We start from the raw sequence: 55,117 nt of genomic DNA on the forward strand, positions 1-55,117 counted from the left end.
TTTACTGCTTCCTCTCTAGGCTGCGCGTCATTAGATCGTAGCGTCGAACGGTTGGGATATGTCGAAGAAAAACGGAATTGAACCCTTTTCGCGCCGCTCCTTTTTGCGGTCGGCCGTAACTTTTGGCGCTGCCGCGTTGGCCGCACCGGCCCTCGCGCAAAACGCGACTCCACTGGAAGCGTTGATCAATGACCGTTCTCGCGGCAATTGGGACGACCAGTTCGACGCCAAGGCCGCGGCACGCACGGCCGCCGCCGTGCAGTCGAACACCCCGATTCTCGGGCCGGATTCCGTACCGAACATTCAGCAGGCGATCGCCCAGTATCAGAGCATCGTTGCCAATGGCGGCTGGCCGCAAGTCACTCCCACGAGCCAGCAGCCGCTGCAGATCGGCGTTACCGATCCCGCCGTGCAGTCCCTGCGCCAGCATCTGATGGTCACCGGCGACCTGCCGCGCGAGGCGGGCATTTCCTCGTCGTTCGACTCCTACGTGGACGGCGCCGTCAAGCGCTTCCAGGCCCGTCATGGCCTGCCGCCGGATGGTGTGATCGGCGATTTCACGCAGAAGGCGATGAACATTCCCGCCAATGTGCGCCTGCAGCAGCTGAACACCAATCTCGTCCGCCTTCAGACGTTCCCGTCCGACCTTGGCCGCCGTCACGTCATGGTCAACATCCCGGCGACCCGCGTTGAAGCCGTGGAAGACGGTCAGGTGGCGTTGCGCCACGAGGCGATCGTCGGTCGTGAATCGCGCCCGACGCACATCATCAATTCGAAGATCTACGAGGTCATCCTCAACCCCTACTGGACGGCGCCGCGCTCCATCATCATCAAGGACATCATGCCGCTGATGCGGAAGGATCCGACCTACCTGACGAAGAGCAACATCCGCCTTCTCGACGGCAAGGGCCAGGAAGTAGCGCCCGAGACGATCGACTGGAATTCGGACAAGGCGCCGGACCTGATGTTCCGTCAGGACCCGGGCAAGACGAACGCCATGGCGTCCACGAAGATCAACTTCCACAATCCCAACAACGAATACATGCACGACACGCCGGAGCAGGGCCTGTTCAACAAGCTGATGCGTTTCGACAGCTCGGGCTGCGTGCGCGTTCAGAACGTGCGCGACCTGGCGACCTGGCTGCTGGCCGAAACTCCGGGCTGGCCGCGCCAGCACATCGAGCAGGTCATCTCCACCCGCGTCAACACGCCGATCACCCTGGCGACGGAAGTGCCGGTCTATTTCGTCTATATCTCCGCCTGGAGCGCGGCCGACGGTATCGTCCAGTTCCGTGACGACATCTATAATCTCGACGGCAATTCCCAGCTGGCGCTCGACACGACCCAGGGCATGGAACAGCCGGTTCAGTAATCGGCAGATTTCGAGCTTGATTGTTATCGAAGCCGCATCCCTGGATGCGGCTTTTTCGTCTGCCGGCGTCGCTCATCGTAGAATGCCCAGCAAATGTCGCTGATCGTATTGCTCTCCGATCACCCTGACGCTAATACCGTCTGCATTGCCTTTCCGGCCGTTCAGGAGCTTTCACGATGACCAATGCGTCCACCGAACCCTTCTTCAATCGCTCGCTTGCCGATACCGATCCGGAAATCTTTGGCGCGATCGGCAAGGAACTGGGTCGCCAGCGGCACGAAATCGAACTGATCGCCTCGGAAAACATCGTCTCGCGCGCCGTGCTGGAAGCGCAGGGCTCGATCATGACGAACAAGTATGCCGAGGGATATCCGGGCAAGCGCTATTACGGCGGCTGCCAGTATGTCGACATCGCCGAAGAACTCGCCATCGAGCGCGCCAAGAAGCTGTTCGGCGTCAACTTCGCCAACGTCCAGCCGAATTCCGGTTCGCAGATGAACCAGGCCGTCTTCCTTGCGCTGCTGCAGCCGGGCGACACCTTCATGGGCCTCGACCTGAATTCGGGCGGTCACCTGACCCACGGCTCGCCGGTCAACATGTCCGGCAAATGGTTCAACGTCGTTTCCTACGGCGTTCGTGAAGGCGACAACCTGCTCGACATGGACGCTGTCCAGCGCAAGGCCGAAGAAACCAGGCCGAAGCTCATCATCGCCGGCGGCACCGCCTATTCACGCATCTGGGACTGGAAGCGTTTCCGCGAGATCGCCGACAGCGTCGGCGCCTATCTGATGGTCGACATGGCCCACATCGCCGGCCTCGTTGCCGGTGGCCAGCATCCGTCGCCGTTCCCGCATTGCCACGTCGCCACCACCACCACGCACAAGTCTCTGCGCGGCCCGCGCGGCGGCATGATCCTCACCAATGACGAGGATCTGGCCAAGAAGTTCAACTCGGCCGTCTTCCCCGGCCTCCAGGGCGGCCCGCTGATGCATGTCATCGCCGCCAAGGCCGTTGCTCTCGGCGAAGCGCTGCAGCCTGATTTCAAGGACTATGCCGCCCAGATCGTCAAGAACGCCAAGGCTCTCGCCGAAACGCTGATCTCCGGCGGTGTCGATGTCGTCTCCGGCGGCACCGACAACCACCTGATGCTGGTCGACCTGCGCAAGAAGAATGCCACCGGCAAGCGCGCCGAGGCAGCGCTCGGCCGCGCCTATGTCACCTGCAACAAGAACGGCATTCCGTTCGACCCCGAAAAGCCCTTCGTCACGTCGGGCGTTCGCCTCGGCACGCCGGCCGGCACGACGCGCGGCTTCAAGGAAGCCGAGTTCCGCGAAATCGGCAATCTGATCATCGAAGTGCTCGATGGCCTGAAGGTCGCCAATTCCGACGAAGGCAATGCCGCCGTCGAGGCCGCCGTGCGCGAGAAGGTGGTCAAGCTCACCGACCGCTTCCCGATGTACGGCTACATGGGCTGAGGAGGGCGCATGCGCTGCCCTTACTGCGGCTCTGAAGATACCCAGGTCAAGGACTCGCGCCCGGCGGAGGACAATACCTCCATCCGCCGGCGGCGCATCTGTCCGGATTGCGGCGGTCGCTTCACCACCTTCGAGCGCGTGCAGCTGCGCGAGCTGATGGTCATCAAGAAGACCGGCCGCAAGGTGCCGTTCGATCGCGACAAGCTGGTGCGCTCCTTCGAGATCGCGCTGCGCAAGCGTCCGGTCGATCGGGACCGGATCGAGCGGGCCGTTTCCGGCATCGTCCGTCGCCTCGAAAGCTCCGGCGAAACCGAGATCAGTTCCGAGCAGATCGGCCTTCAGGTGCTGGAGGCGCTGAAGAGCCTCGATGACGTTGCCTTCGTGCGCTATGCGTCCGTCTATCGCGATTTTTCCCATGCCGAGGATTTCGAGCATGTGATCGATGAGATCAACGCGAAGATCGCCCGCGATCCGCTGGATCCTTGACCATGGCAGCGCGGCCCGAGGACGAACGTTTCATGGCCGAGGCCATCCGTTTGTCGCGCAGGCATCTCGGATTGACCTCGACCAACCCGTCCGTCGGCTGCCTCATCGTCAAGGATGGCGTCGTTCTCGGCAGCGGCGTGACGGCCGTCGGCGGCCGCCCGCATGCCGAGCCGCAGGCTTTGGCCGAAGCGGGAGAAGGGGCGAGGGGCGCTACCGCCTATGTGACGCTGGAGCCCTGTTCTCACTACGGCAAGACCCCGCCCTGCGCCGAAGCCTTGATCGCCTATGGCGTGGCGCGCGTCGTCATCAGCGTCACCGATCCTGATCAGCGCGTATCCGGTCGCGGCATCGCCATGCTGCGTGACGCCGGCATCGAGGTCGATACCGGCATTCTGGAGACGGAAGGCAGGCGGTCCCTGGCGGGTTATCTCATGCGCCAGACGAGAAACCGGCCCTATGTGACTCTCAAGCTTGCCGTTTCCGCCGATGGCATGATCGGCAAGACGGGCGAGGGGCAGATTCGTATTACCGGCGATGCCTCGCGCGCGCAGGTGCAGATGCTGCGCGCCGAAAGCGACGCCATTCTCGTCGGAATCGGCACGGCGATCGCAGACGATCCGGAATTGACCTGCCGCCTTCCGGGCCTGGAAGATCGCTCTCCCCTGCGCATCGTTATCGACGAAGACCTTCAACTGCCGCTCGGCAGCAAGCTGGTGAAAACGGCGCGGCAATATCCTGTCATCGCCGTTGCCGGCCACCAGCCACCCTTTGACGAGAATACGGATAACGCCTTTTTGGGGCGCCGCGCCGCCCTCGATGCCGCTGGCGTCGAGGTATTGCAGTCCAATTCGGCCGAGCCGGGAGAATTGCTGGAAGCGCTCGGCACGCGCGGGATTTCCTCCCTGCTGGTGGAAGGCGGGGCCAAGACCGCACGGCGTTTCCTCGATGCCGGAATGGTCGACCGCATCCTGCTGTTTCAGGGGCCGGCCGATATCGGCGAAGGCGGTATTGAATCGCCCGTCCTCAAATCCAATATCCCACCCAGTTTCATGCATATCGGCGAAAGCCGCTTCGGCGACGATCGCTGCGACGAATTCGAAAGAGGTTTTTGATGTTTACCGGAATTGTCACCGACGTCGGCACGGTCGAAACCGTTTCTCCGCTCAAGGAAGGCATCAAGCTGCGGGTCGCCACCAACTACGATCCGGCGACGATCGACTTGGGCGCATCGATTTCGCATGCGGGCGTTTGCCTGACAGTCACCAAACTGCCGGAAGAGGGCAGCAACGGACGCTGGTTCGAGGTCGAGGCCTGGGAAGAAGCGCTGCGCCTGACGACCATCGGCACCTGGGAAGCCGGAGCCAAGATCAACCTCGAGCGTTCGCTCAAGATTGGCGACGAGCTCGGCGGCCACATCGTCTCCGGCCACATCGACGGCAAGGCGGAAATTCTCTCCGTGACGGCCGAAGGCGAGGCCACGCGCTTCCGCCTGCGTGCGCCGGAACACCTCGCAAAATTCGTCGCGCCGAAGGGTTCGGTTGCGCTCGACGGCACCTCGCTGACGGTCAATGCCGTCGACGGTATGGAATTCGACGTGCTCCTGATCCGCCATTCGCTCGAGGTCACGACCTGGGGCGAGCGCAAGGCCGGTGACTTCGTCAATTTCGAAGTCGACACCATGGCGCGCTACGCGGCCCGGCTGGCCGAATTCCCGGTCGTCCGCGAAGGCTGAGCTGAACAGGTCGGGCCGGTTTGACGGCGGGGCGAATAGGCGCTCCGGCTGCTTTATGCGAGCATCTTCTCCATAAGAAAATTCGCCAGTGTCTGGCCGCGCTTTACGACTTGTTGCGCGGTCAGGACTGCAAAGCCCTTGCGCTCGAAGAAGGGGCGGGCGGTCAGGCTCGCCTCCGTGAAAATCCGCTGTAGACCCTGTCTGCGGGCGGCGCTTTCGACGGTGGCAAGCAACAGGGTGGCGACGCCCTTTCCCTGATAGTCGGGAGCGACGAACATCATATCCAGGAGGCCATCCGACGTGAGGTCGGTAAAGCCGATGGGCAAGGAACCATCCATTGCAAGCCAGGTCGGCCGGCTTGCCCGATACCGTGCCCAGACTTCGGTGTCATCGACCTTCGCCCAGGCCGCGATCTGCGCCGGGCTGTAATCCTTGGACGACACCTCTCGAATGGCCCGCAGGAAAATATCGATCGTCGCCTGCGCATCACCTAGCTCGTAAGGCTTGATGGAAAATCTCTCTCGCGAAACTGGCATATCATGCGCCCCCGGCCGCGACCTAGCGCTCGAACATCGCGTTGGGCCTGCCCTTGAAGATCAATTCGCCGATGCGGCGAAAGCCGATCTTCTCGGCGACCCGCAGCGATGGCTTGTTTTCCAGCTCCACGATGCAGGTCATGCGCTGTCCTGCGAATTGTTCATCCGCCCAGGTGATCGCCGCGCTCATGGCTTCCGTCGCATAGCCCTTGCCCTGCATCGGCGGCGCGATGCCCCATCCGGCCTCCAGCGTGCCTTCCGTCATCGGCGTCATGTCGCGATGCAGATCGAGAAAGCCCACTTCGCCGATCAGTCGGCCGCTTTGGCGTTCCTCGACGGCGAAGAAACCGAAGCCGAGATGGTGCCAAAGGCCGGCATAACGCAGGAGGCGCGCCCAGACCTGCTCGCGCGTCGGCATCTCGCCGCCGATGAAGCGCACGAGATCCCTGTGTTTCCAGAGGGCAAGAAATTCGTCGAAATCGTCCAGCCTGTGCCCGCGCAGCAGCAGCCGGTCGGTCGTCAATGTCGGAATACTGGTCATAAGATCTGGATCTTTGCTGAAAATACCCTTGGTGACGTTCAGTCGTTCGAGGCGCCAGGTTCGCCATCCCAGTAATCGAGATCGGTGGCGGCGGCGCGGCCGATCACATGGAACGTCGTCTTGTCGTCGCGATTGGTCTTGGCGAGGAACTTGCCGGAATCGGGATATTCGACGATTTCGGTCCGCGCCTTGGTGGAAACGGCGAGATAGACCAGCACGGCGGGGCCTGTGTTGATCAGCTGATGCGCGGTCTCCGGGCCGCCGGCCGGCGCACCCAGCACGTCGCCCTTGCTGACGGCGACGCGTTTGTCGCCGAAGCGATACTCGCCTTCGCCATCGAGGATGACGAAAAGCTCTTCCTCGACGTGATGGTTGTGGAACGGACAGCCGGACTTGCCGGGCGGTACTTCGTTGTAGCTGATCCCGAGGTTCTTCAGTCCCAGCATAGCCCCGAACGAGGCGTCGCTGCCGGCAAAGAAGCTGCCCTGCTGCCAATGACCCAGTTCAAGCTCGCCGACATTGACGGCGGGTGTGGATTTCTTCGTCATGAACCTCCCCCTCTGCAGGCCTGAAATTATTACTGAAGCGGCTACACGCGTGGAAGCTACAATTTCCGTGATGCCCCGATCATTTCCAAATAGGGCCGGAATCGGCGCCGGCCATTGAAAAACACTTGCCAAGGGCGGCCCGCCGTGGTTTGTCCCGCCTTTACAAGGTGCCGCGCCCTCTCAATCCGCAGGTGATGTATGACCAGCTCTTCCAATGCACACATCCTTATCGTCGAAGCTCGCTTCTATGACGATATGGCAGATGCCCTGCTCGACGGCGCCAAGGCTGCCCTCGACGCGGCTGGTGCGACCTACGACGTCGTGACCGTCCCGGGCGCTCTGGAGATCCCGGCGGCGATTGCCATGGCGCTCGATGGCGGGGATAATGGCAATGTGGTCTATGACGGCTACGTGGCGCTCGGCATGGTCATCCGCGGCGAGACCTATCATTTCGATATCGTCGCCAATGAATCCTCGCGGGCGCTGATGGATCTGGCCGTCAGTGAATCGCTGGCGATCGGCAACGGCATCCTGACCGTCGAGAACGATGAGCAGGCCTGGGCTCGCGCCCGCCGTTCGGACAAGGACAAGGGCGGCTTTGCCGCTCGCGCAGCGCTGACCATGATCGCGCTGAAAGAGAAGTTGGGTGCATAATACATGAGCAATCAGGATAACGAGCGACCGGCAAAAACCGCCAATCAGCGGGGCGCGGCGCGTCTCGCGGCGGTGCAGGCGCTCTATCAGATGGATATCGGCGGAACCGGCGTTCTGGAGGTGGTGGCCGAATACGAGGCTCATCGTCTCGGGCAGGAGCTGGACGGCGAGACCTATCTGAAGGCCGACGCATCCTGGTTCCGCTCCATCGTTTCCGGCGTCGTGCGCGAGCAGACCCGGCTCGATCCGCTGATCGGCTCCGCCCTTCAGGACGACTGGGCGCTGTCGCGCCTCGACAGCACCGTACGCGCCATCCTGCGTGCCGGCACATTCGAGCTTCTCGACCGCAAGGACGTTCCGGTTCCGGTCATCGTCACCGAATATGTCGAGATCGCACATGCCTTCTTCGAAGAGGATGAGCCGAAGCTCGTGAACGCCGTGCTCGACCGAATCGCCAAGCAGGTTCGCGGCGAAGCGAAGAAATAGCGCTCGCCCGGCATTCCAAAGGCGGCAGGGGACGCTTTCGTTTCCTTCGTTCGCACCTGATTTGATCTTCGAATATTCTTTTGAACCTCCTGCGGGTGTTTTACCTGCGGGCGGTCTTGACGCGACGTTTTCCCGACAGCAATCTCGCACTGCACATCAGCCGGTCTTCTGGAGGAGGGGACCGGCCGTTGTCGCAGGCGGCCGGGGGAGGAGTGAACCGCCGGCTTTTTTGGAGGGAAAAAGCGAAATGTCGATTCTTTTAGGAGTGATCGCATGCGGACTGCTCTCGGTCATTTATGCCGTATGGGCAACCCGGTCGGTGCTCGCTGCCGATCAGGGCAATGCCCGCATGCAGGAGATTGCCGGGTATATTCGTGAAGGAGCGCAAGCCTATCTGGCGCGCCAATATAGAACCATCGCCATTGTCGGGATCATTGTTTTCATCGCGGCCTGGCTCCTTTTGTCGTCCGAAGCCGCTTTCGGCTTCCTGATCGGCGCAATCCTCTCAGGCGCCGCAGGTTTCATCGGCATGCATGTCTCCGTGCGCGCCAATGTCCGCACGGCGCAAGCATCGTCGCAGAGCCTGTCCGCGGGCCTCGATATCGCCTTCAAGTCGGGTGCCATCACCGGCATGCTGGTCGCGGGTCTCGCCCTGCTTGGCGTGTCCATTTATTTCTACGTGCTGACGGGCATTCTGGGCCATGAAGCCGGCTCGCGCGACGTCATCGATGCGCTGGTCGCCCTCGGATTCGGCGCTTCGCTGATTTCGATCTTCGCCCGTCTTGGCGGCGGCATCTTTACCAAGGGTGCCGATGTCGGCGGCGACCTCGTCGGCAAGGTGGAAGCCGGCATTCCGGAAGACGATCCGCGCAATCCGGCCACCATCGCCGACAACGTCGGGGACAACGTTGGCGATTGCGCCGGGATGGCCGCCGACCTGTTCGAGACCTATGCGGTGTCCGTCGTTGCGACGATGGTCCTCGCCTCGATCTTCTTTGCCGGTTCGCCGCTCCTCGGCTCCGCCATGATCTATCCGCTGGCGATCTGCGGCGCCTGCATCATCACCTCGATCATCGGCACCTTCTTCGTGAAGCTCGGTGCCAATGGCTCGATCATGGGCGCGCTCTACAAGGGCCTCATCGCAACGGGACTTCTGTCGATCGTCGGGCTGGCCGCTGCGACCTCGCTGACCATCGGCTGGGGCTCGATCGGCACCGTCGCAGGCTTCGAGATCACCGGCTCGAGGCTGTTTACCTGCGGTATCGTCGGCCTCATCGTCACCGCGCTGATCGTCGTCATCACCGAATACTACACCGGCACGAACAAGCGGCCGGTCAACTCCATCGCCCAGGCATCGGTGACCGGGCACGGCACCAACGTCATCCAGGGCCTTGCCGTCTCGCTCGAATCGACGGCGCTGCCGGCGCTCGTCATCGTCGGCGGCATCATCGCCACCTATCAGCTCGGCGGCCTGTTCGGCACCGGCATCGCGGTCACCGCCATGCTCGGCCTTGCCGGCATGATCGTCGCACTCGACGCCTTCGGCCCGGTCACGGACAATGCCGGCGGCATCGCGGAAATGGCGCATCTTCCGCCGGAAGTGCGTAAATCCACCGACGCGCTGGATGCGGTCGGCAACACGACCAAGGCCGTCACGAAGGGGTATGCCATCGGCTCGGCCGGCCTCGGCGCGCTGGTCCTGTTTGCGGCCTATTCGAACGATCTGCAGTATTTTGCGGCTCACGGCGACAAGTTCCCGTATTTCGCCAATGTCGGCACGATCTCGTTCGAACTGTCGAACCCCTATGTCGTCGCCGGCCTGTTGTTCGGCGGCCTCATTCCTTATCTCTTCGGCGGTATTGCCATGACCGCTGTCGGCCGCGCCGCAAGTGCGATCGTGGAAGAGGTGCGCAAGCAGTTCCGCGAAAAGCCGGGCATCATGCAAGGCACGGAGCGGCCGGACTACGGTCGCGCCGTCGATCTTCTGACCAAGGCCGCCATTCGCGAGATGATTATTCCGTCGTTGCTGCCGGTCCTGGCCCCCGTGGTCGTCTATTTCGGCGTCCTGCTGATATCCGGCTCCAAGGCCTCGGCCTTTGCGGCTCTTGGTGCCTCGCTGCTCGGCGTCATCATCAACGGCCTGTTCGTCGCCATCTCGATGACATCGGGCGGCGGTGCGTGGGACAATGCCAAGAAGAGCTTCGAGGACGGGTTCGTAGACAAGGACGGGACGCGCCACATGAAGGGTTCGGAAGCCCACAAGGCATCCGTGACGGGCGACACCGTCGGCGACCCTTACAAGGACACGGCAGGTCCCGCGGTCAATCCGGCGATCAAGATCACCAACATCGTCGCGCTGTTGCTGCTTGCCGTTCTCGCTGGATAAGGAAAGCAAACCGAACGCATAAAGAAAACCCGCGGGGCAGAGCCTCGCGGGTTTTTCATTGGAAACCTGCCCGGCTTATTGGCCCGGGTTGAGGTTGTTGAGGAAGTTCCTCGCACCGTTGACGCCGCCGGCTGCGCCACCCTGCAGGATCTGCTGCAAGAAGGTGATGTCGCGACCGCCAGTCGGCGTCGTGCGGCTGATCATGTCGAAGACCTTGCCGTCCTTCAGCGTGTAGTTGGCTTCCTGCTTCACGATGCCGTCCTTGTCGAAATAGATCGCCAGGATGTTCTGGTCGACCAGCTTCGGCTTCATGAAGGCGACGGCACGCGTGCGCTTCTGGGAGATATAGTAGAAGACTTCGCCGTCGAAGGTTGCCGTGGTCGACGGCGTGCCGAGCGACAGCAGAACCTGCTCGCGGCTGGAGCCGACCGGCGCAAGCGCGAGCGATTGCTGATCGAAGATGTAGCCGTTGTTCATGACCTCGCTGGTCTTGCAACCCGAAAGTCCCACGGTCGCGATCACCAGGGCGATGGCGGCACTGCTGCTGAAATTTATGTCAGACTTGAAATACCGTCTGGTCAACGACATCCCATCTCCCCTAATGAATCAATCCGATGGCCGAATGGCCGGTGTGACCTTGCTGTGCATATCATTGTGGCCTTTCCGCGATTGAAAAGGCACAATGACCTTGTTCGGGCATTCTTCATCACCGATCATTCACAACGTGACGACGGTGAGGGCTGGAGCCACGAAGCGGGCACAAACGGCATTGCAATTCGCGCCTGCTTCGGTAAACCAGCTTTTGCGTGGATGCAACAAGGCCAAGCAAAAACGGCACGTTCTGAGGGAGCCAATTCCGGGAATTTTCATGATTTTTGGGCTCTTCCGCAAAAGAAATCACAATCAGATCATCGTCGTCAGGCAGTATGAAGTCCTGACATCCATGGCGCGACAGGCGGTTTTCTATACCGATTACGACGTGCCGGATACGGTGATGGGGCGCTTCGAGTTGCTGTCGGTGATGATGATCCTGTTCTTTCGCCGCACGCGATCTTCCGCGACCAGCGGTCAGGAGCTCGCGCAGGAAATCGTGGACGCCTTCTTCGAGGACATCGATTATTCGATCCGCGAACTTGGAATCGGCGACAACAGCATTCCGAAGCGGATGAAGAAGCTGGCCGGCATGTTTTATGGGCGGCTCGAAAGCTATGCGACAGCCATGGACGGCAATGATCGCGCAGCGCTTGCCGTGGCGCTACGGCGCAACATCTATCCCAAGGCGGACGAAAATGCGGCATCGATGGATGCGCTGGCCGGCTGGATGATCGCGGCCGAGGCACATCTGGCGACCGTTACCGAAGACCATATCGCCACGGGTTCGGCGACGTTGCCGTTGCCCGAAAGGCTCGACCGGCAGGTCGGCTAGGAGAAGAAAAATGAAAAGACATGACTCCGACGAGACACCGTTTTCCTACCCCGTGAAGGTGGGCCATATTTCCGCCAATCCGGTGGACGTGCATGTCGAGGCGGACAAGCGCGAGCTTGTGGGGCTTGCCGCCCTCTGGGACGTGCTTTCCGTGGAGAAGCTCGAGGCCGATCTCAAGATCTCGCGCTGGAAGCGCGACGGGCTGCGCATCAAGGGCAATGTGAAGGCGAAGATCGTTCAGGCCTGCGTCGTCACGCTCGAGCCGGTCGAATCGGATATCGATGAGGACTTCGAGCATATCTTCATACCGGAGGACTCGAAGCTGGCGCGTGCGCCGTCGGTGGATGCGGGAGAAATGGTGCTCGATCCGGATGGTCCGGATCTTCCGGAGACCTTTACCGGCGACACGATCGATGCCGGGGAGGTCGTGGCGGAGTTTGCCGCTCTCGCCATCGATCCCTATCCGCGCAAGCCCGGCGTAGAGTTCGACGCGCATATAGAAGACACGGGTGAAGACGACAGGAAACCTTCGCCGTTTGCGGTTCTGAAAGACTGGAAAAAGGAATAGACCCGCTTGGCAATTGAGCACAATTCAGTTGTAACCGGGGGAGAAAACGGTATTTTGACGCCAAATTCGCCATGCTAGGCGGAGAAAAAGGACCAGGGACGCGTGATCAGAATTTCTCTTGACCTAATGGGTGGCGACTTTGGCCCAGAGGTTGTTGTTCCCGGCGCGGCCAAGGCGCTGGATAGGCATCCAGATATCACGTTCATCTTGTACGGACAGAAGGATCGCTGCGAAGCGGTCCTCGCAAAATATCCAAAGCTTCGTGAAAAGTCGGTTTTTCATGAATGCGAAGTCGCCATCAGCATGGACGAGAAGCCGAGCCAGGCGCTTCGCCGCGGCCGCTACGTCTCCAGCATGTGGCGTTCGATCGATGCGGTGAAGTCAGGCGATGCCGATGTCGTCGTATCCGCCGGCAATACCGGCGCGCTGATGGCGATGGCGAAATTCTGCCTCCGCACGATGGCCAATATCGAACGTCCGGCGATAGCGGCGATTTGGCCGACGCTGCGCGGCGAAAGCATCGTGCTCGATGTCGGCGCCACCATCGGCGCCGACGCGCAGCAGTTGCTCGATTTTGCCCTGATGGGCGGCGCCATGGCGCGCGCGCTCTTCGAGATCGAACGGCCGACCGTCGGCTTGCTGAATGTCGGTGTCGAGGAGATCAAGGGCCAGGAAGAGGTCAAGGATGCCGGGCGTCTCATTCGCGAGGCCAACCTCGAGTCGCTCGAATATTCTGGTTTCGTCGAAGGCGATGACATCGGCAAGGGCACTGTCGACGTCGTGGTGACGGAAGGTTTTTCCGGCAATATCGCCCTGAAGGCGGCGGAAGGCACGGCAAAGCAGATCGGCTCCTATCTCCGTGCCGCCATGTCGCGCACGCTGCTCGCGCGCATCGGCTATGTCCTTGCCAAGGGCGCTTTCGACCTGCTGCGTGAAAAGCTCGATCCGAGCAAGGTCAATGGCGGTGTCTTCCTCGGCCTCAACGGCATCGTCATCAAGAGCCATGGCGGCGCGAATGCCGAAGCCTTCGCCGCAGCCATCGATGTCGGCTACGACATGGCCAAGAATGGACTTACACAGAAAATCGAGAATGATTTGAAAAGATACCATGCCAAGCGGCTGCCTCCCATAGGGCCGGAAGCGGCATGAGCGACGGGGTACAAGCAGAATGATCCGTTCAATTGTTCGCGGCTTCGGGGCGGCGCTCCCGAAGCGCGTCCTGACCAATGCCGAAATGGAGCAGATTGTCGATACCAGCGATGACTGGATCGTCCAGCGCTCCGGTATCCGCCAGCGCTATATCGCCGGCGAGGGCGAAACCACGGCCTCTCTCGGCGAGCAGGCGGCCCGCGCCGCCCTTGCCAATGCCGGCTTGACGCCGGACGACATCGATCTCATCATCGTCGCCACCTCGACGCCGGACAATACCTTTCCCGCCACCGCGGTGAACATCCAGAACCGGCTCGGCATGCATCATGGCTTTGCCTTCGACGTGCAGGCCGTTTGCACCGGCTTCGTCTATGCGGTGACGACGGCGGACGCCTATATTCGCGGCGGCCTTGCCAAGCGTGTTCTCGTCATCGGCGCCGAGACCTTTTCCCGCATTCTCGACTGGACGGACCGCACGACCTGCGTTCTTTTCGGTGACGGCGCGGGCGCGCTGATCCTCGAGGCAGGCGAGGGGAGCGGCGCCAATACCGACCGTGGCGTGCTGACGGCAAGCCTGCGCTCCGATGGTGCGCATAAGGAAAAGCTCTATGTCGACGGCGGCCCTTCCACGACGGGAACGGTCGGCGTCCTGCACATGGCGGGCCGCGAAGTGTTCAAGCACGCCGTCGGCATGATTACCGATGTCATCCAGGCTGCCTTCGACGCGACCGGAACCAGCTCGGACGACCTCGACTGGCTGGTGCCGCATCAGGCCAATCGCCGCATTATCGACGGTTCGGCCAAGAAGCTCGGAATTGCTCCCGAGAAGGTTGTGGTCACCGTCGACCTCCATGGCAATACCTCGGCCGCGTCGATCCCCCTGGCACTTGCCGTCGCGGCAGGCGACGGTCGAATCAAGAAGGGCGATCTGGTGATGCTGGAGGCCATGGGTGGTGGCTTCACCTGGGGCGCCGTCCTGTTGCGTTGGTAGTGTCGCATCTCTAAAAGCCGGTCCGAACAAGAGCTTGACCGCTCGGCGCAAGGGCAATAGTCTCGCGAAACTCAAAGAATATTACGCAGCGATATGGGCGGGGAGCTATGACAGGCAAGACAGTGACGCGCGCAGATTTGGCGGAGTCGGTATTCCGGAAGGTCGGTCTCTCCCGAACGGAGTCGGCGGAACTCGTTGAGACTGTGATCGATGAAATTTGCAACGCCATCGTGCGTGGGGAGACCGTAAAGCTCTCCTCGTTTGCGACCTTTCAGGTGCGCGACAAAAATGAACGCATAGGGCGCAATCCGAAGACCGGCGAGGAAGTGCCGATCTCTCCGCGGCGTGTGATGACCTTCAAGGCGTCGAACGTTCTCAAGACCCGCATTCTGAAAGCGCATGCGAGCCGCAAGGCGAAGGCCAAGCCGGCAAATCCTGCCTCCTGATTCCATTTTGACGTTTATTCGTTCGGCCGGATGGCTCGTCCTGCGGCCGATTTGTGCTGTCTTTCCTTGCTGTTTGTTGCCAGCTTGTGCAACAGCTGAAGATGTGACTTGAATTTCCGCCGCCAAACCGTTGAAATATGGTGAGTCGCATCGCCGGGAAACGCGGATATCATATCCCTACCCGTGCGATCCGGCCCGAACGGCGCCGCATGCGCACTGTAGGAGTACGATGATGGACAAGAGCCCGGATGCATTTCGCACGATCAGCGAAGTCGCGGAAGACCTTGATCTGCCGCAGCATGTCCTACGGTTCTGGGAGACCAGGTTCCCCCAGATAAAGCCGATGAAGCGTGGCGGCGGCAGGCGTTACTATCGTCCTGAAGATGTCGACCTGCTGAACGGCATCCGCCATCTGCTCTACGATCACGGCTATACGATCAAGGGTGTCCAGAAGCTTCTGAAGACCAATGGCAACAAATTTGTCATTGCCGTCGGTCATGGCGATCTGGCAAGCGTGGAAGCGCTCGCCGCTGCGCAGGAGCCGCCGGCAGTCGAGCCGCGCATCAATTCCGTCAATTCCGATGAGGACCAGCTCGTCGGCCGCGCCAAGGCGCCCATCAGCCGTCGTTTCTTCAATTTCGTCAGCGGCGATGACGGCGCGCCGGATGTTTCCATCGGCAAATCCAGCGTCGGCAAGGAAGATCGTGCCTTGCTTCAGGAAACGCTCTACGACCTTCTGGAATGCAAGCGCCTGCTCGACCAGGTGCGTTAGCGATCCTCTCCGCAACGGCGATCATAGCCAAAGCATATTGAATTTCAGGAATATACAACTATTATGTGCGCAATTCCGGCTTGTGCATGTTTTAGCTGCGTATCGCTTGCGTATTGTTTATGCGGGGGAGTGATATTTTTGTGACACTCGCCACCCTTCTGCGTTGTGAAAATTACTAAGGTAGACTTATTAACTTGCCGCAGCGGGACCATGGGTTCAGTTTTGACGGCGAAGCTTTGTTGCTTCGCCCTGTATGAGGGGAACAGTCAGGCTATGGAGGGGCACGCTGTGTCTGCCGGGAGACTCCATCCCTGACGGATTAGTCGAATGGAGACACCATGAACATCAAGAGCCTTCTTCTTGGCTCCGCTGCTGCCATCGTCGCAGCCAGCGCTGCCCATGCCGCCGACGCCATTGTTGCCGCCGAACCCGAACCACTTGAGTATGTTCGTATCTGCGACGCGTATGGCACTGGCTATTTCTTTATTCCCGGTACGGAAACCTGCCTGAAAGTTGGTGGAAAGGTTCGCACGGAAGGCGAGTGGTATGACGCCTATAATCCGCGCAGCAGGGTCGGTACGCTCTGGCACGAGCGCGTCGAACTCAATGTCGATACGGCCACAGATACGGAATACGGTCCGCTGAAGACCAACACCATCTTCCGCTGGGAATGGAACGATGGCAACGCAACCTCCGCAAAGCTGCTGTTCGCAAACATCAGCCTCGGCGGCTTCACGGTCGGCAAGCTCGACTCGCAGTACAATCTGTATGTCGGTTACGCCGGCGACGTCATCAACGACGACGTGATCTACGACGGCCCCTACGAACTCAACCAGTTGACCTACAACTACGATGCAGGCAACGGCTTCTCGGCCGTGATCTCGCTCGAAGACAGCTACTCCACCTCCGACGGCGAGGCATCCTATGGCGCCGGCTGGTGGACGGACGACAAGTCCGATCATTATGCGCCCGATGTCGTTGCCGGTCTCGGTTACAAGACGGACAACTGGGGCTTCAAGGTCGTCGGCGGTTACGACTCGATCGTCGAAGAAGGTGCCATCAAGGCTCGCCTCGACGCCAAGTTCGGCGGCGTGGAAGCCTTCCTGATGGGCGGCTGGAACACCGATGGCGACAAGCTCAACAAGTACGCAGGCACGAACCAGGATGTTTCAGCCTGCACCGCGTCGAACGGCACGGTCAATGCAGCCAAATGCGGCTGGGGTGACTGGGCTGTCTGGGGTGGCGTTGGCGTTCCGATCAACGAAAAGCTGAAGTGGAACCTCCAGCTCGCCTATACCGACTCGAAGATCTTCGAAGCCACCACGAACCTGAAGTTCAACCCGGTGAAGGATCTCCTGGTCGAGCCGGAATTGACCTACGTCCACTACGACTTCATCAAGGACGATACGCTCGCCGGCATCCTTCGCTTCGAGCGGAATTTCTGATCCGAGCTGGATAACCTGCACTGGCCTGCGAATATCGCCATGGGCACAGGCGTAATGTGCAAAGACCCCGTCGTTTGACGGGGCCTTTCGTTTTTCGCCAAAGCGCCATCGAGCGAAATGCCATCCTGGCGAGTGATTTCAGGCGCCTGGATCGATTCTCGCGCATTGCTGGCCGGCTTGGCTTGCTAAAGCTTACCTTTGGCTGTATTTCGCTTCCCCGGGGTTGTATCAACATTGCCGGAGAGAACATGCGCATACGTGCCACCGTGGCGGCGAGTCTCGTCGCCGTAACCACCATTCTATCAAGCTGCCAGACGCCGCAGGAATCTGCGATGAATGCCGAAATGACCTGCCAGTCGCAAGGATTCCGTCCCGGAACGCAACGCTACAATCGCTGCGTCGGCGCGACCTATCAGTCCAATCGCGTCCAGGCGCAGCAGGCTGAAAATCAGGCGGCCGCGCTGGCTGCGGCCGGCATCATCGGCGGCGTTCTCGTCGGTGCGGCTGTCAGCGACAACCACCATCATCGTGGCTATTACGGCCGGCCCTATTATCGCCGTTGCTATCGCTGCTGGTAATCCATTTCCCAAGATACCGAAATGCAGGCTCCGTCGGCTCATCCCGGCGGAGTTTTCGTTTGTGGGGTAACACGCCGCTCAGAATGGCGGGCTTACTTCCTCACGGCTGACGAGCTTCAGGCTCCGGTCCGGCTGGATGATGTAGGTCTCATAGACATCCTGGCCCCATTGGTTGGTGAAATGATGCTGCAGTTGCGAGCCGGGAGGCGATTGCGTCAGCTTCATACGCGGTTGGCCGCCATAGGTGATGCTGCCGGGAATGGGCTGCAAGGGCTCGGCTGCCGCGCATGCGGCAAGCAGGGGGGCACATAGCATAAGGGCTATCAGAGGCTTCATTGCCGTAACTTTCCGTGCCCCCTTCGTTTCTGCTAAATCTGCCGCACAATAAAGACGGAGGGCATCTATGAGTGTGGCTCCAAATCACTATATACAGATAATAACGGCGTGCACGGCAGCAAGGTTTTTTCACGCAAATTTGCGAGGCGCCGCCGCCGGATTTCGAAGGAGTCGCATATGTTTACGATTGCCAGGTCGATAACTGCAGCGGGCTTTGGTTTGTTGCTGGCGGCAGGCGCCGCCGTGCCGGCGGGCGCCATCACCATGCCGGCCCTGTCGGTGCCCGAACAGTCTGATGTCATCCAGGTGCATGATCACGGCCACGGCCATTGGCATGGTCATCACAGCCATTGGGGCCGCGGCCATCAGCATCACGGCTCGGACAGCTATTACGACGATAATTCCGACAGCGGCGTGCTGTTCAAATCCTTCGTAACCGGCACGCTGTTCAACAGGCAGCACACGGAGAGCTACTACGATAGCCACGCGCGCAACTGCGCCAGCCGCTATCGCTCCTACCGCCCCTCGGACAACACCTATCAGCCGAGCCATGGACCAAGGCAGGCTTGTCGCTGAGCCGCAACTTTTTTCTGAGCAAGCCACCACTTTTCGCTTGCGTCGGGAAACTCTAAACTCTAAACGAAACAAGCCGTTTCGGCAGGTCGGGGCGTAGCGCAGCCCGGTAGCGCACTTGACTGGGGGTCAAGGGGTCGCTGGTTCGAGTCCAGTCGCCCCGACCATTTATCTCCTTGAACTCCCAATCGAATTTCTGAAAATCAGCTACACCAGGATGACACCTGGCCCGTCCAGCGATGCGCAAAGCCTTCGCTGACCAACTGGTCGCCGAGCGAGCGGCCGGCGCGCATGGCGATGCGCAGCTTGCCGCCATTCTCGTCGTCGCGGCGGTTACTGCCGGAAAGCACGAAGGTTCCGTCGTTGAGGATTGCCTGCAGGCGCAGCTTCGCGGCCACCGCCTTTTGCTTTTCGCTGGGGCAGCGCGCAGCATCCGCGTCCGGCACATCGATATCCGCCAACCGGATCCGCATCCCATCCTGCCAGAAGGTATTGCCGTCAATGACGCAATTGGTGCCTGAGCCGGGACCGCAAAGCACGAACTTTCCGCCGGTCTGCGCGCGCAGGCCAGGGGAGGGCGAGGGCCGCTCGATCGGTATCCTGCCGACCGGCATCGCCACCGGAATGGCGGCCGGCGGTACGGGCAGGGCCGATGTCGCGCGCGGCTCGGGAGCGATTGCGGCTGTCCTGATCTGCGGCTTGGCTGCCGGCACCGGCGCTTCCCGTGCCACATGCTGCATACCGGCGACCGCGCCGGCGCGGGCGAGCATCGACGGCATGTCCTTGCGATTCTGATAGGCATAGATGCCCGCCACGGTCGCGACACCGACGATGCCCCACAGCCACATCGAATTGCCCGCCTTGGGTTGCGGCTTGCGCCGCGTGCGTCGTTTCGCTTTCGCCATGGTATCATCCCTCGATTGCGAGGGGATTATCGCCGCGATTTCTTACCGATCCGTTGGCTTGGAACCGATTTGCCGACCGCAATGGTGGAGGGCTACTTCGCGGCGGCAGCCGACGGCTTGAGCTTGACCGACATCGTCACCTGTCCGCTGATCGAAAGTCTCGTGCCGCGATTGTCGAGATTGGTGACCGAGCTGCTGCTCGACATGGCGCTGATCTCGCAGGCATCGGCGATGGTGTCGAGAAGGGTCGCGCAGCTGCTCGCGGCGATCTTGTAGAAGGATTTCAACGCCTTCTCCTGCTGCGCCTCGCTATCGCCATCCGCCACCGGATAGGAAATCGATATTCCGGATTGCACGGAGATATATCCCTCTGGCGGCTGGCGAGGGTTGCGCAGGGGGAGATTCGAAAAGTTCTGCGCAAGAGCCGGCGAGGCGGCGCTGACAAGCGCAAGCCCGAACGCGGCCCGGATCAAAAATCTGGTCATCGTCATGTCTCCGTTTCCCTTCTTATCGCAGACGCGGATAAATGCTTGATGATGCGGTAACTTAAAATTGTACCCGTGTCGGGATTTGCCGCTGTGTTTGCGAATCAGACGGAACTCGAAGGGCGCGATTGCTGAATTGCTTCCTTGCCAAGACGGCGAGCAAAGCGCATAGTTTGGGCCATGTCGTCGGGTATGCAGCGGGTGCCGGCGAGGTTCCGCGTGCTTCTACCCGAAGGATGACGAGACGCACGAATGTTGGAAACTCCTATTCATCCCCGGGATTTGCCGCTGTTTTCAGACGATCTGGATCGTTTGGAAAAAGTGCTCGACGCCGTTTGCACGGATCGCGGCATGAACCCCCGCAGCCCGGAAGCCGAGCGCCTCGGTGCGCTGATCATCCAGCTCTATCGCCAGGGCGTGAAGGACGACGCAAAACTTCTTGCGCTCGCAAGGGCTTATTTCTGACGCAACTGCGTTTTTTTCTAGCCGGAAATTCAATCGATTCAGGCTGATTTCACATAGCAGCAATGATGCTTTGTGCCTGTTCGAAGCGAACCCCCATCCTTATATTTGCTGCGTTGCAAAAAGAGATTCGATTTCTCGATGCTCACTGCTTCTTGAAAGAAACAGTGCGCGCCTGCCGCCGCGGAGGAAAACCGATTGCGGCTGGCGTGGATAGAAAGGTCCATGATGAATTTTAAAGTTCCGAGCCGGCTTCGCCGCTTGCTCGTTGATTCCGTCGAGCTGCCGCAGCTCAAGTTTCCGATGGCGCAGCCGCAATCGCAGCCCGCGCGCCGTCGCGTTCCCACGCGCCCAGTGCCGCAGCGGCTGACGGAAATTTTGTGGTTCGGCCGCAATCCCGGCGACCTGCGTATGGTTGAATACGTGCCTCCGGGCGTCAAAGGCCCGATGCCGCTTGTCGTCGTGCTGCACGGCTGTCATCAGAATGCCGAGGATTTCGATCGCGCCAGCGGCTGGAGCGCGCTCGCGCGCCAGCATGGCTTCGCCGTGCTTTACGCAGAACAGAAGGCATCGAACAATCCCAACCTGTGTTTCAACTGGTTTCGCCCGAGCCTGGTCACCCGTGATCGCGGCGAGCTTGGCTCAGTTCGCGAGATGATCGATTTCAGCCGCAAGGTGCACGATATCGACGATAGCAGGATCTTTATCATGGGCCTGTCCGCCGGTGGCGCCTTGGCTGCCGCCTTGCTCGCAACCTATCCGGAGCTGTTTGCCGCCGGCGCCATCATCGGGGGCCTGCCTTTCGGAGCCGCCCGCGATGCCATGGCGGCGCTTGACGTCATGAAGCGGGGTTCAAGCCGCCCGGCTGAAAAATGGGGAGAGCTCGTTCGCGAAGTGTCTCCCGAGGCGACCCGCTATCCGGCCATTTCCATCTGGCACGGCGATGCCGACGAGGTCGTGTCCTTTGCCAATGCGGAAGCTTCCGTCGCGCAATGGCTGGCCGCACGCGGACGCCCGCGGACCAAAGGTCGCCTGCGGCTGTTCGAAGGTGGCGAGCGCCGCGAATGGCGCGACGACTACGGTCATATGATCCTGGAGCTCGTGACGCTGACGGATTTCGGCCATGGCCTGCCTGTCGGCCAGGTGGTCGAGGGCTGGGAGCCGGCCAACGACACCGAGCGCTTCATCCTGCCCGCCGCCATCTCGGCTCCCGAGGAGCTGGTCAAAAGCTGGAAGCTGGCACACTGAAGAATGCCGCACCGAAGTGTGCGGCGATTTTGCGATGGCGATGCGCCTTAACGTCAGTCATCATTGGTGGCATTCAGGTTTTCCGGCCTGATGCCATCATTGTCTGACCAATGCTTGAAGCGTATGCCGGGACCGCCTGTTCCGTCGCTGCCACCGGCGAGGAAAAGCACGCCACGGCTTTCGAGGACGGACCGAACCGTCGCAAGCGCCTTGATGTCGCTCGAGCCGATGTCCGTTTCCAGTGCTTCGATTGTCGAAACCGCAAGCTTGCTCTCGCTTGCCAGCGTTTCCACCGTCAGTCCGAGCATGGCGCGCGCGCCACGTAATTGTGCTGAAGTAATCATGAGTTAACTCTATCGCATCGGCTCAGGAAGCGGAACCGGTTTCGGACAAAAATCACGCGCGAACTCAAAGGGCGGCCGCGCTCTTTTGCCGACCGTCGACCGCATCGCGCAAGTCTCCATTTCCGGTCAGATCCAGCTGAGCGGGGACGGGGTAGCCGAGCAGCTCCTGATAGATTTTCTCGGTCGCATCCGCCATGCCTGCCAGCGTATAACCATCCTTGCGGCGGCGCGCTTCAGCGGTGAAACTGGCAAGCAGCGTCGGATCGGCAAAGCTCGCCATCGCGGCCGCCAGCGCCTCCGGATCGTTGCTGTTGGGAACGATATAGCCGTTCTTGCCGTGCTCCAGCACCGTGCGCGCCCCACCGACATCGGCCAGCACGAGCGGCTTTCCCGCAGCCGCAGCCTCCAGCATCACATAGGACATCGCCTCGTAGCGGCTTGGCATGACGACGACATCGAAGGCATCGATGGCCGTCACGCCCGGCACGCTGCCGTCCAGGCGAGCACGATCTTCAAGTCCGCATGCCCTGATCGTTTCCTTGACGGTATCGGCCAGTTCGCCGACGCCGATCATCAGCAGATAGGCTTGCGGTACTGCCGCCGCCATGCGTGCAAAGGCTTGAACAAGGCGTTCAGGCGCCTTTTGCCGGGTCATCCGGCCGACGAAGCCAAAGAGCAGGGCATCCTGGGGAATGCCATATCGCTTGCGAATGGCGGCGCGCTGGCTGAGGGGCGGCGCGTTGACGCCGTTGACCACGACCCGCAGGCGCGCTTCGGGAATGCCGAGCGACAGGGCATGATTGTACTCATCCTGCGAAACGCAGACCAGCCGATCCGTCAGCCAGGTGCCGAGGAACCGCTCGATGCCGCCATAGACCATGCGGCCCTTGGCGCCCAGCGTCGGATCCATGGTGCGGAAGGCATGCGGCGTATAAAGGACCGGGACGTGTCGGCCCGGCAGCCGCAGTCGTGTCAGCGCGCCGGCCTTCGAACTATGGCCGTGGATCAGGTCGAACGGCCCGTGCCGTGCCGCGATCTTGCGGAGATGCCACCACGCCGACAGGTCCCAGGGACCGGGCGCCCGCCGCATGTCGAGTGGAACGACATTGTCCAGGCCGATGCTTTGCAGCTCGGCAACAAAGGCAGGCTCGGCACGCACCGGCGAATAGATGGCGGTGACGGAATGACCGCGATGTTGCATCGCCCGGCACAGATCGAGGAAGTGCCGCCCCGAGCCGCCGCCGCTTGGTTCGAGAACCTGCAGCAACGACAGGCGCTTGACGCTGGTGCGAATATTCAAGGCGCTGCTTCCCCTTTGCTCAAGGCGCGCTGATGCTTTTGCTCGAGAGCGCCGCAGCCCCAGACGATGCCGATCAGCATGTAAAGATGGCGCCAATGATCTGTATCGATGACATTGCCGATACCGACATGGCCGAGAATGACGATCCAGGCGATCATCACGAAAGGCTGCCAGGGCCGCTCCCTCAGAAGGTTGCGAAAGCCGATATAAACGGTCCAGCAGATCATGCTGATCCACGTCACGAAGCCAAGCCAGCCATAGGTGGTCAGCGTCTTCAGCCAGGTATTGTGCTCGTCTTCGCGGAAGATCTGACCGAAGACCAATGGCCCGATGCCGAGAGGCCGTTCCATGGACATCTGAAAGCCGATGCTGTGGCGCTCGAAGCGGCCGAGATGCCCACCGTCATAGCTCTGCACCAGCTGCAGGCGCGTGGAAAAAAGATCGCTGACCTGCGGAAACTGCAGCGCGACGACCAGCAGGACGACCATCAGGAGGATCGCCGCCAGCGACATCACCAGGATGCGCAGCCGGAAGGCGTTGCTGCGGTGCTTCAGCAGCATGCAGAAGATCAGCATCACCGAGGCGAAGGCAAACAGGGCCCAGGCCGCGCGGGAAAAGGACAGAAACACCCCGAAGGCCAGAACGAACAGGCAGATGGCCTTGATCGGCGCCTTCTTCAAATCGCCGATCAGCAGGCCGTGCATGAGGTAGAGGCTCGGTGCCACCAGATAGGGGCCGAAGACGTTCGGATCCTGAAAAGCGCCCATGGCACGGTCGTAGCGGGTGAAGATATCGAAGCCCGGAACGGCGTGGAAATAGCCGAGAATGCCGAGGCTTGCCGTAATCAGCGCCGCCACCACCCAGGTATTGAAGATCAGCTTCAGCCGCTTTTCATTGTCTTCGGTAATGGCGGCATAGAAGACGGAGCTCAGCGCCAGAAAGGTGGAGACGGCGATATAGATCGGGCCGTCGAGATGATTTCCCGCGGCGAGGTCGTGCATCTGTGTGATCGACAGCATGCCGCCGACGTTGAATGCCAGGAACAAGGCCAGAAGCGGCGCGACACTGCGCGATATCTTCAGCCCGAGGATGAACCAGCTGCCGATGAGAAAGGCGAGCCACAGTTCGTAGGGTGCCGGCTCTGCGATCACGAAGCCCGACAGGAACACGCCGATGGCGACGCTGGCCGTGCCGAGCATCCGCAATGTGGCCAGTTGCGGCTGCGCGACCCGGGACGCTGGAAGGTCGAACGCGGTCAATAGGCGTTTTCCGTATTGAGCAGGCGGAAAGGCGTCAGGAAGAGGATCTTCAGATCGAAGAGCAGCGACCAGTTCTCGATATAGTAGAGGTCATAGGCGGTACGGAACTTGATCTTGTCGTCGCTGTCGATCTCGCCGCGCCAGCCGTTGATCTGCGCCCAGCCCGTCACGCCCGGCTTGACGCGATGGCGCGCGAAATAGCCTTCGACGACATCGGCATAGGTGCGGTTGTGGCTGGCGGCGAGAACCGCATGCGGCCGTGGCCCTACCAGAGAGAGGTTGCCGAGGAGCACGTTGAAAAGCTGCGGCAGTTCGTCGATCGACGTCTTGCGGATGAAGCGGCCGACGGGCGTGACGCGCGGATCGTTCTTCGTCACGGCATTGCGCGCCGACGGATCGCTCATATGCGTATACATCGAGCGGAACTTGAAGACGTTGATGATCTCGTTGTTGAAGCCGTGACGCTTCTGCATGAAGAGAACCGGCCCTCTCGATGTCGCCTTCACGGCAATCGCAGCTCCCAGCATGATCGGCCAGAGCAGCACCAGCGCCAGCAGGCTGAAGAAGACATCGAAGATGCGCTTTGCAACGCCGTCCCAGTCCCGGATCGGCTTGTTGAAGATGTCGAGCATCGGCACGGCGCCGACATGCGAATAGGAGCGGGGTCGGAAGCGCAGCTTGTTGGCATGTGCCGCCAGACGAATGTCGACGGGCAGCACCCAAAGCATCTTGAGCAATTGCAGAATGCGATCCTCGGCGCTGATCGGAAGCGAGATGATCAGCATATCCACGCGCACGAGACGGGCGAATTCGACGAGTTCCGCGACCGTGCCGAGCTTCGGATAGCCGGCGACCATGACGGGGGAGCGTTTTTCGCCACGATCATCGAAGATGCCGCAGATCCGGATATCGTTATCGGGCTGGTGTTCGAGCGCGCGGATGAGTTCCTTGGCCGGTTCGCCGCCGCCGATGATAACCGCACGCCGTTCCATGATGCCGTTGCGCGCCCAATGGCGGATGCCATAGGCAAAGAGAAAGCGGGCGACGAGAAGGAAGCCCGCACCCGCCATGAGCCACAGGCCGAGAAGGCGGATCGAATAGATATTGTTGATGTCGAACGGCACGAGGGCGATGGCCATGACCGCAAAGGCGGCAACCCATGATCCGAGCACCCGGTGCAGGAAGCGCTGAGGCGAGCGCAGTACCGGTATCTGATAGGCATCGGCAATCTGCAGAAACGCGATGGCAAGGCCGCAGAGGGCGATCGTCACGACCGCCTTGGACACGAACGGATGATTGTCCGCCGGCGTTCCGAAGAAGAGGATTGCAAGTCCGAGCGCGAGCAGCGACAGAAATTCGAACAACCTATATTGCCCGACGACGATCGCCGGGGATTGGTTCGTTTCGCGCAACTGCTCCGCGACTTGCCGGGCATAGGCATTAATGCCGTCCGGGTTATCGCCGTGAGCTTCCCCGGCGCCGCGGGTGCGGATTTCCGAAACCTGCTTGCGAATATTGTCCAAGTTAAATTGCTCGGACTTTTCACTCGTGTTCATGGCAATTTATCCGGTCGTTACCGGAAAAGGGCTATCAGAAATCAGCTAAGAAACACTTACAACACTTGCTGGTATTCTAACCGTCAGTGTCCATGCCAAGTATATTTCGATACAGGTGCAAAGTATCCCGCGCCATCACTGAAGCCGAGAAATTCGATCGTATCGTGCCGATATCGGGCATGTTGCGGCGTCCCCATTGCGGCTCGGTGATCGCTTCCGCCATGACGCGGGAAAGGTCGTCCGCGTCTTCCGGTTTTGCGAGCGCGGCACTGTTTTCGCCGAGCGCTTCCGGAATGCCGCCGACACGCGAGGCGATGACCGTCTTCTCGGCCGCCAGCGCCTCCAGAACGATGTAGGGCATGGCCTCGGCGCGAGAGGGGACGACGACATTCTGCGACACGGCGAAAGCCTCGTGCACGCGCATGGCCGGCAGCATGCCGATACGGTGGCCGAGGCCCCGCTCGACCATCATCCTGTGGTATTTGTCCCTGTCGGGCCCGTCGCCGATCATCAGTGCCGAAAGCGGCCTGCCGATCAGGCGTTCGGTCTTGGCGAAGGCGTCGACAAAGAGATCGGGGCCTTTGAGGTCCCGCAGCATGCCGATATAGACGAAATGCACCGAGTCCGATCGTGTCGGTATGCCGCGGAAGTCCCGTTCGCTGATGCCGTTATAGATCATCACCGAGCGCGTGCGCGGCTTGCCGATCTTTCTCTCATAGGTGCGGCGCTCGAAATCGCAGATGAAGATCAGGCCATCCGTCAGAAATTCCAGCATCCGCTCCATGCTGTGCACCAGCATGCCTTGCAGCGAGGCGCGGGGAAAGTGCAGGCTTCCCCCATGCGCGGTATAGAGGCGGGCTACGCGATACCTGTTTACCCGCAGGGCCGAGCCGAGAACGCGCGCAAGCAGGCCGCCCTTGGCGCCATGCCCATGCAGCACGTCCGGCCGCAAACTCTTGATTTCCTTGTAGCTCTTCCAAAGCGTGGCCGTATCCGACAATGTGATCTGCCGCCGGATCGGCAGGCGGATTATGCCAAGCGTCAGGAAAGGCGCAATGTCGTCGAACAGGCGATCCTCATGCTCTCCGCCCGTCAGGCTGTCGCACAGGATTCCGACTTCGTGTCCGGCCTTGCTCTGTTCCTCCGCCAGATCCCGGACATGGCGGAAGACTCCGCCGACCGGCGATCTGAAGCAATGGAGGATGCGGAGCGGTCTGGCCATGAACGGTCGCGGTTAGAACAACCGCTCTCTGACATAGATGGTGTCGCCTGCCAGCACCGGATCCGAAATGCCGACCCGCCCCGTCATGACGTGACCGTTGATCTTGCGGGTGACGTCGGCATTGGACTGGTTGGCCCGGCTGGTGAAGCCGCCGGCGACTGCGATGGCATTCTGAATGGTCATGCCGGGCACGTAGGAATATTGGCCCGGCTGGCCGACTTCGCCCATGATGTAGACCGAGCGATAGCGGTCGATGTCGATGGTGACGTCCGGGTCGCGAATGTAGCCCTGGCGCAGCTTCTGGGCGATCTGCCCGGAGAGTTGCTGCAGGGTTCGGCCGCGGGCAGCGACCTGGCCGACCAGCGGGAAGGCAATATAGCCCGCCTGGTCGATCGTATAGGTATTGGTCAATCCAGGCTGGTCGAACACCGTTATACGCAACCGGTCGCCGCTATCCAGGGCATAGGGTTGGATAGTGGCCTCGTTGAAGGCCTTTGGCGCGGGCTGATAAGTATTGCAGCCGGAAAGGGTGGCGCTCACGGCAGCCATGCCAAGTGCAAGGACAATCTTTGACTTTGCGAAGGGCATTTCGCGCTCATTGGAAAAGGGAAAACACTATGGTCGTTATCAATCCGTTAGGGTTAACGGTCGGTAAAGAGCAGGGGGAATTCGGGAAAAATTTAGCAATGCCAAAAATAACGCGAGCGAAATACTATTAACGCTTGGGTTACCATAGTCGTTTACGATTAATTTTGGCTTTCTATTACGGAGTTCTTGCATATGTCCGGTGTCAACAACACCCAGCAGGATGTGGACATCGATCTCGCACAGCTCTTCCGCGCCGTGTGGAAGCGGCGTGTGCGTGTCGTTGCCATCACGCTGGCGGGCGCCTGCGCGGCACTTGTCATCGCCAAGGTCGTTTCGCCGGAATACCGCAGCGAAGCTCGTATCCTGATCGAGCAGCGCGCACCTGCCTTCGCGACGACGACATCCAACAACGACTCCAGTTCCGGTCCGCTGCTGGACGAGCTTAATATTGCCAGCCAGGTGCAGATTCTCCAGTCGGCGGATCTGGTGAAGCAGGTCATTACCAATCTCAAGCTTTATGACCGCCCGGAATTTGCGCCCGGCAACAACGGCTCGGCGCTCTCCGATATTCTCGTCAAGCTGCATCTGAAGCACGCAGCCGCCGACAAGGCGCCGGAGGAGCGGATGCTGGACGCCTTCAATGGCCGGCTGCAGGTTTACCAGATCAACAGTTCGCGCGTGATCGGCATAAGCTTTACCTCCCGCGATCCCGATCTTGCCGCCAGCGTTCCGAATGCGATGGCGCAGGTCTACCTGTCGATGCAGAGCGGCGCCAAGCTCGATTCCAACAGCGAGGCGACACGTTGGCTCGAGCCGGAGATCGCCAAGCTGCGCGACAAGGTCAGCGAAGCCGAAAAGAAGGTCGCGGATTATCGGTCCGCCAACGGGCTGCTCCAGACCAGCCAGAACAGCAATTTCGCCACGCAGCAGCTTGCCGATATCTCCGCGCAGCTCGCGCAGGTGCGTGGAGACAAGGCGAATGCCGACGCAAGGGCGCAGGCGGTGCGCAGCGCGCTGTCCAGCGGCCGTTCCACCGACACCCTGACCGATGTCTCCGGGTCGCAGACCATCCAGCGGCTGAAGGCGACGGAGTCCGGCCTGGAGTCGCAGATCTCGGATCTGTCCACGACACTGATGGAAGGGCATCCGCGGTTGAAGAGCCTGCGGGCGCAGCTCGTCGACATCCGCCAGCAGATCAATCGCGAGACGCAGAGGATCCTGGCAAGCATCGAGAACGAAGCCAATGTCGCGCAGCTGCGCGAGCAGCAGCTCGTGGCGCAGTCGAATACCTTGAAAGCCGACAGCGCCCGGGCAGGGGAAGACGAAGTCGGCCTCAATGCCCTGGAGCGTGAAGCCACCGCCGAGCGGCAGCTGCTTGAAACCTATCTTGCCCGTTATCGCGAGGCAGCCTCGCGCGCGGACAAGAATTCCAGCCCCGCCGATGCGCGCGTGGTCTCCACGGCGGTCGAGCCGGTCGATCCGTCCTTCCCGAAAGTCGGCCCTATCGTCGTCGTCGCAACGCTGGCGACCTTTATCCTGACAGCCATCGTCATCATGCTCGCGGAGTTGTTCAGCGGCCGCGCCTTGCGGCCCGTCGGTCCTGTCCGCAAGGAGGAAGAGACCGTGCTGGTGGAAACGCCCGAGCGCGGGCAACCCGACTTCGAGCCGGCGCCCACCTTGGCAGCGGTTACGGCCGGCACCGTCGAGGCGCCCGCAAGCGCGCTCTCGATTCCGGCGGACGAGGTTCCGGTTCATGTGGCGGATGCCGCGCTCGAACACGAGCATGAGCCCGAGGACGCGGTTCATGCGGAGGAGGAAGAAGAGGATTTCTCCATTCAATCCGTTGCCGATTATCTGATCGACAGCGGCTCGCGGCTGGCTATCACCATATCACCAACCGGTGATAACGGTTCCACGGCAACGGTCATGCTGGCGCGCACCATCGCCGATGCGGGAAGCCGTATCGTGCTGGTGGACATGACCGGCACCGGATGCCCCTCGAGGCTGATGGCCGAGCACGACGAGCTTGCCGGCGTGACCGACTTGCTATGCGGCGAGGCCGCCTTTGGCGATACGATCCATCCGGATCGACTGTCGGATGCCCATCTCGTACCGCAGGGCACGAGCGACCTTGCCCGCGCCATGCGCGGCGCGGATCGCCTGTCGCTGATCCTCGATGCGCTCGGCTCGGCCTATGATATCGTTCTTGTCGAATGTGGTGCGGCAGAGGTCTCCGGCGTCGCGCGGCTGACGCGCAGCAAGGATACGGAAATCATCCTTTCCATGCCGGAGCCCGAGGAAGGCCAGTTTATCGCCGCGATGACGGAATTCCAGAAGGCCGGCTACGAACACATCATTCTGATGTCCGGCTGGCGCGAAAAGCATGATCCGGATGCGCGCCGGGATGCAGCCTGATTAATCCCCTTCGCCATCGCTCCCCACTGCGACGGCGCCGGTTCCGCGCCGTGCTCGCAGCCGCTGAATGAACGCATAGAGCTTGCGATTGGACTTGATCGCCGTCTTTGTGTGCGTAATGCCCCTTTGTGCCATCGCAGCCATGCGACCCATGCTCGAAATCGGCAGGAGCAGATCGTGCTGCACGGTTTCCACGGGACACCAGGAGCGCTTGTAGGTCTGGTCGCCGATGCCGAAATCGAAGAGGGCGACGCCTTCGCGGTGCAGCCGCTCGATCATCAACCAGAATAGAAATTCGCCGGGGCTTGCCTCCGCGACCAGAGCCTCGTCGATTGAGGCAAACTGGCATATGACGTGATCTCCCTTGCGGGACAGCGCCGCAACCGCAGCAATATGCCCTTCGTGCTCTCCCTTGAGGCGGAGCGCATGCATCTGCAGCGTCGCGTCGAAGCCACGTTCCGCATTTCGCCGCAGCAGTCGGTGAAACGTGGCTTGGGTCGGGACATCATCGAAGACGTCCGGCAGGCTGGCCTCCCGGAAGCGGACCGCCTTCTGGTGAAAGAAGAGGTCGAGAAGGGCGTCCTGCTGATCCGGATCGGCAATCATGTACTCGTAGCCGCCCGTGGCTTCGAGGATTCTGCTCTGATGCTTGAACTTCTTGCGCCGCCGCTTGGCGTTCACCTGCTTCAGGCTCGCTTCGAAACTGTCGAGGAAAGGCAGCTGGAAGGCATGGTTCTGGTTTTCGACGGCCGGCAAAGATGCAAGCGGGCTGCGTCGACCGCGCCATTCGAGAGGCACGTTGCGCAAGATCGCGAGATCTGCCTTGCCGCGCAATGCCGTTGCGATGGCCGTCGTCAGTGCCGGCGCAAGTTCCTCGTTCGCCAGAAATTCGGCTGAAAACAAGCCTGTGTTGATGTTGCTGTGGCGGGCGCCGATAAACTCGGCCCGCCGTATTCCGCGACTGCGGATGATCTCCAGCGGCAGGATGAAGGCGATGCGATCGCCAATCGAGCCGCGAAGGATCGCGAGAGGGTATCGGAAGCTCTCCACCCAGGCCGCACACCAGTCATAGCTCTGGTGTACCGAAGCGAGGTTGTCTTGCTCCAGTTCACGCCATTCCGCTTCGAGCGGGATCATGCTGTCGAAGATGTCGATCCGCAACTGGTCGGCGGCGGCGGGCCGCATCCGGTTGGATGCAGTCGGCTCATCCGCCGTCGCGGCGGCGGCGATACCGGCGATATCTCGCGTCTGGGTCTGCATCCGATCTTCTCCGCTCCGGCGGCGTTCGAATGCAGTCTGTCGGGTAACGGCTTATTTTTGGCTTAAGATGGGACAACCGCACCCAATATGGCGCGGATCAGGGTTAGCCTTGTGTAAATTGTGACAGCGCGCGTCATTGCGGGCGCGGTCCGGCCATCCACTTGATGATGCCCATCGCCGGCAGCACCCAGACGACGCCGCTGAAAAGGAAGTATAGGAAATGAACCCAGCCGGGTTGATCTGCAAGCGTCCGCACTGCAACGATCATGGCAACGATCGCATAGATTGCAACCAACAGCACGAGCAGGATCATGCCTATGAATTTGCGCAGGCGAAGGGGCACGGGGTTTTTCTCCTCATTACGACAGCATGCCGCGACGGCATGCCGCAAACTCCCGGGACTTGTTTTGCACGCCCCTATCAGGCAAATCAACAGCCTGATCGAAGGGAGAAGCCATGGCTGCCACTAATTTTATGACCGAGCAGGCGATTTTGAAGGAAGTGGCTCGCCAGGACCGAAATCGTCGCGCCATCCGCATCTGGCTTGCCTGCGTGCTGCTGGTGCTCTTCGGCCTCGTGCTGGTGGGCGGGGCGACGCGCCTTACCAATTCCGGCCTGTCGATCACGCAATGGCAGCCGATCCACGGCGTCATCCCGCCGCTGAATGCCCAGGAATGGGACGAGGAGTTCAACCTCTACAAGCGCATTCCGCAATTTCAGCTGCTGAACAAGGATATGACCGTCGAGGAGTTCAAGGGCATATTCTGGTGGGAGTGGGCGCATCGCCTGCTTGCGCGCACCATCGGCATCATCTTCGGCCTGCCGCTGCTGTTCTTCGTCCTCACCGGCCGCGTCGAGCGGAAGCTCTGGCTGCCGCTGGCCGGCATTTTCGTGCTTGGCGGACTTCAGGGAGCGATCGGCTGGTGGATGGTCTCGTCGGGCCTGGAAGCGCGCACCGATGTCAGCCAGTATCGTCTTGCCACGCATCTCGTGACGGCCTGTCTGATCTTTGCCGCCTGCATGTGGTTCATGCGCGCCCTGTCGCCGCATTCGAACGAACCGCCGCCGACGCGCCATTCGGCGAAGGTCGCCGGTCTCATCGCCTTCATGGCGCTGTTCCAGATCTATCTCGGTGCGCTCGTCGCCGGCCTGGACGCGGGCCTCTCCTACAATACCTGGCCGCTGATGGATGGCGCCGTCGTTCCGAGCGATCTTTTTATACAGTCGCCGGCCTGGATCAATTTCTTCGAGAATCCGAAGACGGTCCAGTTCGTCCACCGCCTCGGCGCCTATGCGATCTTCGTCGTCGTCGCCATCAACATGGTCGTCTCGCTGCGCGCCGCTCCGCAAACGACGCATGCGCGCCGGTCCGTCGTGCTGTTCGTGCTTGTGCTGATACAGGCGATCCTGGGCATTTCGACATTGCTGCTGCATGTGCCGCTTGATCTGGCCTTGGCGCATCAGGCCGGCGCCCTGATCGTTTTCGGCTTCGCAATTGCCAATTGGCGCGGTTTCTATGGAGAACTGCCGCGCCAGACGTCGATCGTTGTGGGAGACTGAGGCGCGCAGCGCCTCAGTCTCGATTCTCCTAGCGCGATGAGGCGACGCTCGCCGCCGACGATACGCGCGTGACGACCTTCAGCCGCTTTATTTCACCGCGCTTGAAGGCCGCGAGGAAGCGGTTGTAGTCCTTAAAGACCACGCAGCCATTCGATTCGCCACGGCCGCCTCTGAGCATGTAGGTGTGAGCCAGCAAGCCGTTGCGGCCATAGATGCGGGCGCCATTTGAGGGTGTCAGGCGCAGCGCCTGCACACCATGGAACAGGCTTTCCCTGTATGTCAGGCTATAAGTCTCAGGCGGCGTCGGGCCGGTGTTCTTGCGGTCGACATAGCGGGGATTGTCACGCATCTGGCCGAGGCCGGAATGGGCCTCGAGGCGCTCGCCGCTCGGAAGATAAACCGTCTTCGCCTCGATGTCGTAGATCGCCGTGCCTTCGCCGGGGCTGATCGCCGCAAAGGGATTGATAAAAGGCTTCGTCTTGCGGACGGAGCTGTCGTCCGGATCGGCATAGGCCATGAGGCGTGACGGCGGCTGCGCGGTCGTGTCACTGGCGGTCGCCCTGGCGATAGCGCTCGTGGCGTTGGCGCGCTGCACGGGTGTTTCGCGGGCAGGGCGGGCCACGGGAATGACGTTGAGCACGGCTTCGGCCACCGCGATGTCGGCATCCTTGGCGGGCAAGGGCTTCGCTTCCGCGATGGCGGGCAGGCTCACCTCAGGCGCTGCCGAGGCAACCGCAGCCGGCTGCGCGGTCGTCTTGACGGGGCCGGCAGCCGGCATGAGGGCGGCGGTATACTTGACCTGGTTCAGCTGTTGGACCGCAGTGGCGAAGTTTATGGCGATCACCTTGCGCAGATGGTCGATCGTCTCCGGCGACGCGGCGGCCATTTCGACGCGGCCGCTCTTGATGCTCGCGGCTGCGTTCTGTGCCTGCCGCATGTCGGTGGTCTGTTGCGCGAGCGCGTTCGCCAGTTGCAGGCGAACAGCATCCGCGCCGGTGGCTTTCGCTTGAAGTTCCGTGTCGGTCGCGGCGGCGCTGCCGAAGCGGCTCTGGCCGTTCAGCGAGGTGGTGTGGGAGGCGTAACGGGTGGAATGCGCCATAGGGGTTTGCGGTACGATGAAGGCGGATGCGCGCGGCGTGAGGAAGTTGTCGTCCGATGTCGCCGCGCCGGGAAGCGACAGCACCATCGACTGCGTCGTGATCAGCGTCGCCGTAACCCAGGCGAAGGCAGCCACGGCGACGCCGGTGGCCAAGGTGCCGGGACGAATGCTGAGGGATTTTTTCGATCGCGAGGCATAGCCAGAACGCGAACTGAAGTTACCGAACGTTTCGGTCACAAACGCCATGATACTCGTTATCCAAACTACACAGACACTGCGCCGGCTCACAAATGCACACGCGCCTCGACGCTGAAACCGCGTCCGGCCAACACCTTGCCGACTGTCTGGAAGCATGCCGAATTATGGTAACCAATTCCTTTACGATGGCTCATTCTTGGATATTCATTGAAAAAATGGATGCCTCTGTGAGGCTATTCGCCCGGGCCAGTGAAGCCGTTAAAGAGCAAATCCGGCCGACAATTGGTCGCGGAGGCTCACGGTCAATCAAATTTCCGTGTAGTGCCAGCTAATTTAGCGGGAAGGCGGAAATAAGGCCGAAGACGGTCTCGAAATCACGAAATTCCGTCAATGGCACGAAAAAGCCCGGCCCGGTCTATCCTCTGTGGATGACCGGGCCGGGCGATAAGGCTTCCGTTCGCGCCGGGCGATTTAGGCGCTCAGCATCAGATCCATGTTCTGTACGGCGGCGCCCGATGCGCCCTTGCCGAGATTGTCGAGCAGCGCGACCAGATTGACCTGAGCGGCGCCCGGTGTGCCGAAGACGAACAGCTTCATCGTATCCTTGCCGGCGAGCTCGACGGCATTGATGCGGGGCAGGGAGCGGCTTTCCTCAATCGGGATGACCTGAACGATGTCCTGGCCGGCATAGTGCTCGGAAAGAGCGGCATGAATGCTTTCGAGCGTCGCGCCTTCCGCCAGATCGTCGAGATGCAGCGGCACCTGCACGATCATGCCCTGCGGGAAGCGTCCGACGGAGGGCGAGAAAATAGGCGCGCGGTCGAGCAGGCCGTGTGTCGTCATCTCGGGCACATGCTTGTGAGTGAGCGGCAGCCCGTAAAGGAAATGCGGCGCGCTGATCGCATCCGGATGATCCGGGTTTTCCATCTGCGCGATCATCTGCTTGCCGCCGCCGGTATAGCCGGAAACGGCATTGACCGTGACGGGATAGCCTGCCGAAAGGATGCCGGCGGCGCGCAGCGGCCGGATGAGGCCGATCGCGCCTGTGGGATAGCAGCCCGGATTGGCGACAAAACGCGAGCTCCTGATCCGGTTGCCCTGTTCCCTGTCCATTTCGGCAAAGCCGTAGGCCCAGTCGGGATGGATGCGGAAGGCCGTCGAGGTGTCGATGATGCGGACGTTGTTGTTGGCCGCCACCATCTTCACCGCTTCCTTCGACGCATCGTCGGGCAGGCAGAGAATAGCGATATCAGCGCTGTTCAGCATATCCTCGCGGATGGCGGCGTTGCGCCGCTCCGCTTCCGGGATGGACAGGAGCTCGACATCGCGGCGGTCGGCCATGCGCGTGCGGATCTGCAAGCCCGTGGTTCCGTGTTCGCCATCGATGAAGATCTTCGGTGCCATCTTATTCCTGCTCTTTCAATAGGTTGACAGTGTTTCCGGATTCAGTTTGCCATGCAGTTGATTCAATTTCATAACAGCCGCTACGGAAGCAGCAGGACGGTCTTCGAAAGCCGCCGCGCATGTCCCGAAATCGTGTCTCAGCGACCGCTCTCACGTCGTTCGGCGTGAAGACCGAGCATATACATCGCCACGGTCGCCCCTGCAATGGCGGTGATGTCGGCATGGTCGTAGGCGGGGGAGACTTCGACGACGTCGGCGCCCCGGATGTCAAGCTGGTGCAGTCGCTGCAGCACCGAGAGGATCTTGGCGCTGGAGGGGCCGCCCGCCACCGGCGTTCCCGTGCCCGGCGCATGGGCGGGATCGAGGCAATCGATGTCGAAGGTCAGGTAGGTGGGGGCGCCCTTGGTGTGGGAGATGATCGTCGAAGCGATATCGCCCGCGCTCATCTCCTCGACCTGATGACCATAGAGAATTTGTATGCCGAAATCCTCCGGCGCATGCGTGCGAATGCCGATCTGGATGGAGCGATCCGGGTCGATCAGCCCATCGCGCACGGCGCGGGCGACGAAGGAACCGTGGTCGATACGCTTGCCGTCGTCGAACCAGGTATCCTGATGGGCGTCGAACTGCACGAGGGCCAGCGGGCCATGCCGGGCGGCATGAGCCTTTAATAGCGGCCACGTAATGAAATGATCGCCGCCGAGCGTCAGCAGGAAGGCACCGCTGTCGAGGAGCGCTGTTGCCTGTCGCTCGATCGCGGCAGGCGTCTCCTGATGGTTGCCGTAGTCGAGCAGGCAGTCGCCGTAGTCGATGACGGCCATCCCGGCAAAGAGATCGCGGTTGAAGGGATATTGCGGATCGTTGTCGAAGATAGCCGAGGCGCGGCGGATGGCCTGCGGCCCGAAGCGCGTTCCCGGGCGGTTGGAGGTCGCGGCATCGAAGGGAATGCCCCACACCACGGCGTCCGCACCCTCCAGCGATTTCGTAAAGCGGCGGCGCATGAAGGAGAGGGCACCTGCGAAGGTCGGGTCGCCGGCCGCCGAGGTCAGGCTACCGGCCGTGAAGGCATGGTCAATCGACGTGCTCGGCAAGGTCATCTCCTGTGCTTGCCTGGAAATCATAGGCCCGTTCTACCCGCGCCACGCGAACCTTATATTGCTCGTACCAGCGCTCGCGGCCGATTTTCTGGGCGGCAAGATGCGCAACGACGTTCTTCCAGCCGCGGACGCTGTCCTCGTCCCGCCAGAAGGAATTGGTGATGCCGAACCCCTCGGCATCTCTTGCACTCTCGACGCCAAGACAGCCCTCCTGCGCCAGTGCCAGCGTTTCCATGCGTTCGCTCATGGCGTCATAGCCATTGTCGCCTTTCGTTCGGATCGACGCGAAGGAGACGAGGACGTAGGGCGGCTCGGGGGTGGCTGCAAAGCGGGATGCTGTGTTCGTGCTCATGATGGGCCTCGGGAGAGCGAGCGGAATTGTGACTCGGTAGAATCGCAAATAATTAGCGTTTGGTGATTATTGGCCCGATCTGGCCGTGCATTGATATGCTTTTTTGACGCAGGCGATCTGCGGTGTCGAGCATTCGGCGCTCCCCTCGGTGACGACACAGTAGGAGCAGCTGTCCGTAAACTGGCGGCAATCGGGGTTCGCCTGCAGGAAATCCTTCATGCTCTGCATCTCGGCTGCGTTTTCGGTGGGCGCGGGCTGCTGGGTGTCGTCGCAAAGAGCCGGCGAGACGCTGCCAATCAAGAGCAGAAGCGAAAAGATGAATCGACCCATTGAACTCTCCCGATGCTTGTGGCGGCACTCTGCCACAAAACACGGCCCTTGCCTCGGCGGATCTGCATCTTTTTCAGAGGCCGCAAAAGAAAAAGGCCGGGTAAAACCCGGCCTTTCCAAAATCCCGTCTCGGATAAGCGATTAACGCTTGGAGAACTGGAAGGAACGACGTGCCTTCGCACGGCCGTACTTCTTGCGTTCGACGACGCGGCTGTCGCGGGTCAGGAAGCCGCCCTTCTTCAGGACCGAGCGCAGGCCCGGTTCGAAGTAGGTGAGCGCCTTGGACAGACCGTGGCGAACCGCACCGGCCTGGCCGGAAAGACCGCCGCCGGCAACGGTAGCGATGATGTCGAACTGGCCGTCACGAGCAGCAGCGACGATCGGCTGACGCAGAACCATCTGCAGGACCGGACGGGCGAAATAGGCCGTATAGTCCTTGCCGTTGACGATGATCTTGCCGGAGCCGGCCTTGATCCAGACGCGGGCGACAGCGTCCTTGCGCTTGCCGGTCGCGTAGGAGCGACCGAGCGAATCGACCTTGCGGACGTGAACCGGAGCAGCTGCTTCCGATACCGTGCCGAGATCCTTCAGGGAAGAGAGATCAGCCATTATCAGGCGCTCCTTACGTTCTTCTTGTTCAGCTTGGCGACGTCGAGGACGACCGGCTGCTGGGCTTCATGGGGATGGTTCGAGCCGGCGTAGACGCGCAGGTTCTTCATCTGGCGACGGCCGAGCGGGCCGCGCGGAACCATGCGTTCGACAGCCTTTTCGACGACGCGCTCCGGGAAGCGGCCTTCGATGATCTGACGAGCGGTGCGCTCCTTGATGCCACCGGCATAACCGGTGTGCCAGTAGTAAACCTTGTCTTCGTACTTCTTGCCGGTGAGGACGACCTTGTCGGCATTGATGACGATGACGTTGTCGCCGTCGTCGACGTGGGGCGTAAAGGTAGCCTTATGCTTGCCGCGCAGACGCATTGCGATGATAGAAGCGAGACGACCAACGACGAGCCCTTCGGCGTCGATGAGAATCCACTTCTTCTCCACCTCTGCAGGCTTCTGGGAGAAGGTTGCCATGTTGCATACTCTCTTTTAGGACCCTTGGCCCGAAGGCACCTGGGCGTTTCTTGTTGCTTGATTTGGCCAGCTTGACGCCCGCCAAAAAGAAAGCAGCCCGGAAAGGCTGCGATCTGTGGCGGCTTATAAAGTGATTGAGCGGTTGGGTCAATATCGTCGCATTGGATGGCTGTAAAAAATATCATTAAAAATCAATATGTTATATGTGTGGTATTTTGTAACCACACATTTCGATGTCACCCCAGCCGCAAAACCAGCACTCCGGCGGCGATAATGCCGCCGGCAATATAGCGCCAGATGCTGGATCGCTCCTTCAGCACGACGACGGATATGACCATCGCGAAAAGGATCGACGTTTCGCGAAGAGCGGCGACCATCGCGACCGGCGCCTTGGTCATGGCCCACAGAGCCAGTCCGTAGGAGACGATCGAGCCGCCACCGCCGATAAGCCCGCGCCACCAATTATAGCGGACGTGGGCCGCGACGGCATTGACGCCGCGCTGCGAGATCGCCCAGGCGAACAGAAGGACAGGCGGCAGGAGGGCCATCCAGAGCGTATAGGAGATGGAATTGCCGGATTCGCGCGCCCCGATGCCGTCGACATAGGTGTAGGTCGCAATCACCACCGCATTGGCAAGGGCCAGAACGATTGCCCGCCGGCTACCCTTTCGCGCCTCGAAGGCCAGCGTCAATATGCCGGCGCAAATGGTCATCGTACCGATCAGCGCGCCGCCCGAAAGCGTTTCCTTGAGGATGAAGCTGCTGGTGGAGACGATGATGAGCGGCGCCACGCCTCGCATCAGCGGATAGACCAGCCCGATGTCTCCGGCTCGATAGGCGGCTGCAACGAGCTGGAAGTAGGCGAACTGCAGGATCGCCGATGCGCCGATGAACGGCCAGGCTGCGGAAGCCGGCAATGGCAGGAACGGCAGCAAGGGGAGGGCAGCGACCGCGCCGCCGGCCGAGACGAGCGCGGCATCGAGCGATTTATCGGTCCCGGCCTTGATGATCGCATTCCATGTCGCATGCAGCAATGCGCCGAAAAGGACGAGCGCGATAACGTCGAGAGACACGGAAAACCTCGGAAATTGGCTGGCGAGATGCGGATGCTTGGCATTTTGTGGGAGTTTGGCTCCCATATGAGCCTCAATGCATCAAAAAGCAACGAAATATCCCCGGTTATGCAGGCTTGCCTGTCCAGCTTTGTGCGGCCGATGAGGTGGTAGTGTATCGTTTTGGATCTGTTCCGGTTTCCTGTGTTGAATATCATAAATGACTAATTTATTGGAGTATGAAGCGCGAACAAACATCGCATGTCCTGTGAACGCGATGGTAGAGTTAGGCATCTCTTACTTAAAAACCACAGCCTGCCACGGAAGCTGAAAAAGCCGCACCTCGCCGTCGGGCGTCATATGAGGTAAAATCAAGGCGTCGCCTGCCCATAGTCTTTGCTTGTCCACGAAAAGCAGTGTATAAATATGCAAGTATTGAAAAATATTTCAGTACGCATTTCCCGGCGACGCTAAAAGTTACGGCGAAAAATTATTAACACCTTAAGTATAGGAGCCGAAATCGGGCGAATCGCCGCGTATATCTGTCCGCGAATGTAGAAATTATTCTGTGGGAGATGTATGAAGCGGCACATATTTGCCGTTCGCAGTCGGTTCTCATTTCAAATGGCCTTTAATGAGGCCATTCTAATTTGCATGGGAATAAATAGAGAACAAAGATTGCATTTCCCGAGAACGCAATTCCCTCGCTTCGATAAAGTTCAGAACGCGCCTTGAAGGGGCCGCTTACGTGGCAGTGCGCGGCTCATATCCACGGCCGCCATATCACGGCGTGCCATGCCCGGAACAATCAACGGTAGCGCTGGACGATCTCAATCGTCCGAATTTGTCAAGTGTAGCGCATCCTGTTCAGCGCCGGAAAATCAACTCGTCGTCATCGAGATCGGTCGTCGGCCGGCATATGTATACCGGACAGGAGGCCCGATCCTTCGTGGGCAGATAATCCTGCTCGGCATAATAGCCGTTATCGCATGCGTTGCTATCGGCGACATAACGGTCATAGAGCGTCATGTTCGGCGTTCTCTTGGCCGGGTAGCGCATGATGACCGCGCGCTCGCGGTTGATGACGGCTTTCGCTTCGGCGCAGGTCATGGACATGGAATTATATCGGGAAATGGCGAGCGCGGGCGTTGCAGCCGATGCAATCAGCAGCCCCAGCAGGACGATGTTTTTCATCGGGGTGATCCTCCCTGAAATTGTTATAATACTGTATATACGTGGAGTTCGTGATTGCGGTTTCCATATTTGCGGCAGAACGCAAGTGTGATCGAGGTGGGAGGCTTCGTGATGAACCACGACAGTTATGATGATTCCTATATTGCCGATATCCTCTTGTCCGTAAGGACCATCGCGCTCGTCGGCGCCTCGCCCAATCCCGCGCGTCCAAGCAACGGCGTGATGGCCTATCTCCTGAACAGGGGATATCGCGTCATTCCCATCAATCCCGGGCAGGCCGGCAAGGAAATTCTCGGGCAGTGGGTCTATGCCCGGCTGGCCGACATCCCCGAGCCAGTGGATATGGTCGATGTCTTCAGGGCGCCCGAATATCTGCGATCGGTGGTCGAGGAGACCATCATGATCGACCCGCGGCCGCCGGTCATATGGGGCCAGCTCGGCGTGCGCGACGATGCTGCCGCGGCGAGGGCGGAAGCTGCAGGGGTGAGGGTCGTCATGAACCGCTGCCCGGCCATAGAATATCCGCGGCTGGTTGCCTGAGCGGCGCGGCGCGCGTTTATCGCGCGATATGGCTGAAAGAAGGCAAGTTTTTTCCATCCGGCGAAACGCGCTGCAAAGTTCGCGGTTAACTTTCGCGGGCCGGTCGCTATGATCGCCGCGCTACAACAGAATCGGCGGGAGGAGAAAATCATGCCAACGAACAATCCTGGTTTCGACACGCTTGCGATCCATGCGGGCGCGCAGCCGGATCCAACCACAGGCGCCCGTGCGACGCCGATCTACCAGACGACATCCTTCGTATTCCAGGATGCGGATCACGCCGCCGCCCTGTTCGGACTGCAGCAGTTCGGCAATATCTATACCCGTATCATGAACCCCACGCAGGCCGTGCTCGAGGAGCGGGTCGCTGCACTGGAAGGCGGAACCGCTGCACTCGCGGTCGCTTCGGGCCATGCGGCCCAACTGCTCGTCTTCCATACCATCATGCGCCCGGGCGATAATTTCATTGCCGCCAAGCGGCTCTATGGCGGCTCGGTCAATCAGTTCGGGCAGTCCTTCAAGAATTTCGACTGGCGGGTCCGCTGGGCCGATCCGGCCGATCTTTCCACGTTCGAGGGACAGATCGACGACCGCACCCGCGCCATCTTCATCGAAAGCCTTGCCAATCCGGGCGGCACCTTCGTCGATATCGCCGCGATCGCCGCCATTGCGCACAAGCACGGCCTGCCGCTGATCGTCGACAACACCATGGCCAGCCCCTATCTCATCCGGCCGCTGGAGCATGGCGCGGATATCGTCGTGCACTCTCTGACGAAGTTCCTCGGCGGCCACGGCAATTCCATGGGCGGTATCATTGTCGACGGGGGCACCTTCGATTGGTCGGCATCCGGCAACTATCCCATGCTGTCCGCGCCGCGGCCGGAATATAACGGCGTCGTGCTGCACGCGACCTTCGGTAATTTCGCCTTCGCCATCGCCTGCCGCGTTCTCGGCCTGCGCGATCTTGGTCCCGCCATCTCGCCGTTCAACGCCTTTTTGATCCTGACGGGGATCGAAACGCTGCCGCTGCGCATGCAGCGCCATTCCGACAATGCGATTGCCGTCGCACGCTGGCTGAAGGCGCAGGATAAGGTGGCCTGGGTCAACTATTCCGGCCTGGAGGATGATCCGAACCACGCCCTGCAACAGCGCTATTCGCCGAAGGGGGCAGGGTCTGTCTTCACCTTCGGGCTGAAGGGTGGCTACGAGGCGGGCAAGGGGCTGGTGGAAGGGCTGGAGCTCTTCTCGCATCTTGCCAATATCGGCGACACGCGCTCGCTCGTCATTCATCCCGCCTCGACGACGCACAAGCAGCTGACCGACGAACAGAAGGTATCGGCCGGCGCCGGTCCCGATGTGGTGCGTCTGTCCATCGGCATCGAGGACGTCAAGGACATCATAGCCGACCTGGAGCAGGCGCTGGCAAAAGTCTGAGGATTGCCCGGGCCGAACGCCGGAAAAGGCGGCTGGCCATCTTTGATGACATGCCATTTCATGCTTTTGTCCGTCCGCGGCCGCCCAATGGCGACCGCGGACTTTTTGCGTTGCATGCGAGGCACGATCGACGGGAGATTCTTATGCCGACCTATCTGCGGTTGACTATCGACGGCATCGAGCCGGAAGCGGGATCGCCCGCCGCAGATCGTCTGGTTTCCGGCGCTCCGGCCTTTCGCACCTGGAACCTCGATGAGGCCGACGGCGGCCTTTACGCCGGCATATGGGAGGCGACGCCCGGAAAATGGAGGATCGCCTATGACGAATGGGAGTACTTCCACATCCTCTCGGGCTACTCCATCGTCACCGCCGATGACGGAGAGACGTTTCACCTGCGTGCGGGCGACCGCATGATCCTGAAGCCGGGCTTCAAGGGAAGCTGGGAAGTCGTTGAAACGACTCGCAAGGACTATGTAATCCGCCTTTGAGGGCGCTCTTGAATCAAAACATGAAGATCACGGCTCCATACGGGCGGAAGCGGCCTTTTCAGGAGGTTCCACAACGGTCGTCATGCTTGCCGCAGGTTGTGTCACTCCCGCTTCATTAAACTGTCATCAAACTGAAACAATGCGGCATTAGAGCCATCCTTGTCGCCAGGAGATCGTGGTGGGGAGGTTCATGACCTTGGATGCCTCGCGCCGATCTTCTGCTCGCCATCCTTTCATCACTCTGGGAAGTGAGTTCAATCATGTTGAATCAGAAATTTCGTTCGCTCTGCCTGACCGCAGGCTTCATCGCGGCCATGTCCGTTTCGGCTTCGGCTGCCGACGTCTCGGGCGCCGGCTCGAGCTTCATCGCACCGGTTCTGTCGAAGTGGGCCGAAGGCTACAAGGCTGCGACGAACAATGTCGTCAACTACCAGTCGGTCGGTTCGGGCGCCGGCATCAAGCAGCTCCTCGACAAGACCATCGTGTTCGGCGCTTCGGACAAGCCGATGAGCGACGCTGATCTCGAGAAGAACGGCATTGCCCAGTTCCCGATGATCTCCGGCGGTATCGTCGTTTCCTATAACATCGACGGCGTAAAGCCGGGCGAACTCGTTCTCGACGGCAAGGTTCTGGCCGATATCTTCCTTGGCAAGATCGCCAAGTGGGACGATGCCGCGATCAAGGCTCTCAACCCCGATGTGAAGCTGCCTTCCACCGCGATCTCCGTTGTCTACCGCGCCGACAGCTCGGGCACGACCTTCAACTTCACCAACTACCTGTCGAAGGTTTCGCCGGAGTGGAAGGATAAGGTTGGTTCGGACACGGCTGTTGAATGGCCGGTCGGCTTCGGCGCCAAGGGCTCCGAAGGCGTTTCCACCACCGTCAACCAGACGGCTGGTTCGATCTCCTACGTTGAATACTCCTACGTCGTCGCCAACCATATCGGCTTCGCGAAGATGAAGAACGCTGCCGGCAAGGTTATCGAGCCGAGCCTCGACACCTTCAAGGCTGCCGCTTCCAACGCCGATTGGGCGCATGCCAAGAACTTCAACCTGATCATCACCAATCAGCCGGGCGACAAGAGCTGGCCGATTGCTGCTTCGACCTGGGTTCTGCTCTACAAGAAGCCGGTCGACGCCGCCCTCAACGAAGAAGCGCTGAAGTTCTTCAAGTGGTCCTACGAAAAGGGTCAGAAGGACGCCACCGACCTGTCCTATCTCGCGATCCCGGACGATGTTGCTGCGATTGTTGAAAAGTCCTGGAAAAAGGACTTCGGCGCGAAGTAATTTGTGCTGAGTGAGAAGTTGCGGCGGACAGGGTAAAGCCCTGTCCGCCTTTCATCACAGGATGAGGGGAAATCGATGGCTGACGCGACTCAGACGGCTGGCTTCCAGGCAGTGGATATGGCCGCCGCGACCAGGAAATTCCGGACACAGGATCGGATTTTCTATTTCATGACGCTTGGCTCGGCTGCTCTTGTCGTGCTTCTGCTTTTGGCAATCCTTGCGACTCTTGTCATCAATGCGCTGCCGACTTTCGAGACCTTCGGGTTCTCGTTCCTCTGGGGCACGCGATGGAGCGCTCCCTCCGATATCTATGGCGCCGTGCCTGCCATGGTCGGTACGTTGGTGAGTTCGTTCATCGCCATGCTGATTGCCGTTCCCATGGGCATCGGCATCGCCATCTTCCTCACGGAACTTTGCCCCGGCAGCCTGCGCCGCCCTATCAGTACGGCGATCGAGCTTCTGGCCGGTGTTCCCTCCATTATCTATGGCATCGTCGGTCTCTTCATTCTCGTGCCGATCATGCAGAGCTATATCCTGCCCTTCCTTATCATGACGATCGGCCAGGTGCCGTTGATCGGCCTGCTGTTCCAGCCGCCGGCGCCGGGCGTCGGCCTGCTGACCGCAAGCCTCGTGCTGGCTGTCATGATCCTGCCGTTCATCACCGCAATCGCGCGCGACGTGTTCAGCACCGTGCCGCCGATGCTGCGTGAATCCGCTTACGGCATGGGCATGACCACATGGGAAGTGGCTCGCAACATCCTGATCCCCTACACGCGCCGCGGCCTCGTCGGCGGCGTCATGCTCGGCCTTGGCCGCGCGCTGGGCGAAACCATGGCCGTCACCTTCGTCGTCGGCTCGGTCAGCCGCCTGCAGTCGTCGATCATTTCGCCGTCCACCACCATTTCCGCTCAGATCGCGAACAATTTCGGCGATGCCGACGGTCTGCAATTGTCGAGCCTGATTGCGCTCGGCTTGCTCCTGTTCGTCCTTTCCTTCTGCGTGCTTGCGCTGGCGAGATGGATGATCGGCCGCGGCGACGCGCATTGAGGAAAAAACCCATGGAAAATGCAATTCGTCAGAACCTCGTGTCGAGGCGTTATGGGAAGAACCGGGTGATGATGGCCTTGTGCTTCTTCGCGGCCGCCCTCGGCATATTCTTTCTCAGCGTGATCCTTGTGACCCTGCTGTATCGTGGCGTATCGGCGCTCAGCCTCGACGTCTTCACCATGTCGATCCCGGCTCAGGGCTCGCGCGGCGGCCTTATCAACGCAATCTACGGCACCCTGGTGATTACGGGGATCGCCATCCTGATCGCTGCGCCGATCGGCATTCTCGCGGGTACCTATCTGGTGGAATATGCCAACGGCACCAAGCTTGCCGAGGCTGCCAAGTTCATCAACGACATACTGCTATCCGCACCCTCGATCATCATCGGCGTATTCGTCTATGGCGCCGTGGTCGTGCCCATGCACGGTAGCTCTGCCATCGCCGGCATCCTCGCACTGGCGCTGATCGCGCTTCCGGTCGTCAACCGCACGACGCAGGATATGCTGTTGCTAGTGCCGAATGCGTTGCGCGAGGCGACTGCCGCGCTTGGCGCGCCGCGCTGGAAGTCCATGACGATGGTGATCTATCGTTCCGCCTGGACGGGTATCCTCACCGGCATCCTGCTTGCCGTTGCCCGTATCAGCGGCGAAACCGCGCCTCTTCTCTTTACCGCTGGTTATAGTAAATTCACCAATCTGGGTCTGACCGGTCCGATGGCCACGCTGCCAGTTGCCATCAACACGCTTGCCGCCGATCCAGGCGAGGATCTGAAACAGTTGGCCTGGGCCGGCGCGCTGATCGTCACCGTCGCCATCCTTGCCCTCAACATTCTTGCCCGTGTCTTGAGTGGGCGCCGCCAGTGACGCAGCTGCCGAACGATAGGAATGAGACCATGAACATGAGCGACAACAATTTCCAGAGCGTCAACACCCAATCGGGGAAGGACGCCGTTTCCCCGTCGGATCTCGGCGCGCTCGCGAAGCTCGAGGTGAAGAACCTCGACTTCACCTATCAGAACGGCCATCGCGTTCTGAAGGGTGTGAACATGAACATCCGCAAGAATGCGGTCACCGCCTTCATCGGCCCCTCGGGGTGCGGCAAGTCCACGCTGCTGCGCACCTTCAACCGCATGTACGATCTCTACCCGGGCCAGACGGTAGGGGGCGAGATCCTGCTCGATGGACGCAATATTCTCACCAAGGACGTCGATCTGAACGATCTGCGCGCCAAGGTCGGCATGGTGTTCCAGAAGCCCACGCCGTTCCCGATGTCGATCTATGAAAACGTCGCTTTCGGCATCCGGCTCTACGAGAAGATTTCCAAGGCCGAAATGGACGTCCGCGTCGAAGCGGCGCTGACGGAAACGGCGTTGTGGAGCGAAGTGAAGGAAAAGCTGCACCAGAGCGGACTTGGCCTTTCCGGCGGCCAGCAGCAGCGTCTCTGTATCGCCCGCGCCATAGCGGTCAAGCCGTCCGTGCTGCTTCTCGACGAGCCGACCTCTGCTCTCGACCCGATCTCGACCGCCAAGATCGAGGAACTGGTTTCGCAGTTGAAGGGCGAGTTCACCATCGTCATCGTGACGCACAACATGCAGCAGGCCAGCCGTATCTCCGATAGTACCGCCTTCATGTATCTTGGCGAGCTGATCGAATACGGCGCGACCGAGCAGATCTTCCAGGCACCGAAGGTCAAGCGCACGGAAGACTACATCACCGGCCGTTACGGCTGATTTGCCACGGCTTCGTTTTCGAGCCGACAGTTCGCAATGGCGCGCCGCTCAGGTGCGCCATTTTGCGTTGAAGGGTGCGGCTGTGTCCGCGAGGGCAGGAGCGCGCCAGGCGGCTCGTCGTCACCAGGTCAGTTCGAGCTTGTCGAGGCCGTGGAAATGGTAGACGTCCTTGACCTCGGGCGTCCGCTTGAGCTTCAGCCCGGGGAGACGCCGGAACAGGATCGGCAGCACAAGGTTCAGCTCCAGCCGTGCCAGCGGCGCGCCGATGCAGAAGTGGATGCCCGCGCCGAATGAAAGGTTGGGCGCCTCGTTGCGGTCCGGCTTGAAGGCGAGGGGATCGGAAAATTTCTTCGGGTCCAGATTGGCGGCCGCGAGGATCATTGCCACCTTGTCGCCGCGCTGGAAGGAGATCCCGTCGATTTCCGCGGGCTCCAGGCACCAGCGGTCGAAAATGTGTACCGGCGCGCAGATGCGCAGCGTTTCTTCCACCGTGCGTTCCGTCGCGCTCTCGTCCCTGAAGAGCTCTGCGGGCGGATAGCCGCTCTCCAGAATGACGCGCACGGAATTGCCGATCTGATGCACCGTCGCCTCGTGGCCGGCATTGAGCAGCACGATCGTCGTCGACACCAGCTCGTCCTCCGACAGAAACTGGCCCTTGTGTTCCGTCGTGATCATATGCGTCAGGAGATCGTCCCGCGGATTGGCGCGGCGCTCGCGGATGACGGTTTTCACGTAGTCGGAGAATTCCCTGGCGGCCTGATCGGCCGCATACTCGTCCGCCTCGGTTCGACCGAACATATACATGCGCACATAGGCGTGCGACCACTTCAGCAATTGCGGCCCCATCTCTTCGGGAATGCCGATCATCCGCGCGATCATGGTGACGGGGATGACATCGGCAAAGGCCGACAGAAGCTCGACTTCGCCGTCTTTCTCGAAGCCGTCGATCAGGCGGTTCGCAAGCTCGGCAATTTCCGGCTTCATCCTTTCGACATGGCGCGAGACGAAGGCACGGTTGACGAGGGTGCGCAGACGGGTGTGCTCGGGCGGCTCGAGTTCAAGCAGGGAATATTGCTCGGCAAGGTCGAAATTCTTCAAATGCGGCAGAGGCTGGGGCAGGCCGAGTTCTTCGCGGGTGGCGACATGCAGAATCTGCCGGCCGAAGCGGCGATCGCGCAGCAGGCCGTTCACATGGTCGTAGCCGATGAAGAACCATTGCTTCTGCTCCTCCCAGTAGAATGTGGGACATTGGGCATGCAAGGCAGCATAGACGGCGTTGGGATTACCGTAGAAGGCAGGGTCGCGGCCGTTGAGTGAAAGGCGGCGGGTTGCCGCGTCGATGGAGAAAAGTGCGGATCTGGTCATGCCGAAACGACTATCGGATTATCGGGTGTCGGGAAAGCGCGGTCACATTCTGGCGATCGTGCCCATGCGTCGCAACGCATGGATCTGGTCGTCGAGGGTCGGCACCAGCTCGCCTTCGTCGGCGGCAGGCGCATCATCCGCTTCTTTCGCCGATTCCATTTCGTTGAAGACGATGGTGCAATTGCGGCCCGCGTACTTGGCTGCGTAGAGCGCGCGGTCCGCGGAGGATACCAGCCGGTCCCAGCTGACGGTATCGAGCGTCATGATCGCAACGCCGATGCTGACGGTCGCCGGCACCAGCGAGCGCCCGGCCAGCAATGGCACGCGGCAGAAATCGGCACGGATGGTCTCGGCCAGCGCTTCCGCCTGCGATTGATCGTCTATGGGAACGAAGGCGACGAATTCCTCACCGCCCATCCGACCGAACGCGCCGCTGCGCGGGACGAACTGGCGGGCGACGCGGGCAAATTCGACCAGCACCGTATCGCCGGCCTGATGACCGTGGCGATCGTTGATCTTCTTGAAGTGATCGAGATCGAACAGCAGCGCGGCGAGTTTCTGCGTCCGTTGCTGCCCATCCCCGGCCAGGATATCGTAGCTTTCCTGAAGTCCGCGCCGGTTCAGAACCCCCGTCAACGTGTCGGTGATGGAAATTGCGCGCCAGCGGCGTTCGGAGCGTTCCATCAGCAATTTGCCGTTGAGAACAATGGCGACGATGACGAGCAGCCCGTAGCCGAGCGCCATGTAGCCGCGATAGATCATGGCGTCTTCGAGCGCCGGGGCCAGAAGCGCCATCCAGATGGCGGAACCGAAGCAGAAACAGGCAAGCGTCATGAAGACGACACCGAGCTGCCCGCGCGCCGGCTCGCGCCGGCCGTCGGACGGATGAACGGCGAATGCGAGCAATGTCGCACCGGCCGCGCCCGCGAGGTCATAGAGGATGACGCGATTGACGAAGCTCTCGCTGACCCACGGCAAGCTGACGCCTATCAGCCAGATGACTGGCGGCAAGAGCGCGGACCATTCGAGCTTGCGCTTGTCCATGAGCCGGAAGCCGAAGATCCATGCGCTTTCGCCGAGCAATGCAACGGCATTGCCGATCTGGATCGTCCAGATGTCGGGAAGGATGCCGCGAGCCGCAACCAGAGCAAACCCCACCGCGCTGACGGTGAAGCCCATGGCCCATATCAGATAGGCGGGCGATTTGCGGTCGTGCCGCCAGGCAAGAAGGAGCACGGTCGCCAGGGTTATGGCTTCCGAACACCAGATGGTCAGGCCTGTCGTCATGTTGAGCACGATTGCTACTTCTCCGCTGCCTCGTCCCCGTCGGCGCAAAGGCACAACGATTTCTGCGATGGCCCATCCTTGCCGAAGAAGATGGTAAGTTCCTTAAATGAGTTGGTAAATTTTGCCTATGTGGATTTTCCAAGCCGTATCGGCAGGGACCTTCATGCTTCCTTCACCTTGCAGATGGGAAATACCGTGGGTAGCGAAAGAGGCGGCGCTGGAGCGCCTTGGCATTCGAGGCGCGGTGTTTAGAAATGCTTTGTCAACGCTTCCTGGCGCATTACAGCTTTTTGACGTTATGCTTTTGGGCGTCTTGAAGTGCATGGCAGGGACACTCTATGTAGGAGTAAAGGATTTTTACTCCGATTCCCGGCGCCTTCGTCGCCGGGGCAAGTTTGGTAAAGGACGCACATGAGAAATCCAGTCGATACAGCTATGGCTCTGGTGCCAATGGTTGTTGAGCAGACCAACCGTGGGGAACGTTCCTACGATATCTATTCCCGCCTCCTGAAGGAACGCATCATTTTCCTGACCGGGCCGGTCGAGGATCATATGGCGACCTTGGTATGCGCCCAGCTTCTCTTCCTCGAGGCCGAAAACCCGAAGAAGGAAATCGCGCTCTATATCAATTCGCCGGGCGGCGTCGTGACCGCGGGCATGGCGATCTACGACACGATGCAGTTCATCAAGCCGGCGGTTTCGACGCTGTGCATCGGTCAGGCTGCGTCCATGGGTTCGCTCCTGCTCGCCGCCGGCGACAAGGATATGCGTTTCGCCACGCCGAACTCTCGCATCATGGTTCACCAGCCGTCGGGCGGTTTCCAGGGGCAGGCTTCGGATATCGAGCGTCACGCACGCGACATCATCAAGATGAAGCGCCGCCTCAACGAAGTTTATGTCAAGCATTGCGGCCGGACCTACGAAGAAGTCGAGCAGACGCTCGATCGTGACCATTTCATGTCCTCGGATGAGGCTAAGGAATGGGGTCTTATCGACAAGGTGCTGACGTCGCGTACCGAAATTGAAGGTGAAAGCGCCTCGTGATTTATCCGCGAGGCGGTGACTTCTACGCCACAGTTCTATCCCATTTGTGATTGAATAGGGGTTTAATGTGGAACGGAACGCGCTAATAGTAGGCATTAATGCTATGTAGCGTTTTTGTGACATAGCATTCGGCATTCGACGGGGGATCGTTGCCACGCAGTTCGGGTCGGTTGCCTGACCTGCGTTCAGTACCCTGAAGGGCGCCGCGATCTGCAAACGAGGGGCAGGTCCGGCGGGCGCATTGAGTGGACCGCGATTTCAGTTTGGAAATTGGCGGCGTGCTGGAAGGAAAGTGATATGAGCAAAGTCAGCGGCAGCAACGGCGGCGACTCGAAGAACACACTTTATTGTTCGTTCTGCGGTAAGAGCCAGCATGAAGTCCGGAAGTTGATTGCCGGGCCGACCGTCTTCATCTGCGACGAGTGCGTCGAACTATGCATGGACATCATCCGCGAGGAAAACAAATCCTCGATGGTGAAATCCCGTGACGGTGTTCCGACTCCGCAGGACATCATCAAGGTTCTCGACGAATACGTCATCGGCCAGCGGCAGGCGAAGAAGATCCTCTCCGTTGCCGTTCATAACCATTACAAGCGTCTCGCACACGCATCGAAGAACGGCGACGTCGAGCTGGCGAAGTCGAACATCATGCTCGTCGGCCCGACCGGCTGCGGCAAGACCTATCTCGCTCAGACGCTCGCCCGCATCATCGATGTGCCCTTCACCATGGCCGATGCGACGACATTGACCGAAGCAGGCTACGTCGGCGAAGACGTCGAAAACATCATTCTGAAGCTGCTCCAGGCTGCCGACTACAACGTCGAGCGCGCGCAGCGCGGCATCGTCTATATCGACGAAGTCGACAAGATTTCCCGCAAGTCGGACAATCCGTCGATCACACGCGACGTCTCGGGCGAGGGCGTGCAGCAGGCGCTTCTGAAGATCATGGAAGGCACGGTCGCGTCGGTTCCCCCGCAGGGCGGCCGCAAGCATCCGCAGCAGGAATTCCTGCAGGTGGATACGACCAACATCCTCTTCATCTGCGGCGGTGCTTTTGCCGGCCTCGACAAGATCATCTCCGCTCGCGGCGAGAAGACGTCGATCGGCTTCGGCGCTACGGTCAAGGCCCCGGATGATCGCCGCGTCGGCGAAGTCCTGCGCGAACTGGAGCCGGAAGATCTGGTGAAGTTCGGCCTCATTCCGGAATTCATCGGCCGCCTGCCTGTGCTGGCGACGCTGGAAGACCTGGATGCGGATGCGTTGATCCAGATCCTGTCGGAGCCGAAGAACGCTCTCGTCAAGCAGTATCAGCGCCTGTTCGAGATGGAAGATGTCGAGCTGACCTTCCACGAAGACGCTCTGCGCGAGATTGCCCGCCGGGCGATCGTCCGCAAGACGGGCGCTCGCGGTCTGCGCTCGATCATGGAAAAGATCCTGCTCGACACCATGTTCGAACTGCCGGCTCTGGAAGGCGTTCGCGAGGTGGTCATTTCCGAGGAAGTGGTTCGCGGCTCGGCCCGTCCGCTCTATATCTATGCCGATCGCCAGGAGGAAAAGGCCAACGCAACGGCCTGATCCCAGCATCAGCGATCACGAATCGGGGGCTCGTCATCGACGGGCCCCTTTCTATTTGAAAAATCGTGCACTTTGCTGATAAAGTCTTGGATAAGCTCGTGGGAACGCCGTTGAAACCGGTTGTGAAGAGTGCCCGCTGCAGCCATGATGGCATGATTCTGGAGCATTCGGCGGATGGGGCTCGAGCCCGGCGTTTTATCTTCGGATTTTGCCTCGCCGGCCGTGTTCGAGTAGCCGGGCCTCTGTGTTTGTTGTTGCGTTCCTCCTCGTGAACAAGCGGGGCTTCTGTCTGGCGACGGAGCGTCCCGCATGACTTGAAATAGGTAGTGTGAAGCTCCACTTGTTTACCAAGTGAGAGAGCCGGCTAATCCCCCCAAGCCGGCGATGAGCCCGGAAACGGGACGACGGAAAGGAAATGACATGAGTAAGAAAACGTCTGCGGCACATGAGAGCATTGCCTATCCGGTACTGCCGTTGCGCGACATCGTGGTTTTCCCCCACATGATCGTGCCTCTGTTCGTCGGACGGGAAAAATCCATTCGGGCGCTGGAAGAAGTCATGGGTTCGGACAAGCAGATCATGCTGGTCACCCAGATCAACGCCAGCGATGATGATCCCGCGCCGGACGCCATCCACAAGGTCGGTACCGTTGCAAATGTTCTGCAGCTGCTGAAACTGCCTGACGGCACCGTGAAGGTGCTGGTCGAAGGCCGTGCGCGCGCGGAGATCGATGAATATACCGGCCGTGAGGATTTCTACGAGGCCCTCGGCCATGTCCTGAGTGAACCCGAGGAAGACCAGGTCGAACTGGAAGCGCTGAGCCGTTCGGTTGTTTCCGAGTTCGAGAGCTATGTAAAGCTCAACAAGAAGATTTCGCCGGAAGTGGTTGGCGCTGCTAGCCAGATCGACGACTATTCGAAGCTGGCCGATACCGTTGCGTCGCATCTGTCGATCAAGATCACCGAAAAGCAGGAAATGCTGGAAACCACCAGCGTCAAGGCTCGCCTGGAAAAGGCGCTCGGCTTCATGGAAGGCGAGATTTCGGTTCTGCAGGTCGAAAAGCGCATCCGCTCGCGCGTCAAGCGCCAGATGGAGAAGACCCAGCGCGAATACTACCTGAATGAGCAGATGAAGGCGATCCAGAAGGAGCTCGGCGACGGCGAGGAAGGCCGCGACGAGATGGCCGAACTGGAAGAGCGCATCTCCAAGACCAAGCTGTCGAAGGAAGCCAAGGAAAAGGCCGATGCCGAGCTGAAGAAGCTCCGGCAGATGAGCCCGATGTCGGCCGAAGCGACGGTGGTGCGCAACTATCTCGACTGGCTGCTGGGCATCCCGTGGCACAAGAAGTCGAAGATCAAGGCTGACCTGAACAACGCCGAGAAGATCCTCGAACAGGATCATTTCGGCCTGGAAAAGGTCAAGGAGCGCATCGTCGAATATCTGGCCGTCCAGGCTCGCGCGACGAAGATCAAGGGCCCGATCCTGTGCCTTGTCGGCCCTCCGGGCGTCGGCAAGACCTCGCTTGCCCAGTCGATCGCCAAGGCGACCGGCCGTGAGTATGTCCGCATGGCGCTCGGTGGCGTTCGTGACGAAGCCGAGATCCGCGGTCATCGCCGTACCTATATCGGCTCGATGCCCGGCAAGGTCATCCAGTCGATGAAGAAGGCAAAGAAGTCCAATCCGCTCTTCCTGCTCGATGAAATCGACAAGCTGGGCATGGACTATCGCGGCGATCCGTCTTCGGCCCTGCTGGAGGTGCTGGATCCCGCGCAGAACTCGACCTTCATGGATCACTACCTGGAAGTCGAATACGATCTGTCGGACGTGATGTTCATCACGACGGCGAATACGCTGAATATCCCTGCGCCGCTGATGGACCGCATGGAAGTCATTCGTATCGCCGGCTACACCGAGGATGAAAAGCGCGAGATCGCCAAGCGGCACCTGCTGCCGAAGGCCATCAAGGAACATGCGTTGCAGCCGCAGGAATTCTCGGTCAGCGACGATGCCCTGATGGCGATCAGCCAGCAGTACACCCGCGAAGCCGGTGTTCGTAACTTCGAACGCGAATTGATGAAGCTCGCCCGCAAGGCGGTCACCGAGATCATCAAGGGCAAGACCAAGTCGGTTGCCGTAACCGCCGAGAACATTTCCGACTATCTCGGCGTACCGCGCTTCCGTCACGGCGAAGCCGAACGCGACGATCAGGTCGGTGTTGTTACCGGTCTCGCCTGGACTGAGGTCGGCGGCGAGCTGCTGACGATCGAAGGCGTGATGATGCCGGGCAAGGGCCGCATGACGGTCACCGGCAATCTGAAGGAAGTCATGAAGGAATCGATCTCCGCGGCGGCCTCCTACGTCCGTTCGCGTGCTGTCGATTTCGGCATCCAGCCGCCGCTCTTCGACAAGAGCGACA

General features: G+C 60.5%; 57 protein-coding genes and 1 tRNA gene (1 of these 58 cut by a window edge). 32 read left to right on the forward strand and 26 right to left on the reverse strand.

Annotated elements, in window-relative coordinates; translation table 11 throughout:
• Positions 1-58: 58 nt before the first annotated feature.
• The 5 genes from ACQZ6J_RS19240 (at position 59) to ACQZ6J_RS19260 (ending at position 5,065) form a co-directional block, all read left to right on the forward strand.
• The gene (locus ACQZ6J_RS19240; RefSeq protein WP_163986201.1) at positions 59-1,372 is read left to right on the forward strand and encodes a L,D-transpeptidase family protein; all 1,314 of its coding nucleotides are present in this window, start codon (positions 59-61) and stop codon (positions 1,370-1,372) included.
• A gap of 176 nt (positions 1,373-1,548) precedes the next feature.
• Entirely contained in the window at positions 1,549-2,847 is a 1,299-nt protein-coding gene (gene glyA / locus ACQZ6J_RS19245; RefSeq protein ID WP_163986200.1) for a serine hydroxymethyltransferase, read from the forward strand.
• Positions 2,848-2,856: 9 nt separating this feature from the next.
• Entirely contained in the window at positions 2,857-3,333 is a 477-nt protein-coding gene (nrdR, locus tag ACQZ6J_RS19250) for a transcriptional regulator NrdR (RefSeq protein ID WP_015339425.1), read from the forward strand.
• A 2-nt stretch (positions 3,334-3,335) separates the two neighbouring features.
• Positions 3,336-4,445 carry a bifunctional diaminohydroxyphosphoribosylaminopyrimidine deaminase/5-amino-6-(5-phosphoribosylamino)uracil reductase RibD gene (gene ribD, locus ACQZ6J_RS19255; RefSeq protein ID WP_449085247.1) on the forward strand — a complete coding sequence of 370 codons (1,110 nt, stop codon included), beginning with the start codon at positions 3,336-3,338 and terminating at the stop codon, positions 4,443-4,445.
• Positions 4,445-5,065 carry a riboflavin synthase gene (locus ACQZ6J_RS19260; RefSeq protein ID WP_449085248.1) on the forward strand — a complete coding sequence of 207 codons (621 nt, stop codon included), beginning with the start codon at positions 4,445-4,447 and terminating at the stop codon, positions 5,063-5,065. Before ribD ends, ACQZ6J_RS19260 begins: the two co-directional genes overlap by 1 nt.
• Before the next feature lie 53 nt (positions 5,066-5,118).
• Here ACQZ6J_RS19260 and ACQZ6J_RS19265 read toward each other — a convergent pair whose 3' ends face one another.
• The 3 genes from ACQZ6J_RS19265 to ACQZ6J_RS19275 are packed head-to-tail and all read right to left on the reverse strand — an operon-like array spanning position 5,119 to position 6,690.
• The gene (locus tag ACQZ6J_RS19265) at positions 5,119-5,601 is read right to left on the reverse strand and encodes a GNAT family N-acetyltransferase (RefSeq protein WP_449085249.1); all 483 of its coding nucleotides are present in this window, start codon (positions 5,599-5,601) and stop codon (positions 5,119-5,121) included.
• Positions 5,602-5,623: 22 nt separating this feature from the next.
• Entirely contained in the window at positions 5,624-6,142 is a 519-nt protein-coding gene (locus ACQZ6J_RS19270; protein WP_449085250.1) for a GNAT family N-acetyltransferase, read from the reverse strand.
• A gap of 38 nt (positions 6,143-6,180) precedes the next feature.
• On the reverse strand, positions 6,181-6,690 hold the full coding sequence (locus ACQZ6J_RS19275; protein ID WP_163986195.1) for a cupin domain-containing protein: 510 nt from the start codon (positions 6,688-6,690) through the stop codon (positions 6,181-6,183).
• 198 nt (positions 6,691-6,888) lie between these two features.
• Here ACQZ6J_RS19275 and ACQZ6J_RS19280 point away from each other — a divergent pair, with 198 nt between their 5' ends.
• The 3 genes from ACQZ6J_RS19280 to ACQZ6J_RS19290 all read left to right on the forward strand — a co-directional run bounded on the left by ACQZ6J_RS19280 (position 6,889) and on the right by ACQZ6J_RS19290 (position 10,216).
• Positions 6,889-7,344, forward strand: coding sequence for a 6,7-dimethyl-8-ribityllumazine synthase (locus ACQZ6J_RS19280; protein ID WP_092710734.1), 456 nt, complete (start codon positions 6,889-6,891; stop codon positions 7,342-7,344).
• 3 nt (positions 7,345-7,347) lie between these two features.
• A complete protein-coding gene (gene nusB / locus ACQZ6J_RS19285) occupies positions 7,348-7,830 on the forward strand; it encodes a transcription antitermination factor NusB (RefSeq protein ID WP_107107680.1) in 483 nt (160 codons plus the stop codon).
• A gap of 247 nt (positions 7,831-8,077) precedes the next feature.
• Complete coding sequence (locus ACQZ6J_RS19290; protein WP_163986194.1) at positions 8,078-10,216, forward strand: sodium-translocating pyrophosphatase; 2,139 nt, start codon at positions 8,078-8,080, stop codon at positions 10,214-10,216.
• Positions 10,217-10,291: 75 nt separating this feature from the next.
• Here ACQZ6J_RS19290 and ACQZ6J_RS19295 read toward each other — a convergent pair whose 3' ends face one another.
• Complete coding sequence (locus tag ACQZ6J_RS19295) at positions 10,292-10,804, reverse strand: outer membrane protein assembly factor BamE (protein ID WP_163986193.1); 513 nt, start codon at positions 10,802-10,804, stop codon at positions 10,292-10,294.
• 280 nt (positions 10,805-11,084) lie between these two features.
• Between ACQZ6J_RS19295 and ACQZ6J_RS19300 the strand changes: the two genes are divergently transcribed.
• From ACQZ6J_RS19300 to ACQZ6J_RS19335, 8 genes are all read left to right on the forward strand, one after another.
• Positions 11,085-11,642 carry a ubiquinol-cytochrome C chaperone family protein gene (locus tag ACQZ6J_RS19300; RefSeq protein ID WP_163986192.1) on the forward strand — a complete coding sequence of 186 codons (558 nt, stop codon included), beginning with the start codon at positions 11,085-11,087 and terminating at the stop codon, positions 11,640-11,642.
• Between the two features lie 10 nt (positions 11,643-11,652).
• Entirely contained in the window at positions 11,653-12,210 is a 558-nt protein-coding gene (locus ACQZ6J_RS19305; protein WP_449085251.1) for a YceD family protein, read from the forward strand.
• A 102-nt stretch (positions 12,211-12,312) separates the two neighbouring features.
• Positions 12,313-13,359: a phosphate acyltransferase PlsX gene (gene plsX / locus ACQZ6J_RS19310; protein ID WP_163986190.1), complete on the forward strand. Its 1,047-nt coding sequence runs from the start codon at positions 12,313-12,315 to the stop codon at positions 13,357-13,359.
• Between the two features lie 19 nt (positions 13,360-13,378).
• Entirely contained in the window at positions 13,379-14,350 is a 972-nt protein-coding gene (locus ACQZ6J_RS19315; RefSeq protein ID WP_163986189.1) for a beta-ketoacyl-ACP synthase III, read from the forward strand.
• Between the two features lie 107 nt (positions 14,351-14,457).
• The gene (locus tag ACQZ6J_RS19320) at positions 14,458-14,796 is read left to right on the forward strand and encodes an integration host factor subunit alpha (RefSeq protein WP_112797246.1); all 339 of its coding nucleotides are present in this window, start codon (positions 14,458-14,460) and stop codon (positions 14,794-14,796) included.
• Between the two features lie 232 nt (positions 14,797-15,028).
• Positions 15,029-15,568, forward strand: coding sequence for a MerR family transcriptional regulator (locus tag ACQZ6J_RS19325; protein WP_204326442.1), 540 nt, complete (start codon positions 15,029-15,031; stop codon positions 15,566-15,568).
• Between the two features lie 338 nt (positions 15,569-15,906).
• Positions 15,907-17,013, forward strand: a complete 1,107-nt coding sequence (locus tag ACQZ6J_RS19330) for a porin (RefSeq protein WP_163986187.1) — start codon at positions 15,907-15,909, stop codon at positions 17,011-17,013.
• Positions 17,014-17,261: 248 nt separating this feature from the next.
• Positions 17,262-17,591 (forward strand): hypothetical protein, encoded by a 330-nt coding sequence (locus ACQZ6J_RS19335; RefSeq protein WP_163986186.1) that lies wholly within the window; start codon positions 17,262-17,264, stop codon positions 17,589-17,591.
• 78 nt (positions 17,592-17,669) lie between these two features.
• Here ACQZ6J_RS19335 and ACQZ6J_RS19340 read toward each other — a convergent pair whose 3' ends face one another.
• Positions 17,670-17,927, reverse strand: coding sequence for a hypothetical protein (locus ACQZ6J_RS19340; RefSeq protein WP_163986185.1), 258 nt, complete (start codon positions 17,925-17,927; stop codon positions 17,670-17,672).
• Positions 17,928-18,104: 177 nt separating this feature from the next.
• Between ACQZ6J_RS19340 and ACQZ6J_RS19345 the strand changes: the two genes are divergently transcribed.
• A complete protein-coding gene (locus ACQZ6J_RS19345; protein WP_449085252.1) occupies positions 18,105-18,503 on the forward strand; it encodes a BA14K family protein in 399 nt (132 codons plus the stop codon).
• An 87-nt stretch (positions 18,504-18,590) separates the two neighbouring features.
• Positions 18,591-18,667 (forward strand) — tRNA-Pro (locus ACQZ6J_RS19350).
• Positions 18,668-18,703: 36 nt separating this feature from the next.
• On the opposite strand, the gene ACQZ6J_RS19355 is transcribed toward ACQZ6J_RS19350, so the two are convergent.
• Positions 18,704-19,405 carry a thermonuclease family protein gene (locus ACQZ6J_RS19355; protein ID WP_163986183.1) on the reverse strand — a complete coding sequence of 234 codons (702 nt, stop codon included), beginning with the start codon at positions 19,403-19,405 and terminating at the stop codon, positions 18,704-18,706.
• Positions 19,406-19,497: 92 nt separating this feature from the next.
• Entirely contained in the window at positions 19,498-19,890 is a 393-nt protein-coding gene (locus ACQZ6J_RS19360; RefSeq protein ID WP_163986182.1) for a hypothetical protein, read from the reverse strand.
• A 252-nt stretch (positions 19,891-20,142) separates the two neighbouring features.
• On the opposite strand from ACQZ6J_RS19360, the gene ACQZ6J_RS19365 reads away from it, so the two are divergent.
• Both ACQZ6J_RS19365 and ACQZ6J_RS19370 read left to right on the forward strand, forming a co-directional pair.
• Entirely contained in the window at positions 20,143-20,355 is a 213-nt protein-coding gene (locus ACQZ6J_RS19365; RefSeq protein WP_163986181.1) for a hypothetical protein, read from the forward strand.
• Positions 20,356-20,577: 222 nt separating this feature from the next.
• Positions 20,578-21,600: an extracellular catalytic domain type 1 short-chain-length polyhydroxyalkanoate depolymerase gene (locus ACQZ6J_RS19370; protein ID WP_449085253.1), complete on the forward strand. Its 1,023-nt coding sequence runs from the start codon at positions 20,578-20,580 to the stop codon at positions 21,598-21,600.
• 53 nt (positions 21,601-21,653) lie between these two features.
• On the opposite strand, the gene ACQZ6J_RS19375 is transcribed toward ACQZ6J_RS19370, so the two are convergent.
• From ACQZ6J_RS19375 to ACQZ6J_RS19400, 6 genes are all read right to left on the reverse strand, one after another.
• Entirely contained in the window at positions 21,654-21,944 is a 291-nt protein-coding gene (locus ACQZ6J_RS19375; RefSeq protein WP_163986180.1) for a helix-turn-helix domain-containing protein, read from the reverse strand.
• A gap of 64 nt (positions 21,945-22,008) precedes the next feature.
• Positions 22,009-23,244 (reverse strand): glycosyltransferase family 4 protein, encoded by a 1,236-nt coding sequence (locus ACQZ6J_RS19380; RefSeq protein ID WP_449085254.1) that lies wholly within the window; start codon positions 23,242-23,244, stop codon positions 22,009-22,011.
• On the reverse strand, positions 23,241-24,503 hold the full coding sequence (locus ACQZ6J_RS19385) for an O-antigen ligase family protein (RefSeq protein WP_449085255.1): 1,263 nt from the start codon (positions 24,501-24,503) through the stop codon (positions 23,241-23,243). The genes ACQZ6J_RS19380 and ACQZ6J_RS19385 overlap by 4 nt, the downstream gene beginning before the upstream one ends.
• Positions 24,500-26,059 (reverse strand): undecaprenyl-phosphate glucose phosphotransferase, encoded by a 1,560-nt coding sequence (locus ACQZ6J_RS19390; protein WP_449085256.1) that lies wholly within the window; start codon positions 26,057-26,059, stop codon positions 24,500-24,502. Before ACQZ6J_RS19390 ends, ACQZ6J_RS19385 begins: the two co-directional genes overlap by 4 nt.
• A gap of 76 nt (positions 26,060-26,135) precedes the next feature.
• Positions 26,136-27,281, reverse strand: coding sequence for a glycosyltransferase family 4 protein (locus ACQZ6J_RS19395; protein ID WP_163986176.1), 1,146 nt, complete (start codon positions 27,279-27,281; stop codon positions 26,136-26,138).
• Between the two features lie 12 nt (positions 27,282-27,293).
• On the reverse strand, positions 27,294-27,869 hold the full coding sequence (locus ACQZ6J_RS19400) for a polysaccharide biosynthesis/export family protein (RefSeq protein ID WP_163986175.1): 576 nt from the start codon (positions 27,867-27,869) through the stop codon (positions 27,294-27,296).
• Positions 27,870-28,061: 192 nt separating this feature from the next.
• Between ACQZ6J_RS19400 and ACQZ6J_RS19405 the strand changes: the two genes are divergently transcribed.
• The gene (locus tag ACQZ6J_RS19405; RefSeq protein ID WP_449085257.1) at positions 28,062-30,284 is read left to right on the forward strand and encodes a GumC family protein; all 2,223 of its coding nucleotides are present in this window, start codon (positions 28,062-28,064) and stop codon (positions 30,282-30,284) included.
• On the opposite strand, the gene ACQZ6J_RS19410 is transcribed toward ACQZ6J_RS19405, so the two are convergent.
• Both ACQZ6J_RS19410 and ACQZ6J_RS19415 read right to left on the reverse strand, forming a co-directional pair.
• The gene (locus ACQZ6J_RS19410) at positions 30,285-31,544 is read right to left on the reverse strand and encodes a GNAT family N-acetyltransferase (protein ID WP_449085258.1); all 1,260 of its coding nucleotides are present in this window, start codon (positions 31,542-31,544) and stop codon (positions 30,285-30,287) included.
• 133 nt (positions 31,545-31,677) lie between these two features.
• Positions 31,678-31,887, reverse strand: coding sequence for a DUF2842 domain-containing protein (locus ACQZ6J_RS19415; protein ID WP_163986172.1), 210 nt, complete (start codon positions 31,885-31,887; stop codon positions 31,678-31,680).
• Between the two features lie 113 nt (positions 31,888-32,000).
• Between ACQZ6J_RS19415 and ACQZ6J_RS19420 the strand changes: the two genes are divergently transcribed.
• Positions 32,001-33,104, forward strand: a complete 1,104-nt coding sequence (locus ACQZ6J_RS19420; RefSeq protein ID WP_449085259.1) for a COX15/CtaA family protein — start codon at positions 32,001-32,003, stop codon at positions 33,102-33,104.
• A gap of 28 nt (positions 33,105-33,132) precedes the next feature.
• Here ACQZ6J_RS19420 and ACQZ6J_RS19425 read toward each other — a convergent pair whose 3' ends face one another.
• The 9 genes from ACQZ6J_RS19425 to ACQZ6J_RS19465 all read right to left on the reverse strand — a co-directional run bounded on the left by ACQZ6J_RS19425 (position 33,133) and on the right by ACQZ6J_RS19465 (position 40,906).
• The gene (locus ACQZ6J_RS19425) at positions 33,133-34,449 is read right to left on the reverse strand and encodes a tlde1 domain-containing protein (RefSeq protein WP_449085260.1); all 1,317 of its coding nucleotides are present in this window, start codon (positions 34,447-34,449) and stop codon (positions 33,133-33,135) included.
• Positions 34,450-34,872: 423 nt separating this feature from the next.
• Positions 34,873-35,805, reverse strand: a complete 933-nt coding sequence (argC, locus tag ACQZ6J_RS19430; RefSeq protein ID WP_449085261.1) for an N-acetyl-gamma-glutamyl-phosphate reductase — start codon at positions 35,803-35,805, stop codon at positions 34,873-34,875.
• Positions 35,806-35,942: 137 nt separating this feature from the next.
• A complete protein-coding gene (speB, locus tag ACQZ6J_RS19435; protein WP_449085262.1) occupies positions 35,943-36,896 on the reverse strand; it encodes an agmatinase in 954 nt (317 codons plus the stop codon).
• On the reverse strand, positions 36,877-37,254 hold the full coding sequence (locus ACQZ6J_RS19440) for an antibiotic biosynthesis monooxygenase family protein (protein ID WP_163986167.1): 378 nt from the start codon (positions 37,252-37,254) through the stop codon (positions 36,877-36,879). The genes speB and ACQZ6J_RS19440 overlap by 20 nt, the downstream gene beginning before the upstream one ends.
• Positions 37,255-37,320: 66 nt before the next feature.
• Complete coding sequence (locus tag ACQZ6J_RS19445; RefSeq protein ID WP_163985749.1) at positions 37,321-37,584, reverse strand: hypothetical protein; 264 nt, start codon at positions 37,582-37,584, stop codon at positions 37,321-37,323.
• A gap of 141 nt (positions 37,585-37,725) precedes the next feature.
• Positions 37,726-38,193: a 30S ribosomal protein S9 gene (rpsI, locus tag ACQZ6J_RS19450; protein WP_163986166.1), complete on the reverse strand. Its 468-nt coding sequence runs from the start codon at positions 38,191-38,193 to the stop codon at positions 37,726-37,728.
• A gap of 2 nt (positions 38,194-38,195) precedes the next feature.
• A complete protein-coding gene (gene rplM, locus ACQZ6J_RS19455; protein ID WP_068385834.1) occupies positions 38,196-38,660 on the reverse strand; it encodes a 50S ribosomal protein L13 in 465 nt (154 codons plus the stop codon).
• Positions 38,661-38,896: 236 nt separating this feature from the next.
• The gene (locus tag ACQZ6J_RS19460; RefSeq protein WP_449085263.1) at positions 38,897-39,733 is read right to left on the reverse strand and encodes an EamA family transporter; all 837 of its coding nucleotides are present in this window, start codon (positions 39,731-39,733) and stop codon (positions 38,897-38,899) included.
• 846 nt (positions 39,734-40,579) lie between these two features.
• Positions 40,580-40,906, reverse strand: a complete 327-nt coding sequence (locus ACQZ6J_RS19465; protein WP_449085264.1) for a hypothetical protein — start codon at positions 40,904-40,906, stop codon at positions 40,580-40,582.
• A 111-nt stretch (positions 40,907-41,017) separates the two neighbouring features.
• Here ACQZ6J_RS19465 and ACQZ6J_RS19470 point away from each other — a divergent pair, with 111 nt between their 5' ends.
• The 7 genes from ACQZ6J_RS19470 (at position 41,018) to pstB (ending at position 47,430) form a co-directional block, all read left to right on the forward strand.
• Positions 41,018-41,446 (forward strand): CoA-binding protein, encoded by a 429-nt coding sequence (locus ACQZ6J_RS19470; RefSeq protein WP_163986163.1) that lies wholly within the window; start codon positions 41,018-41,020, stop codon positions 41,444-41,446.
• Between the two features lie 150 nt (positions 41,447-41,596).
• Positions 41,597-42,880, forward strand: a complete 1,284-nt coding sequence (locus tag ACQZ6J_RS19475; protein WP_449085265.1) for an O-acetylhomoserine aminocarboxypropyltransferase — start codon at positions 41,597-41,599, stop codon at positions 42,878-42,880.
• A 143-nt stretch (positions 42,881-43,023) separates the two neighbouring features.
• Positions 43,024-43,368: a cupin domain-containing protein gene (locus ACQZ6J_RS19480; RefSeq protein WP_449085266.1), complete on the forward strand. Its 345-nt coding sequence runs from the start codon at positions 43,024-43,026 to the stop codon at positions 43,366-43,368.
• A 260-nt stretch (positions 43,369-43,628) separates the two neighbouring features.
• A complete protein-coding gene (pstS, locus tag ACQZ6J_RS19485) occupies positions 43,629-44,654 on the forward strand; it encodes a phosphate ABC transporter substrate-binding protein PstS (RefSeq protein WP_163986160.1) in 1,026 nt (341 codons plus the stop codon).
• A gap of 75 nt (positions 44,655-44,729) precedes the next feature.
• Positions 44,730-45,701, forward strand: a complete 972-nt coding sequence (gene pstC, locus ACQZ6J_RS19490; RefSeq protein ID WP_163986159.1) for a phosphate ABC transporter permease subunit PstC — start codon at positions 44,730-44,732, stop codon at positions 45,699-45,701.
• 11 nt (positions 45,702-45,712) lie between these two features.
• The gene (pstA, locus tag ACQZ6J_RS19495) at positions 45,713-46,564 is read left to right on the forward strand and encodes a phosphate ABC transporter permease PstA (RefSeq protein WP_163986158.1); all 852 of its coding nucleotides are present in this window, start codon (positions 45,713-45,715) and stop codon (positions 46,562-46,564) included.
• A 29-nt stretch (positions 46,565-46,593) separates the two neighbouring features.
• Complete coding sequence (gene pstB / locus ACQZ6J_RS19500) at positions 46,594-47,430, forward strand: phosphate ABC transporter ATP-binding protein PstB (protein WP_163986157.1); 837 nt, start codon at positions 46,594-46,596, stop codon at positions 47,428-47,430.
• 120 nt (positions 47,431-47,550) lie between these two features.
• Here the strand turns inward: pstB and ACQZ6J_RS19505 are convergent, their stop codons facing one another.
• Together ACQZ6J_RS19505 and ACQZ6J_RS19510 are read right to left on the reverse strand one after the other, a co-directional pair.
• Positions 47,551-48,795 carry a cytochrome P450 gene (locus ACQZ6J_RS19505; RefSeq protein WP_449085267.1) on the reverse strand — a complete coding sequence of 415 codons (1,245 nt, stop codon included), beginning with the start codon at positions 48,793-48,795 and terminating at the stop codon, positions 47,551-47,553.
• A gap of 42 nt (positions 48,796-48,837) precedes the next feature.
• Complete coding sequence (locus ACQZ6J_RS19510) at positions 48,838-50,082, reverse strand: GGDEF domain-containing protein (RefSeq protein WP_204326427.1); 1,245 nt, start codon at positions 50,080-50,082, stop codon at positions 48,838-48,840.
• Positions 50,083-50,493: 411 nt separating this feature from the next.
• Between ACQZ6J_RS19510 and clpP the strand changes: the two genes are divergently transcribed.
• The 3 genes from clpP to lon form a co-directional block, all read left to right on the forward strand.
• On the forward strand, positions 50,494-51,126 hold the full coding sequence (gene clpP / locus ACQZ6J_RS19515; RefSeq protein WP_004122396.1) for an ATP-dependent Clp endopeptidase proteolytic subunit ClpP: 633 nt from the start codon (positions 50,494-50,496) through the stop codon (positions 51,124-51,126).
• A gap of 297 nt (positions 51,127-51,423) precedes the next feature.
• On the forward strand, positions 51,424-52,701 hold the full coding sequence (clpX, locus tag ACQZ6J_RS19520; protein WP_015339478.1) for an ATP-dependent Clp protease ATP-binding subunit ClpX: 1,278 nt from the start codon (positions 51,424-51,426) through the stop codon (positions 52,699-52,701).
• 420 nt (positions 52,702-53,121) lie between these two features.
• Positions 53,122-55,117 carry the 5' portion of an endopeptidase La gene (lon, locus tag ACQZ6J_RS19525; protein ID WP_163986154.1) on the forward strand. Its footprint extends 425 nt past the window's final position, so the window shows 1,996 of its 2,421 coding nt (coding positions 1-1,996); it begins with the start codon at positions 53,122-53,124; its stop codon lies beyond the right edge, outside the window.

The sequence above is a fragment of the Rhizobium sp. A37_96 genome (assembly GCF_053521765.1).

Excerpts from the sequence above, each read along its gene's own strand:
- ACQZ6J_RS19240 (WP_163986201.1), top strand. The coding sequence starts at position 59 with ATGTCGAAGAAAAACGGAATTGAACCCTTTTCGCGCCGCTCCTTTTTG.
- glyA (WP_163986200.1), top strand. The coding sequence starts at position 1,549 with ATGACCAATGCGTCCACCGAACCCTTCTTCAATCGCTCGCTTGCCGAT.
- nrdR (WP_015339425.1), top strand. The coding sequence starts at position 2,857 with ATGCGCTGCCCTTACTGCGGCTCTGAAGATACCCAGGTCAAGGACTCG.
- ribD (WP_449085247.1), top strand. The coding sequence starts at position 3,336 with ATGGCAGCGCGGCCCGAGGACGAACGTTTCATGGCCGAGGCCATCCGT.
- ACQZ6J_RS19260 (WP_449085248.1), top strand. The coding sequence starts at position 4,445 with ATGTTTACCGGAATTGTCACCGACGTCGGCACGGTCGAAACCGTTTCT.
- ACQZ6J_RS19265 (WP_449085249.1), bottom strand. The coding sequence starts at position 5,601 with ATGCCAGTTTCGCGAGAGAGATTTTCCATCAAGCCTTACGAGCTAGGT.
- ACQZ6J_RS19270 (WP_449085250.1), bottom strand. The coding sequence starts at position 6,142 with ATGACCAGTATTCCGACATTGACGACCGACCGGCTGCTGCTGCGCGGG.
- ACQZ6J_RS19275 (WP_163986195.1), bottom strand. The coding sequence starts at position 6,690 with ATGACGAAGAAATCCACACCCGCCGTCAATGTCGGCGAGCTTGAACTG.
- ACQZ6J_RS19280 (WP_092710734.1), top strand. The coding sequence starts at position 6,889 with ATGACCAGCTCTTCCAATGCACACATCCTTATCGTCGAAGCTCGCTTC.
- nusB (WP_107107680.1), top strand. The coding sequence starts at position 7,348 with ATGAGCAATCAGGATAACGAGCGACCGGCAAAAACCGCCAATCAGCGG.
- ACQZ6J_RS19290 (WP_163986194.1), top strand. The coding sequence starts at position 8,078 with ATGTCGATTCTTTTAGGAGTGATCGCATGCGGACTGCTCTCGGTCATT.
- ACQZ6J_RS19295 (WP_163986193.1), bottom strand. The coding sequence starts at position 10,804 with ATGTCGTTGACCAGACGGTATTTCAAGTCTGACATAAATTTCAGCAGC.
- ACQZ6J_RS19300 (WP_163986192.1), top strand. The coding sequence starts at position 11,085 with ATGATTTTTGGGCTCTTCCGCAAAAGAAATCACAATCAGATCATCGTC.
- ACQZ6J_RS19305 (WP_449085251.1), top strand. The coding sequence starts at position 11,653 with ATGAAAAGACATGACTCCGACGAGACACCGTTTTCCTACCCCGTGAAG.
- ACQZ6J_RS19315 (WP_163986189.1), top strand. The coding sequence starts at position 13,379 with ATGATCCGTTCAATTGTTCGCGGCTTCGGGGCGGCGCTCCCGAAGCGC.
- ACQZ6J_RS19320 (WP_112797246.1), top strand. The coding sequence starts at position 14,458 with ATGACAGGCAAGACAGTGACGCGCGCAGATTTGGCGGAGTCGGTATTC.
- ACQZ6J_RS19325 (WP_204326442.1), top strand. The coding sequence starts at position 15,029 with ATGGACAAGAGCCCGGATGCATTTCGCACGATCAGCGAAGTCGCGGAA.
- ACQZ6J_RS19330 (WP_163986187.1), top strand. The coding sequence starts at position 15,907 with ATGAACATCAAGAGCCTTCTTCTTGGCTCCGCTGCTGCCATCGTCGCA.
- ACQZ6J_RS19335 (WP_163986186.1), top strand. The coding sequence starts at position 17,262 with ATGCGCATACGTGCCACCGTGGCGGCGAGTCTCGTCGCCGTAACCACC.
- ACQZ6J_RS19340 (WP_163986185.1), bottom strand. The coding sequence starts at position 17,927 with ATGAAGCCTCTGATAGCCCTTATGCTATGTGCCCCCCTGCTTGCCGCA.
- ACQZ6J_RS19345 (WP_449085252.1), top strand. The coding sequence starts at position 18,105 with ATGTTTACGATTGCCAGGTCGATAACTGCAGCGGGCTTTGGTTTGTTG.
- ACQZ6J_RS19355 (WP_163986183.1), bottom strand. The coding sequence starts at position 19,405 with ATGGCGAAAGCGAAACGACGCACGCGGCGCAAGCCGCAACCCAAGGCG.
- ACQZ6J_RS19360 (WP_163986182.1), bottom strand. The coding sequence starts at position 19,890 with ATGACCAGATTTTTGATCCGGGCCGCGTTCGGGCTTGCGCTTGTCAGC.
- ACQZ6J_RS19365 (WP_163986181.1), top strand. The coding sequence starts at position 20,143 with ATGTTGGAAACTCCTATTCATCCCCGGGATTTGCCGCTGTTTTCAGAC.
- ACQZ6J_RS19370 (WP_449085253.1), top strand. The coding sequence starts at position 20,578 with ATGATGAATTTTAAAGTTCCGAGCCGGCTTCGCCGCTTGCTCGTTGAT.
- ACQZ6J_RS19375 (WP_163986180.1), bottom strand. The coding sequence starts at position 21,944 with ATGATTACTTCAGCACAATTACGTGGCGCGCGCGCCATGCTCGGACTG.
- ACQZ6J_RS19390 (WP_449085256.1), bottom strand. The coding sequence starts at position 26,059 with ATGAACACGAGTGAAAAGTCCGAGCAATTTAACTTGGACAATATTCGC.
- ACQZ6J_RS19395 (WP_163986176.1), bottom strand. The coding sequence starts at position 27,281 with ATGGCCAGACCGCTCCGCATCCTCCATTGCTTCAGATCGCCGGTCGGC.
- ACQZ6J_RS19400 (WP_163986175.1), bottom strand. The coding sequence starts at position 27,869 with ATGCCCTTCGCAAAGTCAAAGATTGTCCTTGCACTTGGCATGGCTGCC.
- ACQZ6J_RS19405 (WP_449085257.1), top strand. The coding sequence starts at position 28,062 with ATGTCCGGTGTCAACAACACCCAGCAGGATGTGGACATCGATCTCGCA.
- ACQZ6J_RS19410 (WP_449085258.1), bottom strand. The coding sequence starts at position 31,544 with ATGCAGACCCAGACGCGAGATATCGCCGGTATCGCCGCCGCCGCGACG.
- ACQZ6J_RS19420 (WP_449085259.1), top strand. The coding sequence starts at position 32,001 with ATGGCTGCCACTAATTTTATGACCGAGCAGGCGATTTTGAAGGAAGTG.
- ACQZ6J_RS19425 (WP_449085260.1), bottom strand. The coding sequence starts at position 34,449 with ATGGCGTTTGTGACCGAAACGTTCGGTAACTTCAGTTCGCGTTCTGGC.
- argC (WP_449085261.1), bottom strand. The coding sequence starts at position 35,805 with ATGGCACCGAAGATCTTCATCGATGGCGAACACGGAACCACGGGCTTG.
- ACQZ6J_RS19440 (WP_163986167.1), bottom strand. The coding sequence starts at position 37,254 with ATGAGCACGAACACAGCATCCCGCTTTGCAGCCACCCCCGAGCCGCCC.
- ACQZ6J_RS19445 (WP_163985749.1), bottom strand. The coding sequence starts at position 37,584 with ATGGGTCGATTCATCTTTTCGCTTCTGCTCTTGATTGGCAGCGTCTCG.
- rpsI (WP_163986166.1), bottom strand. The coding sequence starts at position 38,193 with ATGGCTGATCTCTCTTCCCTGAAGGATCTCGGCACGGTATCGGAAGCA.
- rplM (WP_068385834.1), bottom strand. The coding sequence starts at position 38,660 with ATGGCAACCTTCTCCCAGAAGCCTGCAGAGGTGGAGAAGAAGTGGATT.
- ACQZ6J_RS19465 (WP_449085264.1), bottom strand. The coding sequence starts at position 40,906 with ATGAAAAACATCGTCCTGCTGGGGCTGCTGATTGCATCGGCTGCAACG.
- ACQZ6J_RS19470 (WP_163986163.1), top strand. The coding sequence starts at position 41,018 with ATGAACCACGACAGTTATGATGATTCCTATATTGCCGATATCCTCTTG.
- ACQZ6J_RS19475 (WP_449085265.1), top strand. The coding sequence starts at position 41,597 with ATGCCAACGAACAATCCTGGTTTCGACACGCTTGCGATCCATGCGGGC.
- ACQZ6J_RS19480 (WP_449085266.1), top strand. The coding sequence starts at position 43,024 with ATGCCGACCTATCTGCGGTTGACTATCGACGGCATCGAGCCGGAAGCG.
- pstS (WP_163986160.1), top strand. The coding sequence starts at position 43,629 with ATGTTGAATCAGAAATTTCGTTCGCTCTGCCTGACCGCAGGCTTCATC.
- pstC (WP_163986159.1), top strand. The coding sequence starts at position 44,730 with ATGGCTGACGCGACTCAGACGGCTGGCTTCCAGGCAGTGGATATGGCC.
- pstA (WP_163986158.1), top strand. The coding sequence starts at position 45,713 with ATGGAAAATGCAATTCGTCAGAACCTCGTGTCGAGGCGTTATGGGAAG.
- pstB (WP_163986157.1), top strand. The coding sequence starts at position 46,594 with ATGAACATGAGCGACAACAATTTCCAGAGCGTCAACACCCAATCGGGG.
- ACQZ6J_RS19505 (WP_449085267.1), bottom strand. The coding sequence starts at position 48,795 with ATGACCAGATCCGCACTTTTCTCCATCGACGCGGCAACCCGCCGCCTT.
- ACQZ6J_RS19510 (WP_204326427.1), bottom strand. The coding sequence starts at position 50,082 with ATGACGACAGGCCTGACCATCTGGTGTTCGGAAGCCATAACCCTGGCG.
- clpP (WP_004122396.1), top strand. The coding sequence starts at position 50,494 with ATGAGAAATCCAGTCGATACAGCTATGGCTCTGGTGCCAATGGTTGTT.
- clpX (WP_015339478.1), top strand. The coding sequence starts at position 51,424 with ATGAGCAAAGTCAGCGGCAGCAACGGCGGCGACTCGAAGAACACACTT.